Below are 57,671 nucleotides of genomic sequence, written 5' to 3'. Positions count from 1 at the left end.
ACTAGTATTGGTGTAATCGCTGTGTTTAACCTGATACCAATCTGTGGGCAGGGTTTGATCGGGAATGAAATTACCCGAGTAGCGGGCTGCCGATCCTTTCCAGGCGCTCGACAGTTGCCAGCTGCACCAGTTGGCGATACCAGTGGACTTGTTATATGACAGGCTGTAGGTGGCTCGGTTGATCAGGTAGGCATTTGGGCTATTCTCGCTGGCTCTGGCTCCATCCGGATTGCCCGTCGCCATATTATCGTCACGGGTGGGCGTTGTGTTGTTAAGAACTGGAGAGGAGCGCTTACACTGATCGAGCGACAGAATAAGCAGTACGCAAATAACGTATTGGTTAAAACGCGCGAGCATAAGCCCACGATGTGGTGAAAGTAGAAATCGAGAAGGCATAAAAAAGAGACTATAAGTTGCAATTACATGCCTACTTCACATTCGAAATAAACAGGCATGTATGCAAAAACGTATGCAAAGAAAAGCCACTTACCTCATTTCTGTGTGTAAGTGGCTGATTACTAAGTGCACTCGTAGGGATTCGAACCCCAAACCTCCTGATCCGTAGTCAGGTGCTCTATCCAATTGAGCTACGAATGCGAGTTAATTTGCAGTGTAGTCAGGTGCTCTATCCAATTGATGTCGAGCGCGACCGCAGTGGCGGACCATCCCGTTACGAATGCATTGCTCTATGGCGTTCCCGTTGATTGGGAGTGCAAAAGTAGGGAGAAAAAGTGGCCCTGTCAACCTATTTTCCTAAAAAATTTGCCGGGCGCTTCATCAGAAACGCACCAATGCCCTCGGCCGCATCGGACGAACGGCCCAGCGTATCCTGATTGTCAGCTTCTTGCTCCAGCTGATGCTCCAGCCCGGAGTAAAGCGATTGATTCAGCACCAGTTTCATGGCGCCGATGGCCCGCGTCGGCGCCGACGCATAATACGCTGCGACTTCAGCAACAGCGCCGTCGAGTTCGGCCGATGGTACTGAACGGCTCGCCAGACCCATCCGGGCGGCTTCGGGGCCATATACGCGCCGGCCGGTGCTGCAAAGCTCAAAGGCTCGTTGTGGGCCAATCAGTCGGGGCAAAAAGAATGTCGAGCCCGCGTCAGGCATCAGCCCGATGTTGACGAAAATCTGGCTGAAATAGGCTTCATCGGAGCAGATGACAACATCACAGGCCAGCGCCAGCGAACAACCGGCCCCAGCTGCTACTCCGTTGATCCGACCAATGATGGGCTTCGGCAGATTCCGCATGGCGCGAATCATCGGGTGGTAGGTACTGCGTAACGAGTCGCCCAGGGTAAGTTGCCCACCCGACGCGGCCGCCTGCGCAAACCCCTCTTTCAGGTCGGCACCCGACGAAAACGCTTTGTCGCCCGCGCCGGTGATGACCACTACCCGCACCTGCTCATCTGCTCCGGCCGCTTCCACTGCCGTCGTGATGTCCTGAATCAGTCCGGCACTTAACGCATTATATACCTGCGGGCGATTGAGCGTAATGCGACAGACGGCATCGGTTACTTCGTAAAGGAGATTGGCGAACATAGCAGATAATCAGTCAGAGAGTGTCATTCGCCGGCATGAGCTGTCATTGATTGCCTTACGACACCTGACAAGTACAGGACCACCGGTAACGACGAATGTGTAAAGCTAACGACTTTCACAGCAACCCGTATACGGTCAGTAAGCTAATGACAATGCCCAGCGCCAGCCCGGCGCCGACTTGGCCGGGGGTGTGCGCGTTGAGCTTCAGCCGGGCACTGGCAACAAACCCCGTCAGCAAAATCAGGCTAAGCAGGGGAATGAACAGCTCGCTCAGGCTGAAACGCAGCATCAGTCCGGCCAGGGCACCCACAACACCCCCTACCCCAACGCCGTGCGCACTGATCTGCCACGTCAGGCTTATGAGGCCAACGAGCAGAATGGCCAAGGCCGTGCTGGCAATCAGCATACCGATTTCAGGAGCGAGACTCGAAACAAGCTGCATCCGAAAGCTGAACAGATACGCCAGAATAAGATAAATAACGGCGGTCAGGAAATAAGGCAGCCGCCGGTCCGAGGGGTGAGTCAACTGCAGGTCCCGGATGTACCCGATGCGAAACAGGTAATAAATCAGCACGGCAGGCACCATGAACGTGCCGACGAAAATCAGCACGAGCAAGCTCAGCCGCAACGAACCGGAGAAGACATCCATGCTCAGCACCGTAGGTGTTTGAAAGAGCAAAACTCCAAACAGGAGCGTCGGCATCAGCAAGGGGTGAAAAACAACCGACAGAAAATGAGCAAGAGACTTTGTCAATGATTACTAATTAGGATAAATACGGAATGCTTGTCAGCCTGGCCAGTGGGCTTCTCACACAAAGGTATCAACTACGCTTATTTATCACTCATCGTGCGGTTACAGTTCTTTCCGGAGCCGGGCCACGGGAATATTGAGCTGCTCGCGGTATTTGGCTACCGTCCGACGGGCAATGTTATACCCCCGATCGTTCAGGATTTTTTCGAGCTTATCATCCGACAGCGGATGGAGCTTGGGTTCCGCATCGATCAGTTCTCTCAGAATGTTCTTTACCTCCCGGCTGCTCACATCTTCTCCCGTATCGGTCGAGATACCTTCCGAGAAGAAATACTTCAGCGGATAAATACCGAATTCCGTCTGAATGGCCTTGCTGTTGGCGACCCGCGACACCGTCGATACATCCATATCGATCAGGGTAGCGATGTCTTTGAGAATCATGGGCCGAAGCCGGGATTCGTCGCCGGTCAGGAAAAAATCGTACTGAAACTGCACGATGGCGTTCATGGTTTTCAGCAGCGTCTGCTGGCGTTGCTTGATGGCATCGATAAACCACTTGGCCGCATCCAGCTTCTGCTTGACAAACGAGACCGTCTCCTTCAGGTTCTTATTCTGCTTCTTGCTCTTGTCGTACGTATCGAGCATATCGGCAAACGAACGGCTGATGCGCAGCTCAGGCGCATTTTTCGAGTTCAGCGTCAGTTCCAGCTTGCCGCCGTTGTCCGTCAGGATAAAATCGGGAATTAGGTATTGTGCCGTACCCGTATCGCCCTCTACCGATCCGGGTTTTGGGTTCAGCTTGATGATGATGTCGACGACCCGTTTGAGCGATTCATCACTGATGTTCAGCCGTTTCTGGATTTTATCGTAATGTTTTCGGGAAAACTCGTCGAAAAAATCGTCGATGATGCGAATGGCCAGCACCACACAGGGGTCGGTCTGGTCTTTCCGGTGCAGCTGTAACAACAGGCATTCCTGCAGATCACGGGCCCCGATACCGGCCGGATCGAACGACTGAATCTGACGCAGCACGGCCTCGACCTCGTCGGTATCGGTAAAGATATTCTGCGAAAACGCCAGGTCATTGACAATCGCCTGAATCGACCGCCGGATATAACCGTCGGCTTCGATACTTCCGATAAGCTGCAGGCCGATGATCCGCTGATCTTCGGTCAGGTTCAGGTAGCCGAACTGCTGCAGCAGCGAGTCGAGCAGGCCCGAACTGGTCGCCATCGGCATATCCCGCTCTTCTTCGTTGTAGTTGCCATCCCCCTGCATCTTGTACCCCGCATAATCTTCGTCGCGGATGTAACTGTCGATGTCCAGGTCATCGTCGCGCTCCCGGTAGTCGTCCAGTTCATCATACGGGTCATCTTCTTTCTGGTCGTAGTCTTCATCAGCTCCTTCTTCCAGCGCCGGATTGATTTCCAGTTCCTCTTCGATGCGGGTATCCAGTTCGGCAGTGGGGATTTGCAGCAGCTTGATAAACTGAATCTGCTGCGGAGACAGTTTTTGCTGAAGTGACTGAGAAAGGCTTAATTTTTGCATGGCAATCGACCGGTTAAGCAGTTACGTTGAGCGAGTTTTTAAAATGCCCGGTGGGCGTTCGCAAATATCAGACCAAAATAATCAGATTTTTGTTTTTCCAGGCACGAATTTTCTGGAAAGCGATCGTATACTACCTTCGCATCCATGACCAATAAGCTCTACGACACGTCTCTGAGTCTGCTGACCGACCTCTACCAGGTGACCATGGCCTACGGTTACTGGAAATCGGGCAAAGCCGAAAAGGAAGCCGTTTTCAACCTGTATTTCCGTAAGAATCCCTTCAACGGTGGATTTACCATTGCCTGCGGGCTGGCGAACGTAATCGGTTATATCAATCATTTCGGCTTTTCGAAAAAAGACCTGCGCTACCTCCGCAGCATGACGGGCAACGACGGGAAGCCGCTTTTTGAAGAAGGATTTCTAACGTACCTCGCCGACCTCAAACTCACCTGCGACGTAGAGGCCATTCCCGAAGGCACCGTCGTTTTTCCGAATGAACCGCTGGTTCGGGTGCGTGGCCCTATTTTGCAGTGCCAGTTGCTCGAAACTCCGCTGCTGAACCTGGTCAACTTCGAGTCGCTGATTGCCACCAAAGCCGCCCGGCTCCGACTGGTTGCCGAAACCGATACACTGCTGGAGTTTGGCCTGCGCCGGGCGCAGGGCGTCGACGGGGGAATGACCGCCAGCCGGGCCGCTTACATCGGCGGCTGCGATGCGACCTCGAATGTGCTGGCGGGCAAACACTACGATATTCCCGTGCGGGGCACGCACGCCCACAGCTGGGTGATGTCGTTCGATACCGAGCAGGAGGCCTTCGATACCTATGCCGACGTGCTGCCCAACAACGTCACCCTGCTGGTCGATACGTACGATACGCTGCAGGGCGTTCGGCACGCCATCGAGACCGGCCACAAGCTCGTGCAGCGAGGTTATACCCTGTCGGCCATCCGGCTCGATTCGGGCGACCTGGCCTACCTGAGTATCGAAGCGCGTAAGCTTCTCGACGCGGCTGGTTTTCAGGACACGGCCATTGTCGCCAGCAATGATCTGGACGAAACGATCATCAACAGCCTCAAGCAGCAGGGGGCCAAAATCACCATCTGGGGAGTCGGCACGAAGCTGGTTACGGCCTATGACCAACCCGCGCTGGGGGGTGTTTATAAACTCGCAGCGCTGCGAAACGAGGCTTCCGCTGGAGGCCAATGGGAGTATAAAATGAAATTATCCGAACAGGCCATCAAGATTTCGACGCCGGGGATTCAGCAGGTGCGCCGGTTTCGGGACGAGCGCGGTTTTCTGGCCGACATGATCTACGATTCGGAAATGGACGGAGCCGATCAATCGACGACCCTAATCGACCCCCTGGATTTTACGAAACGCCGTCGGTTTCCGGCCGGACAGCCACACGAAGACCTGCTGGTGCCCGTTTTTCGGGGAGGCAAGTGCGTTTACGACCAGCCCTCGATTCACGACGTACGGGCGCGGGTGCAGGACCAGCTGGCGAATCTGCATCCCGGCGTCAAGCGCTTTGTCAATCCGCATACTTATCCGGTCGGTCTGGAGAAAGCGTTACACGAACTAAAAACAGATCTGATCTTACGACTGCGTGGAGACCAGACGCAATAGGCAGGAAAAAAGATTGCATATCAATTTCTTTATTTCTTAATCCTCAGCCAGTCGATTCTATTCATCTTTTCTGTTCTTTTACTGTTCATTCGTCTAACTCTTTTCTCATGCAACCTATTGAATTAGTGGTTTTTGACATGGCTGGCACGACCGTAACCGACCAGCACGAGGTAGAACGGTGCTTTGCCGAAGCCGCTACCGAAACGGGACTGTCTGTTTCCGACGAGCGGATTCTGGCCATGCAGGGACTGGCGAAACGCTATGTTTTCGAGACGCTCTGGAAAGAACAGCTTGGTGAAACCGCTACAGATATAACCCATCGGGTCGACGTCTCGTACGATGCCTTTCGACGAATTCTGGAAAATCATTACCGCACACACGGGGCCACCCCAACCGAAGGGTGTCTGGAGACCTTCGCCTACCTGCGCGAACGCGGTATTCCCATTGCCCTGACGACAGGTTTTTACCGGGTCGTTACGGATATTATTCTCGAAAAACTCGGCTGGCTGGACGGCCTCAACGATCAGCGAATCGGAACCCCCGACAGCCTCATTCAACTATCCATTGCCAGCGATGAAGTCGAGCGCGGCCGCCCCTATCCGGAAATGATCGAGCGGGCGATGCGCATCCTGGGCGTGACCAACCCCAAAGCCGTCGTGAACATCGGCGATACGCCTTCCGATCTGCTGTCGGGCCGGGCCGCGGGCGTTGCGCTAAACCTGGGCCTGACAAACGGAACCCACTCACGTGAGCAGTTGGAAGCTTACCCGCACGACCGGCTGCTGGGCTCATTATGGGAACTGCCTACGCTGCTGGCCTCCCGGGAAGCGGCAATCAATGTATAATGCAAAATGGATAATGGATAATGTCGCCCGTTAATTCGAAGCCGACGTTGTCACTCCACCTTATTCATTCGCCACTATTCATTATGCATTATTCATTATCCATTTTGCATTACAACCTATGCCCGCTTACGATCTGATTATTATTGGTGCCGGTGCCCTCGGAACCTTCCATGCATACCATGCTGCTAAAGCCGGTCAGCGCGTGCTGCTGCTCGAAAAAGACCGCTACCCGATTGGAGCAACCGTCCGAAATTTTGGGCAGGTGGTGCCCTCGGGCCTGGCCGGTCGCTGGTTCGACTATGGCCGCCGGAGCCTGGAAATCTACCGGCAGATTCAGCAGGAAACCGATCTGACGGTTCGGCAGAACGGCACGATTTACATTGCGTCGGATGCCGATGAGTGGATGCTGGCCAATGAACTCCACGACCGGTACCAGCCCATCGGTTACCCCAGCGAGTTACTGAGTAAGGCGCAGTGCCTGGCCAAATACCCGTCCCTGCGACCCGATTACGTGCAGGGTGGTATCTTTTTCCCGCAGGAAATGAGCGTTGAGCCGGAGCAGATGATTCACCGGCTGATTGCGTATGTGCAACGAAAATTTGGCGTCGATTACCGGCCTGGTTCAGCGGTGACCGACGTAGCGTCGGGCAGTGCCGGCGTAACCGTCACGCTGAGCAACCGGCAGCGCTTTCAGGCAGGCCAGGTGCTTTTGTGCGGTGGGCACGAGGTGCGGCTGTTATTTCCCGATGTACTCGCCCAGGCAGGATTGGTCGTCAGTAAATTACAGATGCTGCTCGTCGAGCCGGTAGCGGGTCTGCAACTGCCGGGCAACATCCTGACGGGCCTGACCATACGTCGTTACGAAGCGTTTCAGGAATGCCCGTCCTATGCCGCGCTGCAAACCCCCGAACACCTGGCCGAACTGAAAAAATGGGGCATTCATATTCTGTTTAAACAAGCCATCGACGGATCGATCATCGTGGGCGATTCGCACGAATACGCCGACGCCACCGAGGCCGAAGATCTGGGCTATCATACCCAGGACTACATCAATGAGCTGATGCTGGCCGAAGCCCGACGTATCGTGTCGTTTCCGTTAACCGTCCGTAAAACCTGGGCGGGCTTCTACAGCCAGACCAAAAACGAAATTTTCGAGTATGCCGTAGACCCTACCATTCGCATTATCACCGGTGTTGGTGGCAAAGGGATGAGTTCGGGAGCAGGCTATGCAGAAGCCAGTATCGAACAACTGTCTGGCAGCCGCGCATAAGCTATCACAACAAAAATAATTATTTGTCGATTCTATATTAAGCCAGTATGAATATTTGGATGGTTTGTTGACATCGCAGTAAAATATACTTAATATTAACGCAATAGCCAAATCTTAATTTTGCGAGATAATACTTAAGTAGTCAACCAATCCGTCCTCTGTATGAAGCTTTATCTACAGTCTTCAGCGCCACCGATACAGGCTTTTCGCCGACTATCGATGGCGTTTTTCGTTTGTCTGGTGTCAGGCCTATCGGCGCTGGCTCAAACCATTACCGGCACGGTTATCGGTGCTGATGACAAGAAACCCCTTCCGGGTGTATCGATTCTGATAAAAGGAACCACCACGGGCACGACCACCCGCGCTGACGGAACCTATACGCTGACCGTAAATAATCCGGCCAATGCTACCCTGACGTTTTCGTTCATCGGCTACCAGAGCCAGGAAATCCCGGTCGGCAACCGGACCACCATCGACGTATCGATGAGCGAAGGCCCCTCGACTTTGAGCGAGGTGGTCGTGACGGCCCTCGGTATCAAAAAAGATATCCGGCAAACGGGCGTCGCCATTCAGACGGTCGACGGCAACCAACTCCTGAAAGCCCGCGAACCCAACCCGATCAATTCGCTGACGGGGAAAGTAGCGGGTCTGACGATCGGGGCCTCCTCGGAGCTGCTGGGCCGTCCGAACATCTCACTACGGGGCAATTCGGACGTACTGTTCGTGGTAGACGGTATTCCCATTACGTCGGATACCTGGAACATCAGTTCCGACGATATTGAAACCTACACCGTGCTGAAAGGCGCATCAGCCTCGGCGCTGTACGGCTTCCGGGGGAAAAACGGTGCGATTCTGATCACGACCAAGCGGGGCACGAAAGACAAACGCGGATTTTCGGTCGAGGTCAATACCAGCCAGATGTTCGACAATGGCTTCATCGCCATTCCGAAAGTGCAGGACGAATACGGCCCCGGCGACCACGGCGTATACGCTTTTGGCGACGGGAAAGGCAACGGCCTGAACGACGGCGACTACGACATCTGGGGACCGGCGCTCAATGGTCAGCTGATTCCGCAGTACGACAGCCCGGTTGTTCCCGGCCAAACGTTCACGACCAAATTTCCAAACGGCAAAACCTTTACCAGCGACCGCCAGCCCACACCTTTTCTGCCCCGCGGAAAAGACAACCTGAGCCGGTTCATCCAGACGGGCATCCTGTCGAACAACAACGTGGCCGTTGCGGCATCGGGTGAGAAATACGACATGCGCTTTTCGCTCTCGTATAACTACCAGCGCGGTCTGGTTCCGAACACCAAGCTGAACGTGGTCAACTTCAACATGACCGGCGGGTATAACTTTTCGCCCAAACTCCGCTTCGAGTCGAGCCTGAATTTCAACCGGCAGTTCACGCCTAACTTCCCGGATGTCAACTACGGCCCCAACTCACTGATTTACAACATCATTGCCTGGGGCGGTGCCGACTGGAACATCGACGACATGAAGCAGATCTGGCAACCGGGTAAGGAAGGTACCCAGCAGATTTACGCCGAATACCAGCGTTACAACAATCCCTGGTTCCTGGCCAAATACTGGTTGCGCGGTCATTACAACAATAACCTGTACGGCTATACGTCGCTACGGTACCAGATCGCCGAGGGATTGCAACTAACGGGTAAAGCCCAGCTGACGACTTACGGACTGCTCCGTACCGAGAAACTCCCCTACTCCGCTACCACCTACAGTCGCGAAGAAGCGCGGGGCGATTACCGCGAAGACCGCCGGAATATGTTCGACAACATCAACCAGGTGTTGCTACAGTACAATAAACAGGTCATTCCGGCGCTGTCGATCAATGCGCTGGTGGGTGGCGAAGCCCGGATTTTCAACTACAACTCCGATTACGCCAGCACCAACTACCTGAACGTACCGGGCGTTTATAACTTCGCCAACTCGTCGAACACGGTCATTGCCAATAACTACCAGGCCGATATGCGGGTGTTGTCAGCTTACTACTCGGCCGACTTTACCTTCCGCGATTATGCTACGCTGACTACCACAGGCCGTCTGGACAAACTGTCGACCCTGCCGAAAGGAAACAACGCCTATTTCTATCCGTCGGTGGCGCTGAGCACGGTTATTTCGGATTATGTACGCCTGCCGCAGGGTGTTTCCTTCCTGAAAGTCCGGGCTTCGTATGCCAACGTTAAAGACGGGCTGACCCAATCGACCATCGGTTCGACACCGGGCGCGGCCTTCCCACTGGGCTACGGCGTCGATTACAACTCGTCGTACGGCGGCCCGACGTATCAGAACTCGGCGGTGTACAACCTGCCGCTGATGTACAACAACAAACCGGCTGCGTATTACACCAACACGCTCAACAACCCCAACCTGAAACCCAATTCGACCTCGCAGTCTGAAGTGGGTCTGGATATCCGTTTCCTGAATAACCGGTTGGCCCTGGACGCTACGTATTACGTCAGTAACGACGGTCCGCGCATTTTCACCCTGCCTTCTTCAGAAGCCACCGGCTACACTGGCCGACTGGTGAACGGGATCATGACGCAGAAAAAAGGTGGAGAAATCTCACTGACCGGCCAGGCGCTGCGTACGACGAAAGGCTTCAACTGGGACATTGTCGCCAACTATTCGACCTACACCGAACGGCTGAAAGAAGTGTATCCCGAAGGCGGTATCAACACGCTGGCCTCCAACTATTTTGTGGGTAGCAGCAGCAGTTCCCGCTTCATCAACATCGGCGACCGGACCGATGGGTTTTACTCAGGGGCTTTCGTTCGAACGCCCGATGGGCAGTTGATCAACGACGCGGGTGGCCGACCCATCGCCAATCCGGTGGCGCAGTTTCTGGGCTACGTGAACCCGAAATTTGTCTGGGGTATCAACAACCGCTTCAGCTACAAGAATATCAACTTCAGCTTCCAGTTCGACGGACGCGTGGGTGGCATCATCGGCGATTACGTCCGGCAGAAAACCTTCCAGGGTGGTCGTAACATCGAAACCGTGCAGGGTGCATTTGGCGAAGCCCGCAAAAATGACGTGCAGAACATCCAGTCGTACGTTGGTCCGGGGGTTACCCTGGCTAGTGGCACCATCAACTACGACGTCAATGGCAACGTGCTGAACTATGGCGAACTTAAATACGCGCCCAACACGACCAAGACCTTCGAGCAGGATTACATTGCCCGGTATTACGGGCAGGCAGAAGCTTTTCTGATGAGCCGGAGTTTTGCCAAGCTTCGCGAAGTGATCATCGGCTATACGCTGCCCCAAACGGCCCTGAGTCGGCTGGGCATTAAACAGGCCAGTGTTTCGCTCGTCGGCCGGAATCTGCTGTACTTCGCCAAATACAAAGACATCGACCTCGACCAGTATCTGACGGGTGGGATTTCGACCCTGCAAACCCCAACGACCCGCCGGTACGGTATCAACCTGAATCTGGTATTTTAAAAACAGTAGTTAGTAGTCAGTAACCAGTGGTCAGTGCCACTATCGACTGACTACTAACTATTATCGACTAAAAACCTTATGAAACTTCATAAACGTATCTTTCTTTCGCTTTTTGCTCTCGGCCTGACGCTGACGGGCTGCGAAAAACCGTTCGATCAGCTCGAACAGGACCCCAACCGGCCGACCAGCGCGCCCGCTTCGCTGGTTTTCAATGGAGTACTGAACGACATGTATAGCGTTGCGGGCGGTGGTGCCTGGAACGATGCCCAACGGTACGACCAGTTTTACGCCAGCAACTACAACTACTACGCGACGAACGAATACTCCTGGACCTCGACTGGCCTCTACTACACTACGCTGAAAAATGTGGTCAAAATGGAGCAGGAAGCCAAAAAGGCTGGCTTACCCGATGTAAATGCCTACTCCGCGCTGGGGAAATTTTTTCGGGCTTTTTTCTTCGAGAACATGACCAAGCGGCTGGGCGACGTTCCCATGACCGATGCCCTGCTGGGTCTGGATAACCAGACTCCGAAGTACAATAGCCAGAAGGACGTGTATGTGCAGGTGCTGAAATGGCTCGATGACGCCAACGCCGACCTGACCTCGCTGATCGCCAAAAACGACAACAACCTAACGGGCGACATTTTCCTGGGCAACTCGCTGGCCAAGTGGCAGAAGGTCGTCAACACGTTCAAGTTGCGGGTGCTGGTTAGTCTGAGCAAGAAAGAAGCCGATACGGACCTGAACATCAAAGCGCGTTTTGCCGAGGTGCTGGCCAACCCGACCAAATATCCGCTGATGGCGTCGATGGATGATAACCTGCAATACGTCTACAACAACCAGTACAACAAGTACCCGCGCAATCCCGACAATTTCGGCCAGAATGCTACCCGCGAGAACATGACTGCTACGTACCTCGGTACGCTGACATCCCTCAACGATCCGCGTACGTTTGTGGTAGCCGAACCCGCTACGGCCAAAGTAGCGGCTGGCCTCAAGCCTACCGATTTCGCGGCTTTCGTTGGCGCTTCGTCGGGCGAAGATTTAGCGACGATGTCATCGAACGCGAACCAGGGGCTGTATTCGTTTCAGAACCGCAGGCACTACTACAGCACTTACACGGCCGAGCCGTACATCATCATCGGGTATCCGGAGCAGTTGCTCAGCATTGCCGAAGGCCTCAATCGGGGCTGGGCCGCATCCTCGTCGGCAACGGGCAGTGCAGAAGACAATTACAAAAACGGCATCCTGGCTTCCTGGGGTTTTTATGGCCTCAAAGACGGAGCCAATACGGTCTATTTTTCGGCAGATGGCGGCTATAAAGTCTTCAATACCTATACGGTCAATGTAAGCTTCGCCGATTATTACGCGCAGACTGCAGTAAAATACGCAGGGAACACGACGGCGGGGCTGACGCAGATTCTGACGCAGAAATACCTGGCCTTCTTTCAGCAGTCGGGTCTGGAAGCGTTCTACAACCAGCGCCGAACGGGCGTTCCGACGTTCCTAGTGGGGCCCGGCACGGCCAACAGCCAGCGGATTCCGCTACGGTGGCAATATCCGGCCACCGAGCGGTCGTACAATACGGCCAACAACACGGCGGCCGTAACGAGTCAGTACGGTGGCAACGACGACATCAACGCGGCCATGTGGTTGCTCAAATAATCCGGTATCGAAGCCCGGGCACCGTCTCCAGACTGTGTCCGGGCTTTATCCGTTATGAGGGAAGTCATCGACAATCTTTCTCGTATTATCGCTACGTTTGTGTGTAGTTGCTAACTAGCCCAATGAACCGTAGAAACCTCATCAAATCAGCGGCTCTGTTGCCCTTCGTGCCGGAGCCTGCCCATCATACCGAATCCGTCGATGCGACACTGGCCCGCAAGCGATCCGTTCGGTTTGCCTACCTCGGCGATACCCACCTGACCCCCGACGCCAAACCGATGGAATCGGTCGCCAAATGCTTTCAGCATGCCCAGAGCCACAAGGACAAACCCGCGTTTATCCTGCACGGTGGCGATGTGATCATGGATGCGCTGGCCAAAGACCGGGATGACGTCCAGAAACAGTGGGACGCCTGGCATACCGTTGTAAAAGCCAATAACTCGCTGCCCATCGAATACTGCATCGGTAACCACGATGTCTGGGGCTTCGAGAACGCTAAAACCGATCCGATGTATGGGAAGAAATGGGCGGTCGAACAGATGAAAGTCAGCGGTCGGTACCGGTCATTCGATCGAAATGGCTGGCACTTTATCATTCTCGATAGCGTGCAGCCCAAGCCCGACAGCAAGTGGTACACGGGCAACATCGACCCCGAGCAACTAGACTGGCTGAAGCAGGACCTGGCGAAAACCAGCGCGAAAACGCCTATTCTGATTATGTCGCACATCCCGATTTTCAGCCCGACTGGGTTCTTCAGCGAGACGAATGTCAAAGAAGGAAACTGGACCATTCCGGCGGCTCTTGTTCTGGCAAACACCCCCGAACTGTTGAAATTATTCTATCAGTACCCGAACGTAAAAGCGGCTTTAAGTGGCCATATGCACCTGCTCGATCGGGTCGATTACAACGGGGTGACGTACCTCTGCAACGGGGCCGTTTGCGGAAACTGGTGGAAAAGCGATACCTACCAGCAAACCAAAGCAGGTTACGCGCTGATCGATCTGTACGACGACGGAACCATCGAACGGACGTACTTACAATACACCTAGCACCGCCCCTTCAACGCACAGACCTGGGTAACGACCCCGAATCGGAGAAGCGACTTCGGGAAACGACTGGGTCTGGCAGCCGTCAAAAAGAGGTTCATTACTTATCGACCCGGACGTCGTGTCCGGCACTACACATGGAAACGATTGCTACACTTTTCGCTCAGGGTGGTCAGGATGCTTACTTTGGCGAACCCGTAACTCAACTCGAACACGCGCTCCAATGCGGCCTGTTGGCCGAGGAGGCCGAAGCCGACGACGAAACTGTCGTCGCGGCTTTTTTGCACGACATTGGCCATCTGCTGCCGCCTGAACTGGCCAATGGGTACATGGATGGCTACGGTACGGTCGATCACGAAAAACTCGGCGCCGATTATCTGCGGAAAATGGGTTTCTCGGAAAAAGTGGCTCAGTTGATCGAGCATCACGTCAATGCCAAGCGGTATCTGGTCTATAAAAACCCGAACTATTTCGCCCGGCTGTCGGAAGCGAGTTTGAAAACGCTCGAATTTCAGGGCGGCCCCATGACGCCTGCCGAGGCCGCGGCCTTTGAAACGAATCCGTATTTCAAAGGTATTCTACTGATGCGGGTCTGGGACGAACAGGCAAAAATTCCGGGTCTGCCGACGCCGGGGATGGATCACTACCTGGCTATCGGTAAGCGCCTGATCGCCTGAAGGATCCCTATGAACCACGCTCTGTTTGCTTCGCTGCTGCTTGCTTCGGGTCAGCTTATGGCTCAGCCGAAACAAAACGTTTATACGACGCTGCAAGTGCCGGGTCGGGTCGAGTTTTGTCAAATCGATACCGGAAAAGGGCGGGCAGTGCTGCCGAGCGGCCGGTACGTAACCCCGGCCGGACAAACCCGGCGCATCACCAATGATCCCTTTGGCCTGGCGTTATCACCCGATGGTCAGCGGGCGGTATCACTTCACGACGGCAGTCTGAGTGTCGTGAATCTGTCGAGTTTAGCGGTAACCCGCGTTCCCGATTATAGCGGTAAAATTCCCGCAGCTTTGAAAGAAGGGTCGTTTCTGGGCGTCGCTTTTGCCCCCGATAATCGAACGGTTTATCTGAGCAATGGCGACAAAGGTCGTGTTCTGATCTTCGACACCGATCGACTGCGAACGACGGACAGCATCAGTCTGGATGGGAATGGCTACACGGATAGTTTCACGTCGGACCTGCTGCTGAATGGCAACGAACTACTGGTGCTTGACCGGGCTAATTTCCGGATGGTCCGCATCGATCTGGCCACTAAACGCATCACCGCGTCGATTCCCACCGGTCGACAACCGTTCGGACTGGCCATCAGCCCGACGAAAAAGCTGGCCTTTGTGGCGAATGTAGGGTTGTACGCGTACCCGAAAGTGCCGGGCGTGACGAAGACCAATAAAGATACGATGGCCCTTAAATTTCCGCCCTACGCGGCTCATACGAAGGAATCGGCGGAAGGCGTAGAGGTCGAGGGCAAACGGATTCCGGGTTTGGGAAGCCCGCTTGCAGACGAAGCGATGAGCGTCTGGACGATCGATCTGACGACCAACAAGGTGGTCAGTCGGTTCAAAACAGGGGTTCAGATTGGAGAAATGATCGAAGAAGCGGAAGTTGTGGGGGGTGCATCACCGAATTCGGTCACGGTTGGCAGCCGCTATGCGTACGTGTCGAACGCGACCAACGACAATATTTCGGTGATCGACTACAAACCGGGGGCGGCTTCGGCCAAAAAACGGATCAGTACGATCCCGCTCAAACTCGATGCCCGGCTCGACCGCTACCGGGGTCTGATGCCCTTTGGTCTGACGCTGACGAAAGATGAACGGACGTTGTATGTGGCCCTGCTCGCGTTCAATGCTGTCGCCGTCGTTGACCTGCCGACCCGCAAAGTCCGTGGGTTGATTCCGACCGGCTGGGGCCCGACTCGTGTGGCGCTCTCCCCCGATGAGAAAACGTTGTACATAACCTCGGCAAGAGGCTACGGCGCCGGGCCTAACGGCGGGCAGGGCTTTGTAAAACCGCCACAGGGAACCTACATCGGCGATATTCAGCTGGGTACGTTTCAGGCGATACCCATACCCGACGCGGTTCAGTTAGCCACCTACACAAAACAAGTGCAGGCCAATACCTACCAGCCGGTTGCCCTTGCCGACGATGGCCGGAATCCGATGCCGGTACTGCCCAAAAAACGCGCATCGCCGATTAAACACGTTGTCTACATTACGAAAGAAAACCGCACTTACGACGAAGTGCTGGGGCAACTGACCAGCGGTCGGGGCGATTCGACACTGGCCCGATTCGGCGTAGGGGTAACCGTGAAATCGCGAATAACGACCCTTCGGGGCAACAGTGGCCGAACGACCGATCAGGCGGGTGATACGGTGCGCGTCACGGCGGCCGATATCATGCCCAATCACCAGCGGGTGGCGCGGCAATTTGCGTACTCCGACAATTTTTATTGTGATTCCGACGCCAGCATTCACGGTCACCACTGGATGATGGGCACGATTCCCAACGAATGGGTCGAGGCCAATGCCGCTTCAGCGGGTCGCTTCGACCCGGACTCCAAAGCCCCCGGTCGGCGCTTCCCTAAATCATCGGGTGCCATCGACCCGGAAGACTACAACGAAATTGGCGGGTTATGGGAAGCCTTCGAGCGAAACAAAATTTCGCTCTATAACTTCGGCGAGGCCAATGAATATGCCGGAGCCGTGGAGGAGTGGACAACGACCCAGTTCGGCGCTGCGCAATCCGTCGTGTTTCCCATGCCGAAAGCCGTGTTTCCGCATACCTCCCGCGACTATGCAGGCTACAACACAAACGTGCCGGACCAGTACCGGATGGAACAGTTCGAGCGCGAGTTCACCGCGAAATGGATCAAGGGTAAACAAACCATGCCGCAACTGGTCACGATGCAGGTGCCAAACGACCACGGAGCCGGGCCACGGCCCGATTTCGGATACCCTTTTCTGCATTCGTACATGGCTGATAATGACCTTGCCGTTGGCCGGATTCTGCATTTTCTGTCCCGTACCAAATACTGGAAAAATATGCTGGTGATAATCACCGAAGATGACCCGCAGGGCGGTGTCGATCATATCGATGCGCACCGGTCGTTGCTGATGATGGCCGGACCGTATGTGAAACGAGGCTACGTATCGCATACCCACGCGAATTTCGGTTCGATCCTGAAAGTGATTTATAATATTCTTGGGGTTCCCTACGTCAATCAGTACGACCTGACGGCATCCCTTCTTCAGGATTTTTTTACTGACAAACCCGATTTCCGACCGTACGATGCGGTATTGCCCGATGTCCGTATCTTCGATCCACAGGCCGCCATGAAACCATATAAGAAGGCATTCGACTGGCGAAAAATTCAGCGGGGCCCCGACATGGACGACCGCGCTGACCAGCGTGCCGAGCATTATCGGCAACAGCAGGAGAAATGAAATATTCATTATCTTGCACAACAGCGAGAGTTGTTTTGCCTCATTATGCCGGGAAGAGTCTGCCTTCGAAACTTATAAAAGAGGTGTTCGAAGCCCTCGGCGAACCGTAACCAAAAACTGATGCGTTCCCCTGCTTTCCTTCGACATCCAACCGTTTTTGTGCTTTTCGGTGCTACAGTTGCGTTCTGCACCTATGCCTGCATGTACGCCTTCCGCAAAGGCATCACCGCTGTCACCTTCGAAGGGCTGGCGTTTGCGGGGGTGAGCTACAAAATCTGGCTCATTACGGCGCAGGTGTTCGGCTATGCGATGTCTAAACGCATCGGCGTAAAAGTCGTATCGGAGATGTCGCCGGGCCGCCGGGCGGCTAACCTGCTGCTGTTTGTGGGGATTGCGCTGCTGGCCTTACTCGGGTTTGCGGTCGTGCCAGCTCCCTGGAACATTATCTTTCTGTTTTTCAATGGTTTGCCGCTCGGCATGGTCTACGGCATTATGCTCGGTTTTCTGGAAGGTCGCCGACAAACCGATGCGCTGACCATCAAAAGCGACTGGGGCGTGTCGGAGTTCTGGCTGCCGTTCGTGACCGGTGCCTTGTTCGTACTGCCGATGCTAGGTTCGGTCTACGCCTTAACGTTGCTCCCCCCGCCCACCCACGAAGACCAGCAGCAGCGGACCAAGCGTGAACCTATGAACGCCAGCGAACGCCGGGCTTTCGTTCAGAATTTCGGGCCGGGGCTGATCCTGCTCATCATTTCTTACGTGCTGCTCTCAGCTTTCCGCGACTTCCGCGACAATTTCGGTCCCGAAATCCTGCGCGATGCGGGCGTCGAGAACCCCGGCATTTTTGCCAAAACCGAAACCCTAGTCGCCGTTGGCGTGCTGATCATTATGGCGCTGTTACAGCGGGTAAAAAATAACTTCCAGGCTTTCGCCCTCCTGAACGGCATCATGCTACTGGGCGGGCTGCTGGTCGGCTTCAGCACCTATGCCTATTCGATCAGTCTACTGTCTGCGGGTAACTGGTTCCTGCTCACGGGCCTCGGGCTGTATATGGCCTACGTTCCCTGCAACGGCCTGTATTTCGAGCGATTGGTAGCCGCATTCCGGTACGTGAGTACGGTAGGCTTCATCGTTACCCTGGCCGACTGGTACGGGTATCTGGGCAGCGTGGCGGTTCTACTGTATAAAAACTTCGGGCACGCCAATATCAGCTTCCGCGAGTTTTTCATGTACGGCGGTTACGTGCTGGCGGTTGTGTACAGCGTGCTGGTTATCATTTCCTTTCTGTATTTTCGGCAGCGGTACCGCAGCGAGACAACCCTCAACGTTTCCCTGCATCAGGTCAGCTGATGAGTGTCGGTGCCCGTTGATCATTCCATGTAACGATCGACAATCATGCAGTAATTTACGGTGGCCGGGTTGGTCGATTTCATTTTCAGCGCCCCCACCACTTCCTGAAGAAACTGGTGAATCAGCCGATTGCCGGCATAACCAGGTGTGCTGTATTTTAACTCTTGAGGGTTTGAGGCTGCGCTAAAGACCTGAAGCGAACAGGTAAGGCCATCCAACAGCATCCTGTCGTCCCGAAGAGTAGACAATCGTTTTGCCCCAGTCGATACTTCCTGAAAGCTTTTTAACAGATTCGGTAGCTCCTGCGCCTGAATCGTAACCGTGTCTGCCAGCGGAAACTGCTGAAAATAGGTTCCCATCATGCGCACATCGACAAGCCGGGTGGTGTCTTCCCCCCAGCTAAAAGCCGCACTGGGTCCTGTTTCTTTGCCTTTCTGCCTAAAGATGAGCCGAAATGACTTCCCACCCGTCCATTGGACTTGCACAGTAGCGGGGCTGTCGAAAGAAGGAGAAATAGAACATTCTATTCGTTGCTGAGCGGGCAACTCTCCACTCACCATCAGTAGCAGAAACACGATTTTTTTCATCGGCTTACCAGACAAATTTCGGATGCTCGTTCAGGTTGAAACCAAGTTATAGCCAAATGCTGTTAGCAAACTACGTATTTTTGTCTACGAAAATCACCTGGTAACAGTTAATCGTTATCGCAAGGCTTTGAACCTTGTCAGATAAGTTATGAGCAAACACGGACGTATTCTTGTCGCCATGAGTGGCGGCATCGACTCTTCACTGGCAGCGGTGCTGCTCCACGAAGAAGGCTACGAGGTCATCGGGATGACCATGAAAACCTGGGATTACGCTTCTTCGGGCGGAACCAAAAAAGAAACCGGCTGCTGCAGCCTCGACAGCATCAACGACGCCCGCAACATTGCCGTCAGCCTTGGCTTTCCGCACTACATTCTCGACATCCGCGAGGAATTCGGTGACTATGTAATCGACCATTTCACAGGCGAGTACCTCGAAGGCCGGACGCCCAACCCCTGTGTTCTGTGCAACACGCACATCAAATGGGATGCGCTGCTCCGCCGGGCCGATCGGCTTGATTGTGAGTCGATTGCGACGGGTCATTATGCCCATATCCGGGAGGAGAACGGTCGGCATGTTCTCTCCAAAGGCGTCGATACTCTCAAAGACCAGTCGTATGTGCTGTGGGGTGTCTCGCAGGAAAGCCTGAGCCGAACCAAACTACCACTGGGGCATCTGCGCAAATCGGAAATCCGGGAAATGGCCAAAGAGCGCGGTTTTATCGAACTGGTGACCAAATCGGAATCCTATGAAATCTGCTTCGTACCCGACAACGACTACCGGGGTTTTTTAAAACGGCGCATGCCCGGTCTGGAAGCCGAAGTGGCCGGAGGCAATTTTATACTCGAAGGCACTGGAAAAGTACTGGGCCAACACCAGGGCTATCCCTTCTACACCATTGGTCAGCGCAAAGGGCTGGGTATGGCGTTCGGCCAGCCGATGTTCGTGACCGAAATCCGGAAAGATACCAATGAAGTGGTACTGGGGGTCGACAAGGACCTGTTCCGTGACGGAATGATAGTGAGTAAGCTGAATCTGCAGAAATACGATCGCCTGACCGCACCGCTCGAAACCGTCACGAAAGTGCGGTACAAAGACCCCGGTACTCCGGCAACGATCGCCCAGACCGGCGACCGCATCGAGGTGCTTTTCCACGAAGGTGTATCGGCCATTGCGCCCGGACAGGCGGCTGTATTCTACGAAGGCGATGACGTGGTAGGTGGCGGCTGGATCATGAAAAGTTTCCGGCAAAGTGACCGACAAGCGGAGACAGTAAACCTGATGGAACCCGTACACTAATTACATTTGCGACAGCTTAAGGATAGATTGTAACGATCTAAGCATCAGAGGTTAACATAAGTAAAAATACCCTAAAACAAATAGTAAATCATTTGTTTTAGGGTATTTTTACCGTTTACGTAAATCATCCGGGTAATAACACGATGATTTACGTATTTACCCTGTGTTAACTTACTCTCTATCCTCTTTCCATTCCATGAATAAGCCCGCATCCACCCCTGGTTCAACACCCATTACCTTAAACACTCGCGAACGTCAGTTTCTCCAGTTGGCCTGCTCTGAATTAACCTATGTACAAATTGCCGATCGGATGTGTGTCAGTCCACGCACGGTCGATGGCTACCGGGAAACCCTTTTCGTGCGGCTGAACCTGAAAAGCCGGGTCGGCCTGGCGCTTTGGGCAATACGAGCCGGGGTGGTACCTTTGTAGCCAGCCGAATTACTTATCTTAGCCCACTCGTTCGGGTTTCTGTATGCCTACACCCTCTCTCTCGTCGATCGCCAAACTGATTGACCATGCTTTGCTGCATCCTACCCTGACCGATTCGGAGCTTCGGGCGGGTTGTGAACTGGCCATGGCGTATAACGTCGCGTCGGTCTGCATCAAGCCCCATGCCGTTCCGCTGGCTCATGCGTTGCTGGCCGGTTCTGACGTATTGGTGGGAACCGTCATCGGTTTTCCGCATGGCTCCAGCACGACCCACGTTAAAGCAGCCGAAACGTTGCAGGCCTGCCGCGACGGAGCCGTCGAGATCGACATGGTTGTGAACATTGGGAAAGTTCTGAGTGAGGACTGGGCCTACATAACCAGCGAAATCCGGGTGATTCAGCAGGTCTGCCTGGATAACGGAGCCATCCTCAAAGTGATCTTCGAAAACGATTTTCTACCGGACGATGCCCCCAAGATTCGCCTGTGCGCCATTTGCACGACAGTCGGGGTGGCTTTTGTCAAGACCTCTACCGGCTTCGGGTTTGTCAAAGGACCTGACGGCAGCTACGATTACCAGGGCGCTACCGAACACGATCTACGGCTGATGCGGACCTATGTCGGGCCGAACGTGCAGGTAAAAGCGTCGGGTGGCATTCGTACGCTCGATGAGCTGTTGAGGGTTCAGGAACTAGGGGTCACTCGGGTTGGCACATCAGCAACGGCCGCTATTCTGACGGACGCCTACCAGCGATTCGGTCAGACGACTCTGTCGCGGCACCCCCGCCCGGACACCAACCCTCAAAGCTACTGAAAGACATTACTCATTGTTCATTATCCATTACTCATCACTCTCCTCAATGCTTCATCTCGGTTTTGTGTCGGCAATTCTGGCCGATTATGATCTCAACGGCGTTCTGAAATTTGCGGCTGAACATCGGTTCAAATGCGTTGAACTCATGTGCTGGCCCAGCGGCAAGGCCGACGCCCGGCGGTATGCGGGTGTTACGCACGTGGATGTCGACAACCTGAACGTCGAGCAAATTCACACGCTGACCAAACTTTACCGGGTTTCCATTTCAGGCCTGGGTTATTATCCGAACCCACTCGATCCGAATCCGGAACAGGCCGAGTTCTACCGGGAGCACATCAAAAAACTAATTCGGGCAGCCGCCAAACTGGGCGTACCGGTCGTAAACACCTTTATTGGCCGAAACCCGTCGCTGAGCATTGGCGAGAATCTGAAACTGTACGCCGAACACTGGCCGGCTATCGTGAAAGAAGCGGAAGCGTGTAACGTAAAGATTGGCATCGAGAATTGTCCGATGTGGTTTACGGACGATGAGTGGCCCGGCGGTAAAAACCTCGCTACGACACCGGCCATCTGGGATCGCATGTTCGAGCTTATCCCGTCGCGGGCGCTGGGCCTGAATTACGACCCGAGCCACCTGGTCTGGCAGATGATGGACGAAATCCGCCCGATTTACGATTACCGCGACCGACTGCATCACATCCACCTGAAAGACGTCAAGGTCTACCGGGATAAACTAAACCGCGTGGGCATTATGGCCAATCCGCTGGAATATCATTCACCCAAATTACCCGGCCTGGGCGATGTGCGCTGGGGTAATTTTTTTGCCGCCCTGACCGATGTTCGCTATCGCGGCCCGGTATGTATCGAGGTCGAAGACAAGGCTTACGAAGGGAGTGCCGAGGATGTGCAGACGGCCATCCTGACCGCCCGGAACTACCTGAGTCAGTTTCTGGTGTTGTAATCCTTTCCGCTCATTTTGTATCTTTACAAAAAAACGCGCTTATGGTAGTGGCTGTCCCTCTTGCCGAACAAATCGTCGACCGACTCAATCAGGAAAAAGTCGTGTTCATTCCGGCTACGCTGGATGAATACTGGACCGTACTGGATCAGTTTGGCGAGGAGCCTTTTCCGATCGAGTACGACATTGCGTACATAAACGGTCAGATAAGGGCACAGATTGGTATGGCAAGTGATCAGCATGAAACAATAGTTTTGAACATCGGCGCTTTATTGCGAACCGCTTTCTTCGATCAGTCAGACATCCGCGTGATGGGCAGCAATAAGCTGGTGTATGTACCCGTCTGCCAGTTAGCCACCAAGCCCGATGTACTGGTCATGAAAGGTCAATCCGAACTTTTCCCCCGAAAAGGCCAGGAATCCGGTATTACGAATCCGTACATTCTGGTCGAAGTACATTCCGACTCGACTTACCGGGAAGACATGCACATCAAGCTCCGCTGCTACAAACAGCTGCCATCCGTACAGCATATTGTTTATGTTGAGCAGGGAGTGCCCTTCGTGTCGGTTTATACGAAACAGCAGGATAGCCGCCACTGGCTCAACGAAGATTACGACGCGCTCGATATGGCCGTTTCCATCGGCGACGTTACGATTTCTATGCAGGATGTTTACCACAAAGTGATCCTGAACACGACCAGTGCTACAAACGCTTAACCGACTCGACACCGATCTCTTTCTCTGGCTCAACAGCTATTATACGCCCTGGCTGGACCCGATCATGATTGCTATTACGGAACGTAATACCTGGATTCCGTTGTATGCGCTGCTGGTTGGCTGGCTGATTTACCGCTACCGCAAGCAGGCTATTGGGCTGTTACTGACCATCGTGGCGGCCGTAGCGATGGGCGATCAACTGACCTCGTCGGTACTGAAGCCCCTCACCCATCGCCTGCGTCCCTGCCATGAGCTGGCGCTACAGAAGCTCATTCATCCCGTCATGGAGTGCGGGGGGCAGTACGGATTTGCGTCTTCGCATGCCGCTACGACCTTCGCCCTCGCGGCTAGTCTCTGGTTGCTGCTGGGAAAAACCTACCCCTGGTTCAGGTGGGCATTTTTATGGGCCGCCATTGTATCCTATAGCCGCATTTACGTAGCCGCGCATTACCCGCTCGATGTGCTTGCAGGCACTTTAGTGGGAATCTTATCCGCCTTGATCTGCGTGACAGCGTACCAGAAAATTAGCTCCCGCACCGGTCAGCGCCTGTTCCCCTGAATCTTCCTGATCAACGATTGTAGGCGGCCCCGTGCACAACCGTTTGAAAGAAACTTAAAAGCGGTTCGGCAACGTGCCTGTTTTTTCCGTACCTTTGCGGGAAATTTGTCCCGCATTCATGGCTTCGTACAATCCGGTTAAAATTTTTTCGGGCACTCAATCAACGTATCTGGCCGAAAAAATTGCGCATTACTACGGTAAAGACTTAGGCGGTTATACCTGTCGTCGATTTAGCGATGGCGAGATGTCGCCCAGTTTTGAAGAGTCGATTCGGGGATGCGATGTGTTTCTGATCCAGTCGACGCCCCCGCCCGGCGATAATCTGATGGAGTTGCTGCTGATGGTCGATGCGGCCCGACGGGCGTCGGCGCACTACGTGACGGTGGTTATTCCCTACTTTGGGTATGCCCGCCAGGATCGGAAAGACAAACCCCGCGTGTCGATTGCTGCCAAGTTAGTAGCCAATATGCTGGCGGCTTCGGGTGTGGATCGGCTGATGACGATCGACCTGCACGCCGGCCAGATTCAGGGCTTTTTCGACTTTCCGGTAGACCACCTGGAGGGTACGTCAGTGTTTGTACCGTACATCCGAAGCCTGAACCTGGATAATCTGGTCATTGCTTCGCCCGATGTGGGCGGTGCCAACCGCGCCCGCACGTTTGCGAAACATTTCAACGCCGACATTGTCCTGTGCGACAAACATCGCAAACGGGCCAATGAAATTGCTTCGATGCAGGTGATTGGTGATGTCGAAGGTGCCAACGTGGTGCTGGTCGACGACCTGATCGACACCGGCGGCACGATGGCGAAAGCGGCTCAGATCATCAAAGAAAAAGGGGCCTTGTCGGTGCGGGCGGTGTGTACGCACCCGATCATGTCGGGGAAAGCGCATGAAAACATTGCCAGTTCGGTTCTGGAGGAATTGGTGGTGGCGGATACGCTGCCGCTGAGACAGCCTAACGAACGCATCAGGGTACTGTCTGTGGCGGAGTTGTTTGCCAAAGCCATCGGCCGCATTCGTGATCATGAATCTATTAGTTCATTGTTTATAAGAAATTAACCGAAGTGCCGGATGTCCACGTCCGGAAATTATTCATCTTTTTTAGCCGAATGTGGACGTTCGGCGCTACAGAACATGAGAAAAATCGAGATTGTAGGGTATCAACGAGCGAATCTCGGCCGCACGGAATCACAAGCGATTCGGGCCGAGGGCAATGTTCCGTGCGTATTGTACGGTGGTCAGGAGCAAGTGCATTTTTACGCACCCGCCATCCTGTTCCGTGATTTGATTTATTCGCCCAACATTTACGAAGTAGCGCTCAACATCGAGGGAGCTGAATACCGGGCTATTCTGCAGGAGTCTCAGTTTCACCCTGTTAGCGACGCTCTGTTGCACGCCGACTTCCTGTTGGTGACCGACCAGAAGCCCATCAAAATTGCCGTTCCGGTTCGTCTGGTAGGCTCGGCGCCGGGTGTGCAGAAAGGCGGTAAGCTGGTGACACGCGTTCGAAAACTGCGCGTGAAAGGCACCGTAGAAAACATTCCTGATTTTATTGATGTCGATGTGTCGAACCTCGACTTGGGTAAATCAGTTCGGGTAGGTCAGATTCCGGTCAAAAACCTGGAAATGCTGGAACAGGCATCGAACCCGGTGGCCAGCATCGAAATCCCACGTGCACTGCGGGGTACGGTTTCGGCCAAGTAATCGTTTTTTTAAACTAATAGGCTATAAAAATACCCGACCAGTTATTGGTCGGGTATTTTTGTGTACATCGATGGGGGAGCGCAACCCTTATAGCTTCATCATCCGCAGGCGCAGGCTATTGCTGACAACGGATACTGAACTTAGGGCCATAGCTGCCCCGGCAATCATGGGGTTCAGCAAAAAACCGAAGGCTGGATACAACACACCGGCCGCCAGCGGAATTCCGATCAGGTTATAAACAAACGCCCAGAACAGGTTCTGCCGGATCACCTGCACTGTCTGCTTCGATAGTTGCAGGGCTTTGGGTACGCTGTTCAGATCGGATGTGATCAGGGTCATGCGCGCAACGTCCATAGCAATGTCGGAGCCTTTGCCCATGGCGATGCTCACGTCGGCCTGCGCCAGCGCCTGCGAATCGTTGATGCCATCGCCGATCATGGCCACGACCCTCCCCCCCGCTTGCAGTTCGCTCACGAACTGGGCTTTATCGGCAGGCATGGTTTCGGCCTTGTACTGACGGATACCGACTTGCGCGGCCACAGCAGCGGCCGTTTGCGGGTTGTCGCCGGTGAGCATATATACCGCAATACCACGGCGTTGTAAGGTTTCAATAGCCTCCTGCGAACCCACCTTCACCGGATCGGCAATGGCTATCAGAGCCAATATGGCTGTTGTATTCGCAAAGAACACGACGGTCTTCGCCTGATTCTGTAAGTACGTAGCCTGTTCGCCCAAGTGAGTGGACAAGGTGAGACCCTGTTCAGCCAGCAAGCTTTGGTTCCCAACGAAATAAGCCTGGCCCTGATGGTGGGCAGTTATACCCCGCCCCGTCACGCTGTCGAAGCTATCCAGCGATACCGGTTCGAAACCATGCAGATAAGTGGTCACAGCTTCGGCCAGCGGGTGTTCAGACTGCGCTTCCAGCGTGTAAAGGATGCGCTGAAACGGCACTTGCTCCAATTCGGGAACCAGCCACAGCATATCGGTGACGACCGGTTTACCTTCAGTGATCGTGCCGGTTTTGTCGAGTACCACCGCATCGACACGGTAGCCTATTTCGAGACTTTCGGCGTCTTTGATGAGTATATTGTGTTCAGCTCCTTTGCCCACACCGACCATAATGGCCGTTGGCGTAGCCAGGCCCAGGGCACAGGGGCAGGCAATGACCAGCACCGTTACGGAGGTTAAGAGCGCAGTGGTAAACGAATCGGTTTCCGGAGCAAGGTAGTGCCCAAACAGCATCCAGACCCCGAACGTGAGCAAGGCTATGCTCAATACGACCGGCACAAAAACCCCGGCGATCCGATCGACGGTCTGCTGCACAGGTGCTTTGCTGCCCTGAGCCTCCTGAACCATCCGGATAATCTGGGCCAGCAAGGTATCGCCCCCTACTTTCTCGGCCCGGAACCGAAAACTTCCTCTCTGGTTGATCGTACCGGCGAAGACTTTCGTGCCCGCCACTTTCTCGACCGGAACAGGTTCACCGCTGATCATGCTTTCGTCTACGTACGACTGCCCGGATTCGAGCAGCCCATCGACGGGAACCTTCTCACCTGGGCGTACCAGCAGCAAATTCCCCACCTGCACTGCTGCCATCGGAACATCGCGCTCGGTAGCCCCTTCGACCAGCCGAACAGTTTTGGGCTGCAACCCCATCAGCTTTTTGAGGGCCGACGACGTACTGGATTTAGCCCGTTCTTCCAGCAGCTTACCCAGCAGAATAAAGGCGACGACAACCGCGGCTGCTTCGAAATAAACGTGCGGATGTAGCCCCCGCCGATGCCAGAAGTCAGGATAAATCGTATTGAAAGCGCTGAATACAAAGGCGATGCCCGTACTTAAAGCCACCAGTGTATCCATGTTGGCTTTGCCATGGCGTGCCTGTTTCCAGGCATTGACAAAAAATGAGCGGCCCAGCCCAAACACCACCGGAGCCGACAAGGCCAGCATAAGCCAGTTGGCATAATTCGGCGAATCGGACGACGGGTCCATAAAAAACATACCGACGATGACGACAGGGACCGACAGGATCAGCGCCCAGAGCGTTCGCCGTTTAAGTGCCCGATAGTGTTGCTGCCGGGCTTCGTCCTGTACTTGTTGCGGGTCTTCGGCATCGACCACGATGTCATACCCCACGGCCCGAACGGCCGCCTGCAGGTCAGTGGGCGTCACTACGGCCGGGTCGAACTGAACCCAGGCCGACTGATTGGCATAATTTACCCCGGCATCGCTGACACCGGGCGTATGTTTCAGAGTCGATTCGACACTGACGGCACAGGCAGCACAACTCATCTCCAGCACCGGGTATGTTTTCCGAACCCCCGATGAAGGGCGTGACGCAGGGTTGTGTTCGAGCGGATTTTGAAGGGTTGTGTTCATACCAGAAATACCAGCCTGAAGCCGGTACGTTTACGATACCGGTTCGGCTTTATAACCCGCTTTTTCAATGGCCTGACGAATGTCGGCCAGAGAAGCGCTGTCGGTTTGGGCGGTCAGTAGTTTGTCGGGATTTTGGACGTCGACCTGCCAGTTGCCTTCCCCAACGGTTTTGTTTAGGAACGGCGTAACCGTGGCTACGCAGCCACTGCACTTGATATTGGTTTTGAATGTTAGCGTTTTCATACACCTGATCGTTTATACCTATAACCGAATTTCATCGCCAAAGGTCGCACGCCGGCAGGTCTTGTTCGTACATAATTGTAGGTAGATGGTGTACAATTGAGGCTCCTGCCACCGGCTCACGTGTTCTTGCCGGCCGCCTACAGCTTTAACCTTCTTTTAACCACGCATTAAGGCCGATTTAAGTCAGTATAAACACCTTTGTGTACTTAAAAGTACGCGCGCACCGTAGCTGGTATGAACAAATTCATCAAAGGCATTCTATCCTTCTCACTGAAGAATAAGTTTTTCATCTTTTTCCTGACAGCGCTGGCGGTCGTCGCTGGTGTCATCAGCTACCAGAGTACCCCGATCGAAGCGTTTCCCGACGTTACCAACAGCCAGATTACCCTGATCACGCAATGGCCGGGCCGGTCGGCGGAAGAAGTCGAAAAGTTCGTTACCATTCCCATCGAGATTGGCCTCAATTCCGTGCAGAAACGAACGGATATACGTTCGACATCGCTGTTTGGCTTATCGGTGGTCAAAGTGCTGTTCGAGGATGGCGTCGACGATGCCTTTGCCCGTCAGCAGGTCAATAACCTGCTCAACGGCGTCGAACTGCCCGAAGGAATTCGGCCCGACGTACAACCGCCGTATGGCCCGACGGGTGAGATTTTTCGCTATACCCTCCAGTCGCCGACCCGTACGGCCCGCGAGTTGAAAACCATTCAGGACTGGGTCATTGAGCGCCAGCTCAAGAGCGTACCGGGGGTTGCCGATGTGGTTAGTTTCGGCGGAGAGGTCAAGACGTACGAAATCTCGGTCGATCCGCGTCGGCTTATGGATTACAACATTACCCCCCTGCAGCTCTACCAGGCTGTTGCCAATTCGAACGTAAACGTGGGGGGCGATGTCATCGAGAAGAACTCCGAAGCTTACGTGGTCCGTGGGATTGGCCTGCTGCGTAATCAGCAGGACATTCTGGATATTATCGTCAAGAATATCAAGGGTACACCCATCATGGTGCGCAACGTCGCGCAGGTTTCCGAATCAGCCCTGCCTAAGCTGGGCCAGGCCGGGCGCGACAAGCGCGACGACGTAGTAGAGTGTATCGTGGTGATGCGAAAAGGCGAAAACCCCAGTGAAGTCATCGAGCGGGTGAAAGCCAAGATCGAGGAACTGAACACGAGTATTCTGCCCGGCGACGTCGAAATCAACACGTTCTACAACCGCGAAACCCTGATCAACTTCGCGACGCACACGGTTACGCATAACCTGATCGAGGGAATTGTTTTCGTAACGGTCATCGTCTTCATTTTCATGGCCGACTGGCGCACCACCGTTACGGTGTCGATTGTCATTCCGCTGGCGTTGCTGTTTGCATTCATTTGCCTGCGGCTGAAAGGCATGTCGGCCAACCTGCTGTCGATGGGCGCCATCGATTTTGGGATTATTGTCGACGGGGCCGTCGTGATGGTCGAGGGCATCTTCGTTACGCTGGATGAAATGGCCCACCACGAGGGGATGCCCAGGTTCAACAAACTGGCCAAACTAGGCGTACTGCGCCGAACCGGAACGGAGATGGGCAAGGCGATTTTTTTCTCCAAGCTCATCATTATCACCTGTCTGGTGCCGATTTTCTCGTTCCAGAAAGTCGAAGGAAAAATGTTCTCGCCCCTGGCCTGGACACTCGGATTTGCCCTGCTGGGTGCTCTGATTTTCACCCTCACGCTGGTGCCGGTACTGGCCAGTATTCTGCTTAAAAAGAACGTGCGCGAAAAACACAATCCGTTCGTGAACGTCGTGACCAAATACGCGACAAAAGCGTTTGGGTTTACCTTCGCCCACAAACGAATCAGTCTGCTGGTGACGATGGCGATCGTCGTTATCGGTTTATCCGGCTTCAGTCTGCTCGGCACTGAGTTTCTGCCGGAACTGAACGAAGGATCCATTTACGTACGGGCCACCATGCCCATGAGTATTTCGCTGCCCGAGTCGGTCAAGCAAACGGTGCAGATGCGGCACATTTTCGAGCAATTCCCGGAAGTGAAGGGGGTTATCTCGCAGACGGGCCGCCCCAACGATGGCACCGACCCGACGGGTTTTTATAACATTGAGTTTCTGGTGGATATCTACCCGCAGGACGACTGGAAGAGCGGGTTGACGAAAGAACAGCTAGTCGAAAAAATGCAGGAAAAGCTGGCGGTTTTCCCAGGAGTCAACTTCGGGTTTTCGCAGCCCATTATGGACAACGTAGAAGAAGCCGTATCGGGTGTAAAAGGATCTATTGCCGTAAAAATCTATGGTCCCGACCAGGGCATTCTCGAAGAAAAAGCGGGCGAAGTTCAGAAGCAGCTAGCCACGGTTCAGGGCATCGAAGACCTGGGAGTGATCCGCACCACCGGCCAGCCCGAAATGCGCGTGGAACTCGACGAGCGGAAACTGGCGCTCTATGGTGTGAGTAAAGCCGACGCCGAAGCCGTTATCGAAATGGCGATCGGCGGAAAGGCGGCCACCCAGATTTACGAAGGCGAACGCAAATTCGACCTGCGCATCCGGTACGACCAGCCGTTCCGATCCAATGAACAACAGATCAGCCGATTGATGGTGCCAACCGAAAGCGGCAGCATGATTCCGATCAAAGAAATTGCCCAGGTGTATACCCAAACAGGCCCTGTCCTGATTTTCCGGGAAGCCGGGCAACGCTACGGGGCCGTCAAGTTTTCCGTACGGGGCCGCGATATGGGAGGGGCGGTTGCCGAAGCGCAGCAGAAGGTACAGGCCCACGTCAAGCTCCCTTCCGGATATACGATCAAGTGGGCCGGCGATTTCGAAAACCAGCAGCGCGCTACGGCCCGTCTGGCGCAGGTAGTTCCGATCAGTTTGCTGGCGATCTTTTTTATTTTGTTCGTGCTGTTCGGCAATGTGAAAGACGCCGGTCTGGTGCTGTTCAATGTACCGTTTGCTATTATCGGCGGTATTGCCGCGCTACTGATCACCCACGTTAACTTTAGTATCTCGGCGGGCATCGGTTTCATCGCCCTGTTTGGCATCTGCATTCAGAACGGGGTGATCCTTATCTCGGTGTTCAAGAAGAATTTGCGAAATAGTCTGTCGCTCACTGATTCGATTCGAGAAGGAGTGGTGTCCCGTATCCGCCCCGTGGTAATGACGGCGATGATGGCAGGCATCGGACTCATTCCGGCAGCGGTATCGCACGGGATCGGTTCGGAAACGGCCAAGCCCCTGGCGATCGTAGTAATCGGTGGCCTGATCACTGCCACGCTGCTGACGTTATTTATCTTTCCGCTGATATTTTACGTCTTTTACCGCCATAAATTCAGCGACATTTAACGGCAATTTAACCAGCCAAATAGTCGCTTTTTTGCAACGTTTAATAATTTTAACCCGTGATTAGCGTTTTGTAATAGAGAACAACTTGCAACATTTGTTCTATTATTATAACCTTTGCATTCGCATTGCGACTATATTGCAATCCGAAATCCCAGATAGAGTCTTTCAAGGCTTTATCACCCGGAAAAGAACTTGCTTACTGTAGCATAAAGATCCTTTACAAAGGGAAGGTTGAACATCAAGATTTGGCGGCCGCCCGGTCGTCTGTCTTGAAATGGTGTGGATAGAAGCGGAAAGCCGCCCCGATATTCGGAGCGGCTTTTTTGTGTTCCGCCGATTCGGCACCCCATTCTCGTTTAACTCACTTTTAATACGGCTTTCAAGCTCTTTTAATACGGTTATCCGACCTTGAACGCCGAAGAGGTTTTGGTTGCTAGCCGGACTTAAGCACACCCAGTAGCGAATGAAGCCCCTTCTAAACTAATAAGTCGTTCTATCGTTTTTAAATCAGACAAGTGCTATGTATGTTTCTGACATGAAGATATTGGTGGTTGAAGATGAGCCGAAACTGGCCTCCTTTGTTCGCAAAGGTCTGGAGGAGCAATCCTGCGAAGTCGATGTAGCGTTTGATGGCCAGGTCGGGCGAAATATGGCGTTGAATAACCTTTACGACGTCATTATCATGGATATCAACCTACCTAAAATGAACGGGTTCGATGTCGTTCAGTCGATTCGTCAGGAGCAGAATCGAACGCCTGTTCTGATGCTGACCGCGATGGGTTCGGTAGACGACAAGCTCACGGGCTTCGAAGCCGGAGCCGACGATTATCTGGTGAAACCGTTCGAATTCCGTGAGCTGATGGCTCGTCTGCGGGCGCTGACCAAACGTAGCAGCGACGCTGGCATGCAGGCCAACATCCTTCGGGTAGCAGACCTGGAACTCGACCTGAACGAAAAAATTGCCCGCCGGGGCGACAAGCGCATAGAATTGACAGCCAAAGAGTTCGGCCTCCTCGAATACCTGATGCGGAACCGGGGCCGGGTGGTATCACGGGTCGATATTGCCGAGAAAGTGTGGGATATTCATTTCGATACGGGCACGAATGTTATCGATGTATACGTAAATTTCCTGCGTAAAAAGATCGACAAAGATTTTCCCCATAAACTTATTCACACTGTGATTGGGATGGGGTATATGTTAAAAGAAGAGTAAGGGCAGAGGGCATGGGGTATGGTACGTATGAACCGCATACGTTATAGCTCAGCCCAATGCCCCGTACTCCATGCCCTCTGCTTATGAACATCCGTACGCGCCTGACTTTGCTGTTTCTGCTGCTGGTCGCTTCGATCCTGCTGCTTTTTACGGTTTCGGTCTATTACTTATATGACCAGTTCCGGGAGCAGGAGTTTCAGCAGCGCCTGGAAGAGAAAGCATTTACAACAGTGCGCTTACGGGAGGATGTGGGCGAAGTGCCTAAGGACGACCTACCGTCGATGACCGATGAGCAGGTTACCATTTATAATTCACGCGGTGTCGTACTATACAATCAGGGCAATCAGCGTCCTCGGTTTCCGGTTTCAACGCATTTTCTATCGAAGATCACCCCCCACCATTCGCAGTACATTCGCATCGGCGATCTGGAAGCGGTGGCGGTCTGTCATCTCAACTCCCGGCACGAGCCGCTTATTATCGTCGCATCCGGAAACGACCGTTACGGCTTAACCAAACTGGACCGGCTCCGTGAGATTCTTTTTTCCGGCTGGCTGCTGAGTCTTATTATTGTGGGCATTGCGGGCTACCTCTTCGCCACCGATGCGCTGCGCCCCGTTTCCGAACTGATCGGTCAGGTCAATGCCATTTCGGCCACCAACATCCACGAACGACTGCGCGTGGGGCGGCAGCGCGACGAGCTGGCCGATCTGGCCCGCACGTTCAACGACCTGCTGACCCGTCTCGAAGAGGCTTTCGTTCTGCAGAAGAGTTTCGTGTCGCACGCATCTCATGAGCTGCGAACTCCACTGACGGTCATGATGGGCCAGATCGAAGTGACCCGACTCATGGCCCGCTCGCCTGAGGATTATGAGATCACACTGGACGGGCTGCTCGATGAAGTAAAGAGCATGATCCGGCTTGTCAACGGCCTGCTCGAACTGGCGCGCGCCAGTTCGGACGCGGTTACCCTAAATTACCAGCCCGTGCGGATCGACGAATTGCTCTGGCAGGCGCAGAGCCAGATTCTGAGCAAAACCCCCGATTACCACATCGATATCGACTTCGACAACCTGCCCGATCGGGAAGAAGAACTGGTGATCATCGGTGAAGAATCGCTGCTACAGACAGCTTTCCAGAACCTGATGGAAAATGGCTGTAAGTACTCCGCCGACAAAAGCGTATCGGTACGGCTTTCCTTCGAGCGTGGTCAGGTGTTGCTCACGTTCAGCGATCAGGGGTACGGTATTTCCGAAGAAGATCTGCCGCATATTTTCGAACCTTTCTACCGATCTGAGATGACGATGACCATCAAGGGCCACGGTATCGGCCTGGCGCTGACGCAACGCATCATTGAACTCCACCGGGGCCTTCTTCAGGTCGAATCGACGGTAGGCAAAGGCACTACTTTCCGAATAACCCTACCGATTCCCTACCGATCGACAGCGAAAGCAGACGAACCCAAAGCCCTGGAAGAAAGCCTGAAGCCAGAGCGGTCTTAGCCGACTTATGGCCAAGATGAACCATAAAAAAAGCCTCCCGGTGAGGAGGCTCTTGTGAATGAGAAAAACGATAGCCTATTGGCTGGCCATCTTTTTCTTCATCTTATGCTCTTTCTTCATCATTTTTGCCGAATCCGCCATCATGCCATCACCGGCTTTTTTAGCGTCTTTCTTCGCCATTTTCGCATCGTGCTTCATTTGCTTATGCGCTTGCTTGGCATCGTCCTGTGCAAAGGCACCTGTCATCAACAGAGTGGCCGCAGCAATCATCATTAACTTTTTCATTAGTCTATCTGGTTTGGTAGCTGACATACGCTAATAAAACTTCTGCACAGGCAAGTTGTTATTAAACTTCCATTAAAGCGCAGCAAATCAACTCACTAGATAGCTATTGACTACTCTGATTGCTCATTTTAGGCGACTTTTTACGGGCTTTAACATCCGATGGGCCGGTTCTGACGCTGCTGTTGGCATCCACCTTCGTAGTGCCTTTGTTAGACTGTGAGTTGGCCTGATACTGGTCGAGTGTAAGACCCGTTCCGGTCGAAGCACCGTTGGTTCCATCATGGGTGTTGGCCGAGCTAGTCGTCGAGCGGGCAGCATCGTTAGGGGTAATCGTACCGGTGGTGCCGTTGGGTGTTTTTTGGCTATTCGTTGCCCGGCGGGGTTGCTGCTGGGCAATCGTCGTTCCGCTCAGAAGCAGCGCGACGGCAAGAGTTGCGAGTGAATTTGTCATGGCTAGTTTTCAATTAACGTGAGTTATAGCTATAACAACTCCACTCGCTCCGGTTGGTTTCGGAAGGACGGAAGAATCTGCGAAAAGACTGCTTACGCGGCCACCTTGAATTCAGAAGTCAGGTGGAACTGAATATCGGGGTTGTTCTGCTGGTTCATGCGTAACATCCATTCCGATTCAGCCAGAAAGACCGGGTTTCGGTCTTTATCATAGGCAATTTGGTTGCCTTTCAGCCGGATAAATTCCGCCAGCTTGGCCGGGTTTTCGGCCGTAATCCAGCATGCTTTCGTGTAGTTGAGCGGCACCCAGCGGCATTTAGCCCCATATTCGTTTTCCAGCCGGTACTGAATGACTTCGAACTGGAGCTCACCCACAGTGCCAACAAACTTCCGGTTACCCAGTTCGAGATTGAATAACTGCGCTACGCCTTCGTCCGTCAACTGCTGGATTCCCTTGTCGAGCTGTTTCGACTTCATTGGATCGAGGTTGACCAATTCTTTGAAAATCTCGGGCGAAAAGCTTGGGATCCCCTGGTACTGAAGCTCCTCCCCTTCCGTCAGCGTATCGCCGATCTTGAACGTACCGGTGTCGTACAACCCTACTACATCGCCCGGAAACCCTTCATCCAGAACGCTCTTGCTATCGGCCATAAAACTGAACGGACTGGCAAATCGCACGTTTTTATCCAGGCGGGTGTGGTGGTAGAACTTATTCCGCTCAAATACGCCTGAACAGATACGAAGAAATGCGATGCGGTCGCGGTGGCGGGGGTCTAGGTTGGCGTGGATTTTAAACACGAACCCGCTGAACTGTTTTTCGTCGGGCAGTACCTCACGTTTGTCGGTTTGCCGGGCAATGGGTTCAGGCGAGATCAGGCAGAAGCCTTCGAGCAGTTCTTTTACGCCGAAGTTATTGACCGCCGACCCGAAAAATACGGGCGCCAGTTTGCCATCCAGATACGCTTTGTGGTGAAACTCGTCGTAAACGCCTTCGATCAGTTCTACGTCTTCGCGCAATTGAGCGGCATCCCGCTCCCCCACTTTCTCGTCGAGCAGGCGATCGTCGAGTTCAATGGGCAATACGTCGTCCTCGACTTTAGTTTTGTTAGCTTTGAAGAAATATAACTTTTTCTCGATCAGGCTATAAACACCTTTGAAGTCGGAGCCCATGTTTACAGGCCAGGTCATGGGCCGAACCCGGATGTTCAGTTTGGTTTCCAGTTCATCAAGCAAATCGAACGGATTACGGCCTTCGCGATCGAGTTTGTTGATGAAAATAATGACCGGCGTGTCGCGCATCCGACACACTTCCATGAGCCGTTCAGTCTGCTCCTCCACGCCCTTTACGCAGTCGATAACCAGAATGACACTGTCGACGGCGGTCAGGGTCCGGTAGGTATCTTCCGCAAAATCTTTGTGACCAGGGGTATCGAGGATATTGATCTTTAGATTATCGTATTCAAACGTCATGACCGAGGTAGCCACCGAGATTCCCCGTTGCTTCTCGATTTCCATAAAATCCGACGTCGCCGACTTTTTAATCTTATTCGACTTCACGGCCCCTGCGGTTTGAATCGCCCCACCGAAAAGCAGTAATTTCTCCGTCAGTGTTGTCTTCCCCGCATCCGGGTGACTAATGATGGCGAACGTCCGCCGACGGGCGGTTTCAGCCTGTATATTCGTTTGCATTATTCTCAGAATCAGAACACAAAGATAACAAAAAGTATGGGGCATGGGGCAAAGGGGGAAATAGAGATTGTTTTATTTCCCCTTTGCCCCATGCTCTACCCTTCACCGAAATGCCCACAACAACAGTGCCCAGCCGGCAATCATAGCGAGTCCACCCAGGGGGGTAATGGCACCCAGCCAGGTAACGCCGGTAAAGCAGAGTACATAGAGCGAACCCGAGAAAATTAGCACTCCTCCCAGAAATGAATAGCCCGACCAACTCAACAGTTTGACCATTGTCGGATTACTACCAAACAGATGGAGTAAAATACCCACCGACACCAGCGCCAGCGCGTGGTAAAATTGATACTTGACAGCGGTTTCGAAGGTAGCAGCCCGGCCTGATGCCTCCAGCATAGTCCGCAGCGCGTGTGCACCGAATGCGCCCAATGCAACGCCTAACAAGCCTAATACAGCGCCCGATTGAATAAAGAATTTCATAGATTGTCTGAACCGGGATTTAGTTTCTACTGCCAAAAATAGCGCTTCCGACCCGAACCATCGTGCTGCCCTCTTCAACCGCAATCCGATAATCGCCACTCATGCCCATCGAGAGATCACGAAACTGAACGTTGGGCCGCCGGATATCGGCCAGGCGATCATAAAGTTGCTTCAGGTCTCGAAACTCCTGCCGAACCTGCGATGCGTTATCGGTATTGGTCGCTAAGCCCATCAACCCAGTTACCCGGATATAGGCGAGGGCATCCAATTCGGGGGCGTTGAGCAAGGCTTCGGCTTCGTCGGGCGATAGGCCGAATTTGGTGTCTTCGTCGGCAATGTAAATTTGTAGCAGGCAGTCAATGACACGATTGTTTTTAGCAGCCTGTTTGTCGATTTCCTGCAAGAGTTTCAGGCTATCGACCGATTGGATAAGGGCCACGAAAGGCGCGATATATTTAACCTTGTTGGTCTGTAAATGTCCGATTAGATGCCACTCGATGTCGGCAGGCAGTTGTGGCTGCTTGTCGGCCATTTCCTGCACTTTATTTTCGCCAAATCGACGGCAGCCGGCCTCATAGGCTTCACGTAATAGCAGCACAGGTTTGGTTTTTGTAACGGCAATCAGAGCGGCTTTACCTTGTAGTTCACCTTCAATCCGGTGAATGGTATCGGCAATCGACATAATGGGCTGAGAGAATAGAGACGGATTCGTTTACTAAAATTATGCAAAGATAGGTTTGAGAACTAAGCGGAAACCTGTAGTTTTTGGCCGTAATTGCCAGGAATTTGCCCTGGCGGTGCAATAATTCATTGATTCGCTGGTTTTGAAAACAATTTAAGCCACAACTTATTACCCCGGTATGAACCCCATGGAACCCCGACCCCAGCCTCAAAACAACAGCCGCAGTTATTTATTAGTAGCCTTATTGATTCTTGCCGCATTAAACGTATTGCTGCTTTATTTCTATTACCAGGAGCGACAGGACAACAAAACCAAAGACGCCACCATTGCCGCCAAAACCGAAGAAGTTCTCGCAGCGAAAACCAAGCTCGACTCGATTTCGGCCCAGCTCGACGCGAAAATTGCCGAGATTCAGCGATTGGGCGGTAGTGTCGATTCGCTGATGCGCGTGAAAGTGCAGCTCGAAAAAGACAAACGTGAGCTGAGGAACGTAACGTCCTTCGACAGCAAAAAATACAATCAGAAAATTCGCAACTACGAATCGCTGCTGGCGCAGAAAGACGAGGAGATTGCCCGTTTGAAAGAAGAAAACGGGGTTCTGACGGTTCGAAATGATTCGCTAAGCCGCGAAAACAGCAGCCTTAAAACCGAACGGCAGAGCCTGAGCGATTCAGTGGCTTCGGTAGCCGCTGTCAACAAAGATCTGGCGGAAAAAGTAACTATAGCTGCTGCGCTGCGGGCCGAAACCGTTACGGTAAACGGCGTCAACGCTAAGGGCAAAGAAACCGATGGCGGCACGTATAAAGCCAAACGAACGGACAAAGTGCACGTTTCGGTGCTGTTAGCGCCCAACGGACTGGCTAAGCAGGACGAAAAAGAATTGTACCTGCGCATTCTGGACCCCAGCGGGGCGGTTATCTCCGATATGGCAACGGGTTCCGGCGAATTCACGTACAACAATCAGGGCATGATTTATACGGCTATGCAACGCTTTACCTTCACCAATAATCGCCAGCGGGTCGATTTTGTCTACGGTCGGGGTGGCCAGCGCTTCAACGAAGGGCATTACAACGTCGAAATTTATTGTGAAGGCTTCCGTATTGGCGAAGGCGAGTTCACAATCAAATAGCAGAGGGCTTGGGGCAAAGGTTGAAAACGTTATATCATTTTTAGCCCATGCTCTTTGCCCTATGCTTTTTTTTATCTACCTTTGCGGCCTCATTTCAAACCAATTACAAGAAAATGTTTCTTAATAACTACGAAACGGTGTTCATTTTAACTCCCGTTTTATCTGATGCTCAGATGAAGGACGCCGTTGACAAGTTCCGTAAAGTGCTGACCGATAATGGGGCGGAGCTTGTTCACGAAGAAAACATGGGTCTGCGCAAGCTGGCCTATCCGATCCAGCACAAGAATACAGGGTACTATCAGCTCTTCGAGTTTAAGGCTCCGGGAACGGCCATCGAGAAACTCAATACGGAGTATCTGCGGGATGAACGCATCATCCGTCATTTGACCATTGCGCTCGATAAACACGCTGTTGCGTACAACGATCGCAAACGGAATGGCTTAGTGGGTAAGAAAAAACAAACCGAAAACGCCGGATAGGCCCGACATCATGAGTCTGCAAAACGAATCCGTCTCGAAAACCGAGAACCGTAAAAAATACGACCGCTTCAAGAAAGCCGGCATCAAATACATCGACTACAAAGACGGCAACTTCCTGCTGAAGTTGTTGAACGAGCAGGGCAAAATTCTGCCCCGCCGGTTAACGGGTACAAGCCTCAAAAACCAGCGCAAAGTGGCCCAGGCTGTCAAACGCGCTCGGCATCTGGCTATTCTTCCCTACGTAGGCGATTCTTTAAAATAGTTTACAGGCTGCGGTTTCAGTGTGTTCGATAGACTCAACTGAAAACTAGCCATTGTAAACTGTAAACTCTTTTAAAAAAATGGACATCATTCTAAAAACTGATATCGCCGGCCTGGGCTATAAAAACGATACCGTCAAGGTAAAGCCCGGTTACGGTCGTAATTACCTGATTCCACAGGGATTTGCCGTTATGGCAACCGATTCGAACAAGAAGATCGTTGCTGAAAACATACGTCAGGCTGCTCACAAAGCCGAAAAAATCAAAACCGAAGCACAGAACATCGCCGATGGCATCGGTGATATGACCCTGACGATCCCGGCGAAAGCGGGGGATAGCGGCAAGATTTTCGGTCGGGTTACCAACACCCAGGTAGCTGAGGCCCTGCGGGAGAAGGGCTTCGATATTGACCGTAAAAAGATTACAGTTGAAGACGTCAAAACCCTGGGTACGTACGAGGCCTCGCTCGACCTGCATAAAGACGTCAAACATAAAGTGAAATTTGAAGTCGTAGCGGCTGAATAAGCAAGCTGGTTTCAAGCAAAACCGACTGGTACGTCAGAGGACGATGCCAGTCGGTTTTTTATTATATTTGGGTAAACCAAACCCGTCAAATGGCCGCGCTTGGTTTAGAGCCATTGCTGGATGCCCCCGAATCTGAAGCTGCTGATGCAACAGGCTGAGGTTTCCCTGCGCGACGAAGCCCGGCAACGGCAGCAGTTTTATGAGTGGGTTCATGAAGACCAAAGCCGAATTCATCGACGGTGCTATTGTTATGCAATCGCCGGCTAAAGAGCGGCATTGGGCGGCTGTTGGCAATCTGTACCGGCTAATGAGTACATTCGTTATCAAGCATCGGTTAGGCCGGGTGGCTTTTGAAAAGCGATGATTTCGCTTACTCGTAATGATTATGAGCCCGACATCTGTTTCTGGAGAAGCGACCGGTCCCGCGAATTTGCGGGCGAAATGATGCAATTCCCAGCCCCGGATCCGGTCGCTGAAGTCCTTTCAAAAAGCACAGAAAAGATTGACCGGAGAATCAAGTTCGACGATTATGCAGCTCACAATGTTCAGAAATACTGGATTGTAAACCCTCATAAACAACTTATCGAGCAGTATCTTCCGGTCCAGGATGTTCAGGCTTTTGCGCTCGGAAACACCTGCCGAATCAGCCAGGAAATCGAATCAGGAACTGTATCCGGATTTCGGATTCCGGTGGCCGCTGTGTTTGATGAAACGGCCAGCAACGAAACGCCAACATCGCTGCTTATCGATTGATTATCAGCAACTAAGGTAATGCATTTTTTATTCGTAGACGGACCTAAACGGTGCGTTTTTCTGTTGATAAAGTATGCAGTTTCATACCGAATTTTTGCCTGAATCGCTTCCCAATCCGGTTGGGCTGGAAAGCCGGATCGTGACCGTTGGCTCGTGCTTTGCTGAGGTTATGGGGCGTCGGCTTGCCGACCATAAACTGAATGTGCTGAACAATCCGTTTGGTACACTCTTCAATCCGATTTCGATTGCTAATGTATTGACTATGGCGCTCCAGGGCACCCACCCGGACGAAAGCCTGTACATCGAGCGCGATGGAATCTGGTTTCACTACGACTTTCATTCGTCACTCTGGGCGACCAGCCAGACCGAACTCCGCGATAAACTCGTCGATTGTTTGAATCAGACTGCCAGTGCCATTCGTCAGGCCGATTTTCTGCTGCTGACGCTGGGCACGGCCGTCGTGTACCGGCATATCGAAACGGGTAAAGTAGTGGCGAATTGTCATAAAATGCCCGGTAATCTGTTCGAGAAATACCTTTATCAGATCGATCATCTGCGCGATGACTTGAACAAACTAGTGAAAACCCTGCACCGAGCCAACCCAGCCCTGAAGCTCTTGCTGACGGTCAGCCCCGTGCGCCATACGCGCGATACTTTACCGCTCAACAGCGTCAGCAAGTCTACCTTACGGGTTATCGCCCATGAACTGACGACCTGGACCAACTGGATTTTCTATTTTCCGGCTTACGAGCTGATGATGGACGATCTGCGCGATTACCGTTTTTACGACGCCGATTTGATTCACCCGAACGAGCAGGCACACGAGTATATTTTCGGAAAGTTCGCCGAAAGTGCTTTCGACGCCAACCTCCGGCGTTTTGTAACGGACTGGGGTCAGATTCGTAAAGCACTGGCACATCGGCCGCTTTACGGGGATAAAAGTCCGGCTCATCAGCAGTTTCTGACAAAGTTGCTGACCCAGTTAGAAAATATGTCCGGGCTGGTGAATGTATCGGCGGAACTGGCAGAGGTACGAAGGCGTTTAGAAAATTGCGTACTGCACAATGCATAAGCGGCCGCTGTTGATCGGTCGTGCCGTTTACATTTTTCATTATACATTATTCATTTCCTGAATGTCTGATTACCGATTATCGAAAGAAGCTGTTCTAAAGGCGCTAAGTACCGTCGAGGAACCTGATTTAAAGCGTGATATCGTTTCGCTGAACATGGTGAAGGATGTAACGCTGGGCATTGGTTCCGTTCGCTTTACGGTGGTGCTGACAACGCCCGCCTGTCCGTTGAAAGAAGTGATTCGGAAGCGGTGCGAAGATGCGATTCATACCCACATCGGAGCGGACATTCAGGTAACGGTCGATATGACCTCCGATGTCACGTCGACCCGCAACAATACGCCTACGCTGCCGGGAGTAAAAAACATCATTGCGGTTTCGTCGGGCAAAGGGGGCGTCGGCAAGTCTACGGTAACGGCCAACCTGGCGATTGCTCTTCACAAATCGGGCGCTAAGGTAGGCGTTATCGACGCGGATATTTATGGGCCATCCATGCCTACTATGTTTGGGGCAGAAAACATTCAACCCCGCATTTTTCAGGTAGATGGCCAGACGCGCATGGAGCCAGTTCGGCAGTATGGAGTGAAAATGCTGTCGATGGGCTTGTTGGTCGATCCGGGCCAGGCGGTTATCTGGCGCGGAACGATGGCCGGGCGCGCTTTGCAACAATTCTTTTCCGACGCCGACTGGGGTGAGCTGGATTATCTGCTGATCGATCTGCCACCAGGTACGGGTGATATTCACTTAACGCTGGTACAAACTGTGCCGGTTACGGGGGCCATCATCGTGACGACGCCCCAGAAAGTTGCGCTGGCAGATGCGGTAAAAGGTCTGGCGATGTTCCGGCAACCGCAAATCAACGTGCCAGTGCTGGGCGTGATCGAGAACATGTCGTATTTCACGCCCGCCGAACTTCCAGATCACAAATACTACATCTTCGGCAAAGGGGGAGGTCAGCTACTTGCCGATCAATTTGACGTGCCTATGCTGGGGCAAATTCCGCTTGTGCAGAGTATCCGCGAGGCTGGCGACGAAGGTCGCCCGGCTTTCAGTGCTGGCGAACCGGTGGCCACAGAGGCTTTCCGATCGGCGGCCGAAGCCCTGGCTCAGCAGGTAGCGATCCGCAATGCCACCATCGACCGGACGGCGCGTGTTCAGGTTGCTTAATTTATCAAAGCAAAAAGGCCTTCTGAATGAAGGCCTTTTTGCTTTGATAAATTAACGCTAGTTTGTTTGCTTAACTGATTTCTTCACCAGTTTAGCCGTGTGCTTTGCTTTTTTGGCACTATCCGCTGTTACGTAATCGCCCTCCATTTTTGCTTCTTTTTTGGCGATTTTAGCATCATGTTTCAATTCTTTGGCTTCCATCTTGGCTACTTTTTTCGTGTTATCCTGTGCGACTGAAGCACCCGAGAAAAATAAAACCATAACCGAGGCAATCATTACATTTTTCATAACTGATAAGTGTTTTAGTGAACATAAAGCATCAAAGGTTATCCCAATAAACACAGGCCGGCAAGGCATGATTAGGATAGCCGCGTACATCTTTACTTCATAAGTGAATGGTGGTTTATGCGTATTAACTCATTAAGAACTGTCTTAAAACTTACGTTGCCAAGCCTAAAAAAACTTTACTTTTTCCCTAACAAATCGAATGGCAAAAAATGTGTAGATAAGTAGCGATGCTGTTTCTACGACAGCTTCAGGCTGATTACGCCCATAGAGTCCGGTTTTAAAATCCTGGGCCCAATCTAACAGGGCCAGGCAGTATAGAGTAAAACAGAGTAGCCCCCCTGCTATCATCAATAGAATCTGCGACTCCTGACGCATCGTAGTAAGACATGAATTAGTTCTATCAATAGAACTGAAACCTTTCCAGGAGGTTAGCTACTTAAGTAGAAATTCTATCGAGCGGTACTATTGAAATCGCTTATTTTCACTCCTTCCCAACAGGTAACCGCCTGTAAATAACCCACTTGGGTCAATACGGATTTTAACGCCACTTACCGACTAATTTCACGGTCACTTTTCAGGAAACTGTATAAGTTATAAGCGGTCAGCCCTATTTTTCTGCCGACTAATTCGCGGCTATTCACTTCGTAAGCTCTTCACGGGATCCAGCCAGGCGGCTTTGAGCGCCTGGTAGCTAACCGTCAACAAGGTGATCAGCAACGCCAGCCCCAGCACAACGACGAAGACGCCCGCACCAATCGTTATTTTATACGTGTAGTTTTCCAACCATTGATTCATGGCGTACCAGGCAATGGGGGACGCGATCAGACAGGCAATTACGACGAGCTGAACGAAGTCTTTCGACAACAAGCCCCATACATCAGCAACACTGGCTCCCAGCACTTTACGGACGCCAATTTCTTTGGTTCGCTGCTCGGCCATGAAGGAGGCCAGCCCAAACAAGCCCAGGCAGGAAATGAAGATGGCCAGCAGGCACACAATGGCCGAAAGATTGCCAATGAGTTCTTCATAGCTGAATTTTTTGGCGTATTCCGTGTCGGCAAACTTATAATCGAACGGATAGATCGGATTGTACTTATTAAAGATCGGAGTCATTTTCTCGATCGCTACCGAAGGAGATACCGCTGGGTTTATGCGCACGTTGATAAAGTTGACCCAGTTCTTAGCGAACAGAATCGTCATCGGTGCTACGTCACGGTACGGGGACCATTCCACTACAATATTGGGTATGACCCCTACGACGGTCCACTCTTTCCCGGCCCAGCGCAGTATTTCGCCAACGGGATGTTTCAAACCCATGCGTTTGACAGCCGCTTCATTTAAAAGCACACCGGCGGAATCAGTCACGAAATCTCTCGAGAAATCGCGTCCTTCCCGCATTTTGATTCCCAGTGTTTTGGTATAGTCATAACTCGTGGCCAAGGTCGTAAAAATGACGGATGCATCGTCGGGAGTGGCTCCTTTCCATTTCCAGCCACTGTTGTTACTCCACCATTGTGTAGGTGGAGCATTCGTCTGACAAACTGAGGCTACGGCTCCCGTCGCCAATAACTCGGCTCGAAGCGCTTCATAGTGGTCATTCAAATCTTTCGAAGAATTGACGGAAATAAGTCCTTGTTTCGTAAAACCAATGGGTCGGTTTTTACCATGCTGTATCTGCTGATAAATGATGAGGGTACCAATCATCAGCGCAACAGAAAACGTAAACTGGACAACCACGAGGATTTTTCGCGGCAACGAGGCATTTTTTCCGATATAGATTCCGCCTTTCAAAATCTTAACCGGGTTGAACGATGACAGATAAAGCGCCGGATAACTACCCGCTAATAGGCCCGTAAATACAGTGAAAAGAAGTATAATAACCCAGTAGACGGGATTCGCCAATTCGATAGACATCGTCTTCTCGGTTAGCCGATTGAAATAAGGTATCGAGATCAGAACAATGCCCAAAGCCAGCACCAGGGCCATACACGCAATTAGGGTCGATTCGCTTAAAAACTGCCCGATCAACTGCTGACGGCCTGAGCCAAGCGCTTTCCGAACCCCAACTTCCCTAGCCCGTTTCTCCGATCGGGCGGTGCTGAGGTTCATAAAATTAATACAGGCGATGATTAGAATAAACACCCCAAAAATGCCGAACAACCACACGCATCTAATAAAACCACCCGTATTTTTCCCATCGCTAAACTCCGAATAAAGCCGCCATTTGGCCATTGGATGCAGGAACAACTCGGGCTTTACGAGCTTTCTGATAGTAGCGTCACTGGATTGGTGGGCCAACACCACATCTTTTATTTTAGCGTTGGTTTTCGCCGGATCGATGCCATCTTTGAGTTGAACGAAAAGGCCAAAGTCGTTATTCCGCCAATCCGTTTTTGCGTATTTTACCCAGTCATACAGCTTCTCCTGCAAGCGCCAGGGGAGTAGATACTCGAATTGGAGCGTAGCATTCTTCGGTTGTTTAGCCACCACGGCCGTCACTTTTAAATCGGCCTTATCTTCCAGTCTAATGATCTTACCTATTGGGTTCTGAACCCCGAAAATAGCCTGAGCGGTTTCATCCGTGAGGACAATCGAGTAAGGCTCCTTAAAGGGGGCTTTATCGCCATTCAGAATGCTTAATGAGAACATATCTATGGCATCTTCGCCAATGAAAATGCCCTGTTTGACGAACTTCTGATTACCCACCATCAACGAACGGCCCCCTTCCGATCGCTGATACATTGCCACCGCTTTAAAGTCAGGGTATTTAGTTCTAAGCTCCTCGCCCAATGGAAACGGTATAGCGTCCTGCGTGCCCCGATGTCCATCGAAAGTTTGGTGCATTTTGACCTCATAGAGGGTTTCGTAGTTCTTATGGTGTTTGTTGGCTGATACCTCATCCTGTATCCAGATGCCAATGAGCATCGCCACCGCCATGCCTACCGCCAGTCCGGCAATGTTGATGGCTGAATACCCTTTATACTTGGCCAGGTTGCGAAAAGCGAGTTTTAAATAATTCCGAATCATGGTTGGCTGAAAAGTTGAGGGTTTAGAAACATCACTAAATCTCGAATAACGGGGCTTGAGCAAAGGGTCAGCCTGATGTTGCCAGAGCCTGGGGTGCACCAGCCGAACCAGGTCCCATACATACAGCCGACGGGCTTTGGCAGACCCATAGACTTGTACTCGTTTATAAAATAATTCATCCAGATCGCCCTGAAGCTCTTCGCGTAAGTGCGGGGCCGCAATGCGCTCCAGCAGGCGTTGCGCCCAGCGGGGTGGTTGGGCAGCGTTTCTCTGCTCGTGGCTCGTTTGGTTCGGATTCATGCCGGGCTCCCGCCAAAAGCGGCTTTAGAAATACCAGCCCACAATTCATTACGGATCCGCCGGGCTTCCTGCAACACCTGCTCGCCCAATGGTGTTACGGTAAACAGACGTTTCCGACGCCCGCCCCGCTCCGCTGTCGACTCACCGAATCGGGAAAGTACCAGCCCTTTTTCCTCAAGGCGCTGCATGGTTCGGTGAACAGCGCCCAAACTCATGGGCCGTTCCAGACGATGGCTAAGCTCTTCCATGACCGCTACACTGTAGGCATCATCGTAAAGCAGGGCGATGGTTAGTAGAACGATCTCTTCAAATTCTCCTAATTGAGCACCTTTCATCGACTGACATGTTTATCCTACTCATTTGTATAGCAAATAAGTGACCAAGTTCATAAATGGCTGTTTCAGCGATATAGAACGTGATTTTGCCATTACCGGCTGTCCGTAAGCGGACAAGCGCTGTTCACAGCCGGACAACCTACTACCGACATGGCTTTTTCCGTCGGGAATTTGGTAACGTAGTAATCAACTGACTATGTAGTATGCCTTGATAGCCATCGATATCACGGGATTAGCCGTACGGATAAAAATCGTGGTCGGATCGGCGAACGCATGAATGAAGCCTGGACAGATCAGAAAGTCGGGTCCTATTATGACCATGCACTACCAAAAACAGGTTTTGTCGAAGAGAAATCAGCCAGATAGGCGGTAGTAATATCTATCGGGTGTTCGATGCGGCCACGGTCGGTCATCAGTAATACCCAACCAGGGTAGTAACGGACCTTGGTTCCAGTTGGAGCTGATTGGCTGAAACTATAGCTTTTTCCAGCGTTTTTGTCGCACTTGTCACATAACGGGCAAACTGGTTGTTGCGAAGAGCCAAACCCTGCACGGGAAAAGAAGCCGGGCGATCAGTCATGTTGATACAAACCAGTACTACCTGCTTCCGGCTGACATCTTTATAAGCCGATATCATACACTGACCAGCCTCTTCTACCGGATTGCTGGTCGCCCCAATACGAACCCCAATCCGCTGCATGCCGGGCCGGACAAAACGGGCAAAATTGCCAAATGCCCAGAGTTGTTTTGAATCGAGGACCTGCCCATCCAGCCGGGCGTGGTCATGCTGTTTATATTGACCATCCGGGCCGTTGATGTACACCAGACCATCACTGTAGTTATACGGATTGATCGCCAGCCACCACTGCCAGGACGTCACACGGGCAACCGTCAGATCGTTATGAATAACCTTGGCGACGTACAGGCCGTACGCTATGTCGGTGTGGCGGGGACTACCGTTGTACTGCCCGCAGATGTCGCCTAAAACGCCGAATTCGCTTTGCCAGAGTTGAGGATTCCCAACCGACTGCGCTCGTTGAGCCGCTCGTTGCCGGATAGTCACCAGAGCAGAATCCCGGCAAGTGGTGAAATAACTATGATAAGCCCAGATCGGGGCTACATTAGGCAGGGTTCTGAGAGTAGTCGGCTGCGTTGAGCCAAAAAAGTAATCCAGTTGATTGCCACGGCCGCTCTCCCCTTGTCCGTACAGGTAATTCAGTTGACCGGCTTCGCCCATAACAACCATTGCTTTAGCATTGCGGGCAGTCAGTTTGCCGGATAAAGCCTTCGTTACGGCCAGTATGTCCGCATTCTGAGCGGGTGAACCTTCCTGCCCGGCTTTTCCATTTTTACCTGCCGTCCAGTCCCATTGCGGTTCATTGATGGGGCTTAGGTAATCGAAGTGGAAATGGTCTGCCACTGTTGTCAGAAAATCGGCGAAAGGCTCCAGCGCGGTCGGTTTGAGATTGAAGGCTTTCCCGCCTGGCGAAAAGGCTTTGCCATTCCGGGTCATGGATACGGGGGGCGAGTTGGTAAAGCCCAGTGTGTAGCGAACACCCCGCTGGCGAGCCGCCCCCAAAAACCACTGACTGCCGGCTTGTTTGCTCCAATCATACTGGCCATCGGGCGTTAGAAAACACTCTTCCCGTCGCCATTCATCCCCAATAGCACTACTGTCTTTCTGTTCATAGCTTCCTGCGCCAATATTCATCCGCCACAGCGATAAACCAATACCTCTGGGTTGTCCATTCGGCAGCGTATCCAGGCTAAATAACAGATCGGCAATCTGGTTCTTTTTGGCTTCGTCGCTCCAGGTTCCGATGAATTTTGCCGACCAGCAGTCGGATGCGCCAAAGCTGTGAATTGTCTGAAATTCTTCCCGTAGATTGACCGTCACCGGCTGATTCAATAGTTTATCCGGCGGTAACTGGGTTACATGATGGCTTGTGCTGGCCAGTAGACTAAGCACAAGCAGTGTCGTTATGGAAAGAAGTCTCATAAAAGGGTCGGGTAGTCGTTGACTTTAGCGGTTAATATGCTCGAAACTTACCATAAAAGCCAGAGGTAGCCTTATTAACAGCTACTTTATGAGGTGATCAGTAACGAATTTAGCGATAGGCGGCATTCGTGCCAGTAGGATACTGTTGTGGTTCAGACAAGAAATTATGTCTCCCCGAAACCAGGCATAACTATATCGGTAAGGAATGGGATTGTTTTTTAATTAACTTGCGTTATTAAACTAGTGAAGATGTAAGCTGGGGCAAAGGCTGCGTCAGGAGGAAAACTCGAATAATATCTTCGAAATCAACGCAGTACGGCAAATGCGGCAATTTACCGTAAATCGATATGTCAATGGAACCGGTAGTGAATAGCGACCAACTGATTACCAAAATAGAACGAGCCCTCGACAGCATGCGTCCGTATCTGGCGGCAGACGGCGGGAACGTGAAAATACTGGAAGTGACGGAAGACAAAACCGTCCGGCTTGAACTGATCGGTTCGTGCGGTACCTGCCCCATGTCGACCATGACGTTCAAAGGCGGCCTGGAAGAAGCCATTCTGAAAGCCGTACCCGAAATTGCGAAAGTCGAAGCAGTGAATTTAACACCTGCTTTTTAAGGTTTCTGGTTATACTACCAGACGTTATTTCAACAAGTCCAAAGGTTATGGGTGGCACACCTGTGTTTAAAGCGACACGTGTGCCGGTCCAATCGTTGTTTGATCATCTGGAACCAGGAATTTCAGCAGATGAATTTCTTGATGATTTCCCGACAGTATCAAAAGAACAGGTTATCCCAACGCTAAAAATAGCCGAACGCCTGTTAACATCAAGCAATCTCCATTCAATTTATGAGGCTGCCAACATCTCAATAGATACCCAACACCGGTAATTGTTCCTGATACGTACACAAATACGTATCCAATCCTACAGTCTGTCATACCAGAGTTACTTGAGATTTTACAGTTGTAGCTAACGCCAGGAGCCGTTGTAATAAAGCCTGAATAAGTAAGCCGCTAGTTTCCAGACCAGCGGCTTTTTTGTTTCTTTGCACCATAGACTGTCCCTCAATTCTGTGAAAATAGGCATTTTTTTCGGTGGACCGGCGCGTGAGCGTGAGGTATCTTATGCGGGTGGGCGAACTGCCTTAGCCAATTTAGACAAAGGTTTATTTGAGCCCGTGCTCGTATTCGTCGATGGGCGGGGGCGGTTCCGGCTGGTCGAACCAGAGTTTCTGCAAGCCCCGTCGCTACGCGAAGCGTTGCCCCAGGATGACTCCGGTTTTTCGGTCTACGACGAATCGGTGGCTCCTACAGCGCTTGACCAATGGCTTCCTGAACTTCGACCCGAACACTTTCGGGAGCATTTCGATATGGCCTTTCTAGCCATGCACGGTCCCGATTGCGAAGATGGTGCTATCCAGGGTTTGCTCGAATGGTATAAAATGCCCTATACTGGGCCGGGGCTGGCGGGTTCGGCGGTGGGTATCAATAAAATCCTGCAGAATGAACTGATCGCGCTGGCAAACGGTCAGCGAAAGAAAACGGCGACGATCGGTCGGAATGCCTACGAGCAGGCCAACAAGGCCCAGTTTTTTCAGTCGCTGATCAATCATCTGGGACTACCTATTGTGGTGAAAGCTCCGCATCAGGGTTCCTCGATCGGCGTTGCCATCGTGCGTGAGGCTGATCTGACGCAGTTCTGTCGGGCGGTCGAACAGTGTTTTTTTACCACGAGTATCCAACCCGATGGCTGGAGTAAGTTGAGCGAATGGGCTACTCTTTCCACGGATGAGAAACGGGAATTGGCTCAGAAAATGGTCAGTCTGGATTCCGGCATCAGCTTTCCGGTTGTCATTGAACAAACGGGGGAAATAATCGCCCATCCAAGAGAGTTTATCGAAAAGCTCGATACGCTTACAAACCAGCCGGGTGCTGGCATTACCCTGGCGTCTGTGAATGCGGAGGATGACGTTTTGTTTGAGGAATTCATCAGTGGCCAGGAGTTCTCATGTGGAGTAATTCAGGACGATGATCAGATCGCCATCGCTTTACCCCCAACCGAGATTTATAATGTTACCAGCTTCGATTTCGAATCGAAGTATAAGCTTAACACCACGAAGAAGCGCATTCCGGTCGAGACGAGTTTAGAGAACAACCGAAAGATTCAACTGGCAGTGGCCGACGTTTTCTCTCGGCTGGGTATCAACGTGTACGCCCGAATCGACGGCTTCCTGACGCCCGCTGGCGATGTTCTGCTTCATGATCCGAACACGATTCCGGGTATGTCGCCTTCCTCGCTGATTTTTAAGCAGATGGCGGAGATCGGGCTCAATCTGACCAATTCGCTGACTTACCTGATTCGCCAATCTTTGCACGAACGCATTCGTACGGGCAAGGATACATTTCATCTGAAGCAACTGCTAGCGAATCTTGATAACAGACTGGCCGACCGGAAACAAAATCCATTGCCCGAACGCGTAATCTCATTCGGTATCGACGATGAAGGGTTTACCGCTGCCAAACAGCAATACAACGAGTTAGCTGCTTCGGGTGCGGTGCGGCCATCTTTGATGTACATCAAAAGCAAAGAAGAGTCGCATGAGATTCCGGTCAATCTGCTCTTCAAGGAGACAATCGAGGAGCTGGAAACAGCGCTGACGCAACCCCGGCATCCGTTACTGGTCGAAACCACCGAGCGCGCCCATCATGTCACGGAACGTTATGTGTAAGAAATGAATAATGGATAATGTAAAATGAATAATACCTACCGAATTATAGCTCATTCATTTTACATTATCCATTATTCATTTCTTACAATAAAACCGGTTGGCCGGTTCGTACCGATTCGTCGCAGGCAAAGGCTATCTGAAGGCTATTGACCGCATCCTGCATATGGTCACTCAGATCCATATCTTCCTGAATGGCTTTCAGGAAATAGCGTTGTTCGCGGTTGCACAGTTCCTGGTGATCTGGCTCATCCTGCATGTCGATCCAGGTATCGGTCTGCACAAACTGGTCGTTTGCGTCTAAAGCCGCCCGGTGCACACGCAGTGATTCTGTCTTGGTATGCGAATCTACATTGTCGGATTTGCCCGTTCCTCCAGCATTTTTCGCCACAATAGATACGCAGCCATCGGGTCCAATGACGTCTTTCACAAAAAACGCCGTTTCGCTCATCATCGGTCCCCAACCCGCTTCGTACCAGCCCACCGACCCGTCTTCAAAGCGAATCTGCAACTGTCCATAATTGTAGTTATCGGCGGGAATGTCGTTGGTCAACCGCGCGCCGATCGCGTTTACCTGTACGGGTTTCGAGCGGGTCATCTGACACATGACATCGATGTAGTGTACACCACAATCGACGATAGGGCTCAGGCTCTTCATCAGATTCCGATGGACCGTCCACATCATTCCGTGGCTTTGCTGGTTCAGATTCATACGCATAACCAGCGGTTTGCCCATTTCGCGGGCTACTTCGACAAATTTTTCCCAGGATGGATGATGCCGCAGAATGTAGCCGACCACCAGTTTTTTACCTGCTTTTATAGCCGCAGCAACCACCCGCTTCGCTCCCTCGACCGTATCGGCAATCGGTTTTTCGATGAACACATGGCAACCCTGTTCGAATGCCATGATGGCAAACGCTTCATGAGTATCCGGATAGGTGGAAATACAAACAGCATCGGGTTTAGTGTCGGCCAGGGCCTTGGCATACTCATCGAACAGCGGGTAGCCACCACCCAATCGTTCGTTCAGCACAACTTTGCTGTTTCCAGTCGATACGATCCCGCAGATGTCGAATCCATCCAGGGTTTTATAGGCGATGGCGTGCGAAGAACCCATGTTGCCACAGCCGACAACAAGCACACGTAAGGGCTGAGAAGTTATTGACATATTACTCGGTAGCACTAGATAAAAAGGTTTGTAAACTTAGCTACAGAAGCGAAACAATACACCATTCTCCCCAGGCAGCGTTAAAAGAGAGTTCATTTTTACTACTCTAGTGGATATGGGTAATCTGCAGTTTATTTTCTCCCTGTGGTGTTCGTAAGGAGATTGATTCGCCCACGTGCTTACCGAGTAAGAGCCGGGCGATGGGTGCCGTAAAAGCAATCAAACCCTGGCTCGCATTGGCTTCATCTACGCCAACAATGGTAAACTGCATGGTTTTCGCTGCTTTATTAGTCAGGCTACGTAAGTCGACCGTAGCCCCAAACCGGACGCCATCCGAGGCCTGGGTGGGCGTATCAACCACTTTGGCACTGGCAATGCGTTGATTAAGGTTGGCAATGCGCCCATTCAGTTCGGCTAACCGGCGTGTCCGTTCGGTTTCGTCACCACTATCGATCTGTGCCTGAGCGCGTTCGGTTTCCAGTTCATCCAGCTCGGTATGTAACAACCGGAGCCCCCGCGGAGTAACGTAATTTGTGGTAGCGGGTGGTAAGGGAGCCCGCGCCGGTATAACCACCGGGTCATCTGCCGACTCATTTTTCAGAAAAGCCCTGCTCATCGTCGTATTTGTTTTATTCAAAAACGTCACCTGTCAGCAGTTGTTTAAAACGGCGCTACCCGTCTTATGGTGGCGTATCTCGCTTATTCGATTATCTACTGGACGTCAACCTGTTACGCATACGCAAACAGTTGAAGACGAATTTCCTACGGTTTATACCCTGAATACTACGCTTCGTAAATCTCCTGATTTCAGTACGATGACGGGTCTATTACTTTTGTCCGCAAGTGAACAAGGGTTGTCCAACTACGGACAGGCGAACTGATAAGACAACAAACTAACTAGCTGACTATCAATAGTTTTTCGTTTTGGCACAACCTTTGGCACATGTACAGTATCCAGTAAACAACATTTTTAACACACTAAACATTACACAACCATGTTTTCCCTAATGAACACCGCAGTCGCTACCCTCCTGCTGAACGCTTCTACCTTAACTAATCCGACCACGCCCAATACGTTGCCTTTCGATGCCAGTGCCTACGTGACGATCAACAACCAGATCCGGGTCGCCGTAGCGAAAAGCTCAGAGGTACCTGTTGAAGTTGTCCTTCGCAACGAAGCGCATCAGGTTCTTTTCATGCAGAATATCAGCAAGAAAGAAGCTAAGTATGCTGTGAAACTCAACGTGAATGAGTTGGCGGATGGCCAGTATGAACTAGAGGTTAAATCGGCGCAAGGTAGCATTCGTAAACAGTTGACCTTATCGACGAAACCGGTTCAGCAAAACAATCGCGTTGTTGCGATGCTGTAAGCAGTCGATTCTCCAATAAAAAAGACCAGATCAAGTCTGGTCTTTTTTATTTCTACACACCTCATTTGATCAGGCTACGATAATCCCTTTAGCTCGTCCTGCACAGCGAATGGTTGACTACGCAGTCGTTTGCCCGTTGCCTTAAAAATAGCGTTGGCAATAGCGGCACCCGCTGGCGGCAAAGACGGTTCACCAAGTCCCGTTGGCTCGATCGTGTTCTGAACGAAGTGTACTTCCACTTCCGCCGGAATTTCATTCAACCGAATAAGCCGGTATTCATTGAAATTCTTTTGTTCCGGTACACCGTCTTTAAAGGTAATATTCCCGTACATCGCATGACCGATACCGTCGACAATACAACCTCGTACCTGTTGCTGCGCTCCGCTCTGGTTTACTACAACTCCGCAGTCGGCGGCAGAATACACTTTTTGTATGACGGGTTTGCCTTTCTGCATCACCACTTCGCCCACCTGTGCTACGTAAGAACGGTGCGAAAAATAAACACTGAAGCCCTGCGCAACCAGTTTTCCGTCGGCTCCTTTTCGCTTGCCCCAGCCCGATTTTTCGGCGGCTAGTTCAATAACGCCCTTCATCCGGTCGATATCGTATTTAATAGCTCCAACTGGCTTTTGTTTGGCTTTGTCCAGCAACTCCAGGCGGAACTGTACGGGATCTTTGCCCGCTGCCTGTGCTACTTCATCGATAAACGCCTGTTCGGCAAAGGCCAGAAAGTTTGTGATAGGTGCCCGCCAGGGACCCGTCGTGATCGGCGATTTATGATCTACGCTATCAATCAGCAGGTTGTCGACGGCACCCGACGGAAAATTATCTTCCCGCGTCGAATTACCTGCATTGATGCTGGCTCCCCGTAGTTTGTAGCCGATCATGTTACCCTGCGCATCCAGAGCCGCTTCGAACCGATACCGCACGGCTGGACGATAGCTGCCTCCGGTCATATCATCTTCCCGCGTCCAGATCAGCTTAACGGGCGCGTTTACCAGTTTCGATACCTGCACCGCTTCGATGACGTAGTCTGCTTTGAGCCGACGCCCGAAACCACCGCCCATCCGGGTCAGTTGCACGGAGACTTTATCGGGCGAGATACCCAATAACTTAGCCGTTTCGTTACGAGCTAGCTCGGGTGTTTGAGTTGGACCAACCAATTCTGCTCCGTCGGGTCGCACGTGAGCAAAAAAGTTCATGGGCTCCAGGGGGCTATGCGGCAGAAAGGGGCATTGATATTCAGCTTTAACCACTTTAGCCGCGTTTTTGAAGGCTGTGTCAACGTCTCCATCCTTCCGGCGAACCGTGGCATTCGAGCTGTCCAGCATTTCCTTGAACAAGCGATTGTGGTCTGCTGTACTTTCAAGGGCGTCGGCCTTCTCCCACTCAATTTTCAGCGCGTCTTTCGCCTTCTTGACCTGCCAAGTCGACTTACCAACCACCGCCACATTGTTATCAAACGTCACCACGTTCACAATACCGGGCATCGTTTTTACGACATCAGCGTTCGACGATTTTAATTTATACCCAAAAGCAGGCCTTTGCAACATAGCAAACAGCATTCCATCCCGATAGAAATCTAAGCCGAACAACGGTTTTCCCGTGATAATTTTAGGATTGTCGACGTTTTTAATCGTGCTGCCTATCAGCTTGAAGTCCTTAACTTCCTTTAGTTTGACATCGGTCGGAACAGCTAATTTGGATGCTTCTGTCGCCAGATCACCATAGCTCAGCTTTCGTTTGCTGGTCGTGTGCACGACGAATCCTTTGTCGGTTGTGCATTCGGTTACCGGTACGTTCCACTGTTTCGCGGCTGCTTCTACCAACATCTGGCGCGCCGTGGCCCCTGCTTTACGCAGACGTTCCCACGAATGCGGAATCGAACCGCTTCCGCCGGCAACCTGACGTTCAAACTTTTTGGTGTCCAGCGGAGCCTGCTCAACAACGACCTTAGTCCAGTCGGCATCCAGCTCTTCGGCCACAATAATTGGAAAAGCGGTTTTAATACCCTGACCCACTTCTGGGTTAGGAGATAAAATAGTAATAACGCCTTGTGGGTTGATCGATAGATAACTATTAAAATCAACACCAGCCAGCGCAGAGGCTCCGGCTTCCGGTATGGGAAGTATAGTAGCCTCCGAATCGGTCCAGTTAAACCCCAGCAATAAACCACCCCCAGCCGCAGCGGCTACTTTGAGAAAATTTCTCCGATTGGAATTCGCTAACGTCTGCATGACTATTTGGTTTTTGACGTTTTAGTGGGCGTTGTAGCCGGAATCGTAGCGGCCAGTTTTACCGCTTCCCGAATGCGATGATAGGTCCCGCAACGGCAGATATTACCGGTCATGGTATCGTCGATCTCAGCCTGCGTCGGTTTAGGATTGCGTTTAAGCAGAGCTGCAGCCGTCATGATCTGACCAGCCTGGCAGTAGCCACACTGCGCCACATCTACTTTATCCCAGGCTTGCTGAACCGGATGAGTTCCGTCGGCCGATAATCCTTCGATTGTCGTTACTTTCGATTTACCGACAGCCGACACCGGCAACACACAGGAACGTGTCGCTTCGCCATTTAAATGTACAGTACAGGCTCCGCACTGCGCGATACCACAACCATATTTTGTGCCTAATAAACCCAGCGAATCACGTAATACCCAGAGTAAAGGCGTGTCTGGCTCAACATCGGCCTGGTAGTCGCGCCCGTTAATTTGTAGTTTGAAGATAGCCATCGATTGGAGAGTTGACCAAGAGTAGCTAATATAAGAAAAAGCCAGCGGTAGTCTACTGAAGCGGATGATTAAAAAAGCAAAAAGGCCGGCGATCGAATGATCACCGGCCTTGGTCTCATCAGGTGGCACCTTCCTACTCTCCCGCTTGTGACAGCAGTACCATCGGCAGTACGGGGCTTAACGGCTCTGTGCGAAATGGAGAGAGGTGTCCACCCGCCTTACCAGCACCAACCTGTTGACTCGTCTGAGAAGCTAACCTCTCAATATCTCTAATAGCTCGTGAGTCTTTTTTCCCACAGAGAGAAACCGGGCACTACCCGACTATCCGTCCGGCCAATCATCGATCTATCGTAAACAAAATAACAACTCACTCTCGGGGTCATTAGTACGGCTCAGCTCTATGCATCTCTGCACCTCCACCTGCCGCCTATCCACGTGGTCGTCTCCCACACCCCTTCTTATTGG

General features: G+C 52.3%; 52 protein-coding genes, 1 tRNA gene and 2 rRNA genes (1 of these 55 running past the window's edge). 32 read left to right on the top strand and 23 right to left on the bottom strand.

The features are described 5' to 3' along the window. From ACYVC2_RS06010 to rpoN, 5 genes are all read right to left on the bottom strand, one after another. Positions 1 to 357: the 5' portion of a DNA/RNA non-specific endonuclease gene (locus ACYVC2_RS06010; protein ID WP_461101397.1), read on the bottom strand. Its footprint begins 48 nt before the window's first position; 357 of the gene's 405 nt are visible here — the first part of the coding sequence; it begins with the start codon at positions 355 to 357; its stop codon lies beyond the left edge, outside the window. Between the two features lie 166 nt (positions 358 to 523). Beyond that, positions 524 to 597 (bottom strand) — tRNA-Arg (locus tag ACYVC2_RS06005). 148 nt (positions 598 to 745) lie between these two features. Next, positions 746 to 1,543: an enoyl-CoA hydratase/isomerase family protein gene (locus ACYVC2_RS06000; RefSeq protein ID WP_461101396.1), complete on the bottom strand. Its 798-nt coding sequence runs from the start codon at positions 1,541 to 1,543 to the stop codon at positions 746 to 748. Between the two features lie 115 nt (positions 1,544 to 1,658). After that, complete coding sequence (locus ACYVC2_RS05995; protein WP_461101395.1) at positions 1,659 to 2,297, bottom strand: hypothetical protein; 639 nt, start codon at positions 2,295 to 2,297, stop codon at positions 1,659 to 1,661. Between the two features lie 99 nt (positions 2,298 to 2,396). Further along, a complete protein-coding gene (gene rpoN / locus ACYVC2_RS05990) occupies positions 2,397 to 3,842 on the bottom strand; it encodes an RNA polymerase factor sigma-54 (RefSeq protein ID WP_461101394.1) in 1,446 nt (481 codons plus the stop codon). Positions 3,843 to 3,986: 144 nt separating this feature from the next. Here rpoN and ACYVC2_RS05985 point away from each other — a divergent pair, with 144 nt between their 5' ends. The 9 genes from ACYVC2_RS05985 (at position 3,987) to ACYVC2_RS05945 (ending at position 18,561) form a co-directional block, all read left to right on the top strand. Next, positions 3,987 to 5,468, top strand: coding sequence for a nicotinate phosphoribosyltransferase (locus ACYVC2_RS05985; protein ID WP_461101393.1), 1,482 nt, complete (start codon positions 3,987 to 3,989; stop codon positions 5,466 to 5,468). Positions 5,469 to 5,575: 107 nt separating this feature from the next. Next, complete coding sequence (locus ACYVC2_RS05980; RefSeq protein WP_461101392.1) at positions 5,576 to 6,313, top strand: HAD family hydrolase; 738 nt, start codon at positions 5,576 to 5,578, stop codon at positions 6,311 to 6,313. Positions 6,314 to 6,431: 118 nt separating this feature from the next. Next, positions 6,432 to 7,583 (top strand): TIGR03364 family FAD-dependent oxidoreductase, encoded by a 1,152-nt coding sequence (locus ACYVC2_RS05975; RefSeq protein WP_461101391.1) that lies wholly within the window; start codon positions 6,432 to 6,434, stop codon positions 7,581 to 7,583. Between the two features lie 219 nt (positions 7,584 to 7,802). Continuing rightward, a complete protein-coding gene (locus tag ACYVC2_RS05970) occupies positions 7,803 to 11,051 on the top strand; it encodes a SusC/RagA family TonB-linked outer membrane protein (protein ID WP_461102296.1) in 3,249 nt (1,082 codons plus the stop codon). A 78-nt stretch (positions 11,052 to 11,129) separates the two neighbouring features. Then, on the top strand, positions 11,130 to 12,716 hold the full coding sequence (locus ACYVC2_RS05965) for a SusD/RagB family nutrient-binding outer membrane lipoprotein (RefSeq protein WP_461101390.1): 1,587 nt from the start codon (positions 11,130 to 11,132) through the stop codon (positions 12,714 to 12,716). Positions 12,717 to 12,838: 122 nt separating this feature from the next. Next, complete coding sequence (locus tag ACYVC2_RS05960) at positions 12,839 to 13,765, top strand: metallophosphoesterase family protein (protein WP_461101389.1); 927 nt, start codon at positions 12,839 to 12,841, stop codon at positions 13,763 to 13,765. A gap of 134 nt (positions 13,766 to 13,899) precedes the next feature. After that, a complete protein-coding gene (locus ACYVC2_RS05955; RefSeq protein WP_461101388.1) occupies positions 13,900 to 14,439 on the top strand; it encodes an HD domain-containing protein in 540 nt (179 codons plus the stop codon). 9 nt (positions 14,440 to 14,448) lie between these two features. Continuing rightward, positions 14,449 to 17,211, top strand: coding sequence for a phosphoesterase (locus tag ACYVC2_RS05950; protein WP_461101387.1), 2,763 nt, complete (start codon positions 14,449 to 14,451; stop codon positions 17,209 to 17,211). Positions 17,212 to 17,331: 120 nt separating this feature from the next. After that, on the top strand, positions 17,332 to 18,561 hold the full coding sequence (locus tag ACYVC2_RS05945; protein ID WP_461101386.1) for a DUF5690 family protein: 1,230 nt from the start codon (positions 17,332 to 17,334) through the stop codon (positions 18,559 to 18,561). Positions 18,562 to 18,581: 20 nt separating this feature from the next. Here the strand turns inward: ACYVC2_RS05945 and ACYVC2_RS05940 are convergent, their stop codons facing one another. After that, a complete protein-coding gene (locus ACYVC2_RS05940) occupies positions 18,582 to 19,148 on the bottom strand; it encodes a hypothetical protein (RefSeq protein WP_461101385.1) in 567 nt (188 codons plus the stop codon). 148 nt (positions 19,149 to 19,296) lie between these two features. Between ACYVC2_RS05940 and mnmA the strand changes: the two genes are divergently transcribed. The 8 genes from mnmA (at position 19,297) to ACYVC2_RS05900 (ending at position 25,624) form a co-directional block, all read left to right on the top strand. Further along, positions 19,297 to 20,445 (top strand): tRNA 2-thiouridine(34) synthase MnmA, encoded by a 1,149-nt coding sequence (mnmA, locus tag ACYVC2_RS05935; RefSeq protein WP_461101384.1) that lies wholly within the window; start codon positions 19,297 to 19,299, stop codon positions 20,443 to 20,445. A gap of 196 nt (positions 20,446 to 20,641) precedes the next feature. After that, positions 20,642 to 20,875, top strand: coding sequence for a response regulator transcription factor (locus ACYVC2_RS05930; RefSeq protein WP_461101383.1), 234 nt, complete (start codon positions 20,642 to 20,644; stop codon positions 20,873 to 20,875). 43 nt (positions 20,876 to 20,918) lie between these two features. Next, a complete protein-coding gene (gene deoC, locus ACYVC2_RS05925; protein ID WP_461101382.1) occupies positions 20,919 to 21,686 on the top strand; it encodes a deoxyribose-phosphate aldolase in 768 nt (255 codons plus the stop codon). A gap of 46 nt (positions 21,687 to 21,732) precedes the next feature. Beyond that, positions 21,733 to 22,647: a sugar phosphate isomerase/epimerase family protein gene (locus ACYVC2_RS05920; RefSeq protein ID WP_461101381.1), complete on the top strand. Its 915-nt coding sequence runs from the start codon at positions 21,733 to 21,735 to the stop codon at positions 22,645 to 22,647. Positions 22,648 to 22,688: 41 nt separating this feature from the next. Next, positions 22,689 to 23,360 carry a Uma2 family endonuclease gene (locus ACYVC2_RS05915; protein WP_461101380.1) on the top strand — a complete coding sequence of 224 codons (672 nt, stop codon included), beginning with the start codon at positions 22,689 to 22,691 and terminating at the stop codon, positions 23,358 to 23,360. Continuing rightward, positions 23,344 to 23,919: a phosphatase PAP2 family protein gene (locus tag ACYVC2_RS05910; protein WP_461101379.1), complete on the top strand. Its 576-nt coding sequence runs from the start codon at positions 23,344 to 23,346 to the stop codon at positions 23,917 to 23,919. Before ACYVC2_RS05915 ends, ACYVC2_RS05910 begins: the two co-directional genes overlap by 17 nt. Positions 23,920 to 24,037: 118 nt before the next feature. Then, positions 24,038 to 24,979 carry a ribose-phosphate pyrophosphokinase gene (locus ACYVC2_RS05905; RefSeq protein ID WP_461101378.1) on the top strand — a complete coding sequence of 314 codons (942 nt, stop codon included), beginning with the start codon at positions 24,038 to 24,040 and terminating at the stop codon, positions 24,977 to 24,979. Positions 24,980 to 25,054: 75 nt separating this feature from the next. Then, positions 25,055 to 25,624 carry a 50S ribosomal protein L25/general stress protein Ctc gene (locus ACYVC2_RS05900; RefSeq protein WP_461101377.1) on the top strand — a complete coding sequence of 190 codons (570 nt, stop codon included), beginning with the start codon at positions 25,055 to 25,057 and terminating at the stop codon, positions 25,622 to 25,624. Positions 25,625 to 25,711: 87 nt separating this feature from the next. Here the strand turns inward: ACYVC2_RS05900 and ACYVC2_RS05895 are convergent, their stop codons facing one another. Continuing rightward, on the bottom strand, positions 25,712 to 27,916 hold the full coding sequence (locus ACYVC2_RS05895) for a heavy metal translocating P-type ATPase (protein WP_461102294.1): 2,205 nt from the start codon (positions 27,914 to 27,916) through the stop codon (positions 25,712 to 25,714). Positions 27,917 to 28,033: 117 nt separating this feature from the next. Then, positions 28,034 to 28,246, bottom strand: a complete 213-nt coding sequence (locus ACYVC2_RS05890; protein ID WP_461101376.1) for a heavy-metal-associated domain-containing protein — start codon at positions 28,244 to 28,246, stop codon at positions 28,034 to 28,036. A 234-nt stretch (positions 28,247 to 28,480) separates the two neighbouring features. On the opposite strand from ACYVC2_RS05890, the gene ACYVC2_RS05885 reads away from it, so the two are divergent. From ACYVC2_RS05885 to ACYVC2_RS05875, 3 genes are all read left to right on the top strand, one after another. Beyond that, a complete protein-coding gene (locus ACYVC2_RS05885; RefSeq protein WP_461101375.1) occupies positions 28,481 to 31,579 on the top strand; it encodes an efflux RND transporter permease subunit in 3,099 nt (1,032 codons plus the stop codon). A 535-nt stretch (positions 31,580 to 32,114) separates the two neighbouring features. Continuing rightward, complete coding sequence (locus ACYVC2_RS05880; protein ID WP_461101374.1) at positions 32,115 to 32,792, top strand: response regulator; 678 nt, start codon at positions 32,115 to 32,117, stop codon at positions 32,790 to 32,792. Positions 32,793 to 32,875: 83 nt separating this feature from the next. After that, on the top strand, positions 32,876 to 34,291 hold the full coding sequence (locus ACYVC2_RS05875) for a sensor histidine kinase (RefSeq protein ID WP_461101373.1): 1,416 nt from the start codon (positions 32,876 to 32,878) through the stop codon (positions 34,289 to 34,291). 75 nt (positions 34,292 to 34,366) lie between these two features. Here the strand turns inward: ACYVC2_RS05875 and ACYVC2_RS05870 are convergent, their stop codons facing one another. The 5 genes from ACYVC2_RS05870 to ACYVC2_RS05850 form a co-directional block, all read right to left on the bottom strand. Continuing rightward, a complete protein-coding gene (locus ACYVC2_RS05870) occupies positions 34,367 to 34,576 on the bottom strand; it encodes a hypothetical protein (RefSeq protein WP_461101372.1) in 210 nt (69 codons plus the stop codon). Between the two features lie 103 nt (positions 34,577 to 34,679). After that, positions 34,680 to 35,027, bottom strand: a complete 348-nt coding sequence (locus ACYVC2_RS05865) for a hypothetical protein (protein ID WP_461101371.1) — start codon at positions 35,025 to 35,027, stop codon at positions 34,680 to 34,682. 92 nt (positions 35,028 to 35,119) lie between these two features. Continuing rightward, positions 35,120 to 36,715 carry a peptide chain release factor 3 gene (locus ACYVC2_RS05860; protein ID WP_461101370.1) on the bottom strand — a complete coding sequence of 532 codons (1,596 nt, stop codon included), beginning with the start codon at positions 36,713 to 36,715 and terminating at the stop codon, positions 35,120 to 35,122. Between the two features lie 102 nt (positions 36,716 to 36,817). Beyond that, positions 36,818 to 37,195 (bottom strand): DUF423 domain-containing protein, encoded by a 378-nt coding sequence (locus tag ACYVC2_RS05855; protein WP_461101369.1) that lies wholly within the window; start codon positions 37,193 to 37,195, stop codon positions 36,818 to 36,820. Between the two features lie 19 nt (positions 37,196 to 37,214). Continuing rightward, on the bottom strand, positions 37,215 to 37,877 hold the full coding sequence (locus tag ACYVC2_RS05850) for a YggS family pyridoxal phosphate-dependent enzyme (RefSeq protein ID WP_461101368.1): 663 nt from the start codon (positions 37,875 to 37,877) through the stop codon (positions 37,215 to 37,217). Positions 37,878 to 38,064: 187 nt separating this feature from the next. On the opposite strand from ACYVC2_RS05850, the gene ACYVC2_RS05845 reads away from it, so the two are divergent. The 8 genes from ACYVC2_RS05845 (at position 38,065) to ACYVC2_RS05810 (ending at position 43,260) form a co-directional block, all read left to right on the top strand. Then, the gene (locus tag ACYVC2_RS05845) at positions 38,065 to 39,006 is read left to right on the top strand and encodes a hypothetical protein (protein WP_461101367.1); all 942 of its coding nucleotides are present in this window, start codon (positions 38,065 to 38,067) and stop codon (positions 39,004 to 39,006) included. Between the two features lie 113 nt (positions 39,007 to 39,119). Further along, positions 39,120 to 39,485 carry a 30S ribosomal protein S6 gene (gene rpsF / locus ACYVC2_RS05840; protein WP_461101366.1) on the top strand — a complete coding sequence of 122 codons (366 nt, stop codon included), beginning with the start codon at positions 39,120 to 39,122 and terminating at the stop codon, positions 39,483 to 39,485. A 10-nt stretch (positions 39,486 to 39,495) separates the two neighbouring features. Further along, positions 39,496 to 39,747 (top strand): 30S ribosomal protein S18, encoded by a 252-nt coding sequence (gene rpsR / locus ACYVC2_RS05835; protein ID WP_012925715.1) that lies wholly within the window; start codon positions 39,496 to 39,498, stop codon positions 39,745 to 39,747. A 79-nt stretch (positions 39,748 to 39,826) separates the two neighbouring features. Continuing rightward, complete coding sequence (gene rplI / locus ACYVC2_RS05830; RefSeq protein ID WP_461101365.1) at positions 39,827 to 40,270, top strand: 50S ribosomal protein L9; 444 nt, start codon at positions 39,827 to 39,829, stop codon at positions 40,268 to 40,270. Positions 40,271 to 40,469: 199 nt separating this feature from the next. After that, positions 40,470 to 40,634, top strand: a complete 165-nt coding sequence (locus ACYVC2_RS05825) for a hypothetical protein (RefSeq protein WP_461101364.1) — start codon at positions 40,470 to 40,472, stop codon at positions 40,632 to 40,634. Further along, positions 40,631 to 41,023, top strand: a complete 393-nt coding sequence (locus ACYVC2_RS05820) for a Uma2 family endonuclease (RefSeq protein WP_461101363.1) — start codon at positions 40,631 to 40,633, stop codon at positions 41,021 to 41,023. The genes ACYVC2_RS05825 and ACYVC2_RS05820 overlap by 4 nt, the downstream gene beginning before the upstream one ends. Positions 41,024 to 41,096: 73 nt before the next feature. Then, complete coding sequence (locus ACYVC2_RS05815) at positions 41,097 to 42,095, top strand: GSCFA domain-containing protein (protein ID WP_461101362.1); 999 nt, start codon at positions 41,097 to 41,099, stop codon at positions 42,093 to 42,095. A gap of 61 nt (positions 42,096 to 42,156) precedes the next feature. Further along, positions 42,157 to 43,260 carry an Mrp/NBP35 family ATP-binding protein gene (locus ACYVC2_RS05810; protein WP_461101361.1) on the top strand — a complete coding sequence of 368 codons (1,104 nt, stop codon included), beginning with the start codon at positions 42,157 to 42,159 and terminating at the stop codon, positions 43,258 to 43,260. 57 nt (positions 43,261 to 43,317) lie between these two features. Here the strand turns inward: ACYVC2_RS05810 and ACYVC2_RS05805 are convergent, their stop codons facing one another. The 4 genes from ACYVC2_RS05805 to ACYVC2_RS05790 all read right to left on the bottom strand — a co-directional run bounded on the left by ACYVC2_RS05805 (position 43,318) and on the right by ACYVC2_RS05790 (position 49,209). Beyond that, a complete protein-coding gene (locus ACYVC2_RS05805; protein ID WP_461101360.1) occupies positions 43,318 to 43,548 on the bottom strand; it encodes a hypothetical protein in 231 nt (76 codons plus the stop codon). Between the two features lie 633 nt (positions 43,549 to 44,181). Then, positions 44,182 to 46,875, bottom strand: a complete 2,694-nt coding sequence (locus ACYVC2_RS05800; protein WP_461101359.1) for an ABC transporter permease — start codon at positions 46,873 to 46,875, stop codon at positions 44,182 to 44,184. Then, positions 46,872 to 47,210 carry a PadR family transcriptional regulator gene (locus tag ACYVC2_RS05795; protein WP_461101358.1) on the bottom strand — a complete coding sequence of 113 codons (339 nt, stop codon included), beginning with the start codon at positions 47,208 to 47,210 and terminating at the stop codon, positions 46,872 to 46,874. Before ACYVC2_RS05795 ends, ACYVC2_RS05800 begins: the two co-directional genes overlap by 4 nt. A 412-nt stretch (positions 47,211 to 47,622) precedes the next feature. Continuing rightward, on the bottom strand, positions 47,623 to 49,209 hold the full coding sequence (locus ACYVC2_RS05790) for a glycoside hydrolase (RefSeq protein ID WP_461101357.1): 1,587 nt from the start codon (positions 49,207 to 49,209) through the stop codon (positions 47,623 to 47,625). 353 nt (positions 49,210 to 49,562) lie between these two features. Between ACYVC2_RS05790 and ACYVC2_RS05785 the strand changes: the two genes are divergently transcribed. From ACYVC2_RS05785 to ACYVC2_RS05775, 3 genes are all read left to right on the top strand, one after another. Next, the gene (locus ACYVC2_RS05785) at positions 49,563 to 49,829 is read left to right on the top strand and encodes a NifU family protein (RefSeq protein WP_461101356.1); all 267 of its coding nucleotides are present in this window, start codon (positions 49,563 to 49,565) and stop codon (positions 49,827 to 49,829) included. A 5-nt stretch (positions 49,830 to 49,834) separates the two neighbouring features. Beyond that, positions 49,835 to 50,101, top strand: a complete 267-nt coding sequence (locus ACYVC2_RS05780) for a DUF433 domain-containing protein (protein WP_461102292.1) — start codon at positions 49,835 to 49,837, stop codon at positions 50,099 to 50,101. A gap of 183 nt (positions 50,102 to 50,284) precedes the next feature. Next, positions 50,285 to 51,940, top strand: a complete 1,656-nt coding sequence (locus ACYVC2_RS05775; protein ID WP_461101355.1) for a D-alanine--D-alanine ligase family protein — start codon at positions 50,285 to 50,287, stop codon at positions 51,938 to 51,940. An 82-nt stretch (positions 51,941 to 52,022) separates the two neighbouring features. Here ACYVC2_RS05775 and ACYVC2_RS05770 read toward each other — a convergent pair whose 3' ends face one another. Continuing rightward, positions 52,023 to 53,105: a Gfo/Idh/MocA family oxidoreductase gene (locus tag ACYVC2_RS05770; protein ID WP_461101354.1), complete on the bottom strand. Its 1,083-nt coding sequence runs from the start codon at positions 53,103 to 53,105 to the stop codon at positions 52,023 to 52,025. A 106-nt stretch (positions 53,106 to 53,211) separates the two neighbouring features. Then, complete coding sequence (locus tag ACYVC2_RS05765; protein WP_461101353.1) at positions 53,212 to 53,721, bottom strand: GreA/GreB family elongation factor; 510 nt, start codon at positions 53,719 to 53,721, stop codon at positions 53,212 to 53,214. 391 nt (positions 53,722 to 54,112) lie between these two features. Here ACYVC2_RS05765 and ACYVC2_RS05760 point away from each other — a divergent pair, with 391 nt between their 5' ends. After that, on the top strand, positions 54,113 to 54,475 hold the full coding sequence (locus ACYVC2_RS05760; protein ID WP_461101352.1) for a hypothetical protein: 363 nt from the start codon (positions 54,113 to 54,115) through the stop codon (positions 54,473 to 54,475). A gap of 74 nt (positions 54,476 to 54,549) precedes the next feature. Here ACYVC2_RS05760 and ACYVC2_RS05755 read toward each other — a convergent pair whose 3' ends face one another. The 4 genes from ACYVC2_RS05755 to ACYVC2_RS05740 form a co-directional block, all read right to left on the bottom strand. Further along, positions 54,550 to 56,712: a xanthine dehydrogenase family protein molybdopterin-binding subunit gene (locus tag ACYVC2_RS05755; protein WP_461101351.1), complete on the bottom strand. Its 2,163-nt coding sequence runs from the start codon at positions 56,710 to 56,712 to the stop codon at positions 54,550 to 54,552. 2 nt (positions 56,713 to 56,714) lie between these two features. Next, positions 56,715 to 57,206 carry a (2Fe-2S)-binding protein gene (locus ACYVC2_RS05750; RefSeq protein WP_461101350.1) on the bottom strand — a complete coding sequence of 164 codons (492 nt, stop codon included), beginning with the start codon at positions 57,204 to 57,206 and terminating at the stop codon, positions 56,715 to 56,717. A 120-nt stretch (positions 57,207 to 57,326) separates the two neighbouring features. Further along, positions 57,327 to 57,438 (bottom strand): 5S ribosomal RNA (gene rrf / locus ACYVC2_RS05745). Positions 57,439 to 57,567: 129 nt separating this feature from the next. Continuing rightward, positions 57,568 to 57,671: ribosomal RNA gene (locus tag ACYVC2_RS05740) — 23S ribosomal RNA — on the bottom strand; the annotation flags it as partial.

It is taken from the genome of Spirosoma koreense (assembly GCF_054777875.1).
The sequence above is the reverse complement of the archived record's forward strand: the minus strand, read 5'-3'. Positions and strand labels throughout refer to the sequence as shown.

Bases quoted from the DNA above. Each gene is read 5' to 3' on its own strand.
- ACYVC2_RS06000 (WP_461101396.1), bottom strand. From the start codon at position 1,543: ATGTTCGCCAATCTCCTTTACGAAGTAACCGATGCCGTCTGTCGCATT.
- rpoN (WP_461101394.1), bottom strand. From the start codon at position 3,842: ATGCAAAAATTAAGCCTTTCTCAGTCACTTCAGCAAAAACTGTCTCCG.
- ACYVC2_RS05985 (WP_461101393.1), top strand. From the start codon at position 3,987: ATGACCAATAAGCTCTACGACACGTCTCTGAGTCTGCTGACCGACCTC.
- ACYVC2_RS05980 (WP_461101392.1), top strand. From the start codon at position 5,576: ATGCAACCTATTGAATTAGTGGTTTTTGACATGGCTGGCACGACCGTA.
- ACYVC2_RS05975 (WP_461101391.1), top strand. From the start codon at position 6,432: ATGCCCGCTTACGATCTGATTATTATTGGTGCCGGTGCCCTCGGAACC.
- ACYVC2_RS05970 (WP_461102296.1), top strand. From the start codon at position 7,803: ATGGCGTTTTTCGTTTGTCTGGTGTCAGGCCTATCGGCGCTGGCTCAA.
- ACYVC2_RS05965 (WP_461101390.1), top strand. From the start codon at position 11,130: ATGAAACTTCATAAACGTATCTTTCTTTCGCTTTTTGCTCTCGGCCTG.
- ACYVC2_RS05960 (WP_461101389.1), top strand. From the start codon at position 12,839: ATGAACCGTAGAAACCTCATCAAATCAGCGGCTCTGTTGCCCTTCGTG.
- ACYVC2_RS05955 (WP_461101388.1), top strand. From the start codon at position 13,900: ATGGAAACGATTGCTACACTTTTCGCTCAGGGTGGTCAGGATGCTTAC.
- ACYVC2_RS05950 (WP_461101387.1), top strand. From the start codon at position 14,449: ATGAACCACGCTCTGTTTGCTTCGCTGCTGCTTGCTTCGGGTCAGCTT.
- ACYVC2_RS05945 (WP_461101386.1), top strand. From the start codon at position 17,332: ATGCGTTCCCCTGCTTTCCTTCGACATCCAACCGTTTTTGTGCTTTTC.
- ACYVC2_RS05940 (WP_461101385.1), bottom strand. From the start codon at position 19,148: ATGAAAAAAATCGTGTTTCTGCTACTGATGGTGAGTGGAGAGTTGCCC.
- mnmA (WP_461101384.1), top strand. From the start codon at position 19,297: ATGAGCAAACACGGACGTATTCTTGTCGCCATGAGTGGCGGCATCGAC.
- ACYVC2_RS05930 (WP_461101383.1), top strand. From the start codon at position 20,642: ATGAATAAGCCCGCATCCACCCCTGGTTCAACACCCATTACCTTAAAC.
- deoC (WP_461101382.1), top strand. From the start codon at position 20,919: ATGCCTACACCCTCTCTCTCGTCGATCGCCAAACTGATTGACCATGCT.
- ACYVC2_RS05920 (WP_461101381.1), top strand. From the start codon at position 21,733: ATGCTTCATCTCGGTTTTGTGTCGGCAATTCTGGCCGATTATGATCTC.
- ACYVC2_RS05915 (WP_461101380.1), top strand. From the start codon at position 22,689: ATGGTAGTGGCTGTCCCTCTTGCCGAACAAATCGTCGACCGACTCAAT.
- ACYVC2_RS05905 (WP_461101378.1), top strand. From the start codon at position 24,038: ATGGCTTCGTACAATCCGGTTAAAATTTTTTCGGGCACTCAATCAACG.
- ACYVC2_RS05900 (WP_461101377.1), top strand. From the start codon at position 25,055: ATGAGAAAAATCGAGATTGTAGGGTATCAACGAGCGAATCTCGGCCGC.
- ACYVC2_RS05895 (WP_461102294.1), bottom strand. From the start codon at position 27,916: ATGAGTTGTGCTGCCTGTGCCGTCAGTGTCGAATCGACTCTGAAACAT.
- ACYVC2_RS05890 (WP_461101376.1), bottom strand. From the start codon at position 28,246: ATGAAAACGCTAACATTCAAAACCAATATCAAGTGCAGTGGCTGCGTA.
- ACYVC2_RS05885 (WP_461101375.1), top strand. From the start codon at position 28,481: ATGAACAAATTCATCAAAGGCATTCTATCCTTCTCACTGAAGAATAAG.
- ACYVC2_RS05880 (WP_461101374.1), top strand. From the start codon at position 32,115: ATGAAGATATTGGTGGTTGAAGATGAGCCGAAACTGGCCTCCTTTGTT.
- ACYVC2_RS05875 (WP_461101373.1), top strand. From the start codon at position 32,876: ATGAACATCCGTACGCGCCTGACTTTGCTGTTTCTGCTGCTGGTCGCT.
- ACYVC2_RS05870 (WP_461101372.1), bottom strand. From the start codon at position 34,576: ATGAAAAAGTTAATGATGATTGCTGCGGCCACTCTGTTGATGACAGGT.
- ACYVC2_RS05865 (WP_461101371.1), bottom strand. From the start codon at position 35,027: ATGACAAATTCACTCGCAACTCTTGCCGTCGCGCTGCTTCTGAGCGGA.
- ACYVC2_RS05860 (WP_461101370.1), bottom strand. From the start codon at position 36,715: ATGCAAACGAATATACAGGCTGAAACCGCCCGTCGGCGGACGTTCGCC.
- ACYVC2_RS05855 (WP_461101369.1), bottom strand. From the start codon at position 37,195: ATGAAATTCTTTATTCAATCGGGCGCTGTATTAGGCTTGTTAGGCGTT.
- ACYVC2_RS05850 (WP_461101368.1), bottom strand. From the start codon at position 37,877: ATGTCGATTGCCGATACCATTCACCGGATTGAAGGTGAACTACAAGGT.
- ACYVC2_RS05845 (WP_461101367.1), top strand. From the start codon at position 38,065: ATGGAACCCCGACCCCAGCCTCAAAACAACAGCCGCAGTTATTTATTA.
- rpsF (WP_461101366.1), top strand. From the start codon at position 39,120: ATGTTTCTTAATAACTACGAAACGGTGTTCATTTTAACTCCCGTTTTA.
- rpsR (WP_012925715.1), top strand. From the start codon at position 39,496: ATGAGTCTGCAAAACGAATCCGTCTCGAAAACCGAGAACCGTAAAAAA.
- rplI (WP_461101365.1), top strand. From the start codon at position 39,827: ATGGACATCATTCTAAAAACTGATATCGCCGGCCTGGGCTATAAAAAC.
- ACYVC2_RS05825 (WP_461101364.1), top strand. From the start codon at position 40,470: ATGAGTGGGTTCATGAAGACCAAAGCCGAATTCATCGACGGTGCTATT.
- ACYVC2_RS05820 (WP_461101363.1), top strand. From the start codon at position 40,631: ATGATTTCGCTTACTCGTAATGATTATGAGCCCGACATCTGTTTCTGG.
- ACYVC2_RS05815 (WP_461101362.1), top strand. From the start codon at position 41,097: ATGCAGTTTCATACCGAATTTTTGCCTGAATCGCTTCCCAATCCGGTT.
- ACYVC2_RS05810 (WP_461101361.1), top strand. From the start codon at position 42,157: ATGTCTGATTACCGATTATCGAAAGAAGCTGTTCTAAAGGCGCTAAGT.
- ACYVC2_RS05805 (WP_461101360.1), bottom strand. From the start codon at position 43,548: ATGAAAAATGTAATGATTGCCTCGGTTATGGTTTTATTTTTCTCGGGT.
- ACYVC2_RS05800 (WP_461101359.1), bottom strand. From the start codon at position 46,875: ATGAATCCGAACCAAACGAGCCACGAGCAGAGAAACGCTGCCCAACCA.
- ACYVC2_RS05795 (WP_461101358.1), bottom strand. From the start codon at position 47,210: ATGAAAGGTGCTCAATTAGGAGAATTTGAAGAGATCGTTCTACTAACC.
- ACYVC2_RS05790 (WP_461101357.1), bottom strand. From the start codon at position 49,209: ATGAGACTTCTTTCCATAACGACACTGCTTGTGCTTAGTCTACTGGCC.
- ACYVC2_RS05785 (WP_461101356.1), top strand. From the start codon at position 49,563: ATGGAACCGGTAGTGAATAGCGACCAACTGATTACCAAAATAGAACGA.
- ACYVC2_RS05770 (WP_461101354.1), bottom strand. From the start codon at position 53,105: ATGTCAATAACTTCTCAGCCCTTACGTGTGCTTGTTGTCGGCTGTGGC.
- ACYVC2_RS05765 (WP_461101353.1), bottom strand. From the start codon at position 53,721: ATGAGCAGGGCTTTTCTGAAAAATGAGTCGGCAGATGACCCGGTGGTT.
- ACYVC2_RS05760 (WP_461101352.1), top strand. From the start codon at position 54,113: ATGAACACCGCAGTCGCTACCCTCCTGCTGAACGCTTCTACCTTAACT.
- ACYVC2_RS05755 (WP_461101351.1), bottom strand. From the start codon at position 56,712: ATGCAGACGTTAGCGAATTCCAATCGGAGAAATTTTCTCAAAGTAGCC.
- ACYVC2_RS05750 (WP_461101350.1), bottom strand. From the start codon at position 57,206: ATGGCTATCTTCAAACTACAAATTAACGGGCGCGACTACCAGGCCGAT.